The organism is Tsukamurella spumae, from assembly GCF_012396015.1.
GTDB classification, from domain to species: Bacteria; Actinomycetota; Actinomycetes; order Mycobacteriales; family Mycobacteriaceae; genus Tsukamurella; species Tsukamurella spumae.
Genome location: NZ_JAAXOQ010000010.1, coordinates 113,957 through 157,723 on the forward strand (window position 1 = coordinate 113,957; position 43,767 = coordinate 157,723).

General features: G+C 69.8%; 38 protein-coding genes and 1 tRNA gene (1 of these 39 running past the window's edge). 24 read left to right on the top strand and 15 right to left on the bottom strand.

What is annotated here, in order from left to right:
* Positions 1-2,559: the 3' portion of an AAA family ATPase gene (locus HF999_RS09630; protein ID WP_168545656.1), read on the top strand. The gene continues 87 nt to the left of window position 1, outside the view; 2,559 of the gene's 2,646 nt are visible here — the last part of the coding sequence; the start codon falls outside the window, past its left edge; the stop codon is at positions 2,557-2,559.
* Between the two features lie 220 nt (positions 2,560-2,779).
* Here the strand turns inward: HF999_RS09630 and HF999_RS09635 are convergent, their stop codons facing one another.
* Positions 2,780-3,241: an SRPBCC family protein gene (locus HF999_RS09635; protein WP_168545657.1), complete on the bottom strand. Its 462-nt coding sequence runs from the start codon at positions 3,239-3,241 to the stop codon at positions 2,780-2,782.
* 81 nt (positions 3,242-3,322) lie between these two features.
* Here HF999_RS09635 and HF999_RS09640 point away from each other — a divergent pair, with 81 nt between their 5' ends.
* The gene (locus HF999_RS09640; protein WP_210733642.1) at positions 3,323-5,779 is read left to right on the top strand and encodes an HAD-IC family P-type ATPase; all 2,457 of its coding nucleotides are present in this window, start codon (positions 3,323-3,325) and stop codon (positions 5,777-5,779) included.
* Between the two features lie 148 nt (positions 5,780-5,927).
* Here the strand turns inward: HF999_RS09640 and HF999_RS09645 are convergent, their stop codons facing one another.
* The 3 genes from HF999_RS09645 to HF999_RS09655 all read right to left on the bottom strand — a co-directional run bounded on the left by HF999_RS09645 (position 5,928) and on the right by HF999_RS09655 (position 8,438).
* Complete coding sequence (locus HF999_RS09645) at positions 5,928-7,565, bottom strand: FUSC family protein (RefSeq protein WP_168545658.1); 1,638 nt, start codon at positions 7,563-7,565, stop codon at positions 5,928-5,930.
* Between the two features lie 37 nt (positions 7,566-7,602).
* Positions 7,603-8,208, bottom strand: a complete 606-nt coding sequence (locus tag HF999_RS09650; RefSeq protein ID WP_168545659.1) for a hypothetical protein — start codon at positions 8,206-8,208, stop codon at positions 7,603-7,605.
* Between the two features lie 157 nt (positions 8,209-8,365).
* Positions 8,366-8,438 (bottom strand) — tRNA-Arg (locus HF999_RS09655).
* Between the two features lie 76 nt (positions 8,439-8,514).
* On the opposite strand from HF999_RS09655, the gene argS reads away from it, so the two are divergent.
* From argS to rho, 6 genes are all read left to right on the top strand, one after another.
* Positions 8,515-10,167, top strand: a complete 1,653-nt coding sequence (gene argS / locus HF999_RS09660) for an arginine--tRNA ligase (RefSeq protein WP_168545660.1) — start codon at positions 8,515-8,517, stop codon at positions 10,165-10,167.
* Positions 10,130-11,539, top strand: a complete 1,410-nt coding sequence (gene lysA / locus HF999_RS09665; protein WP_168545661.1) for a diaminopimelate decarboxylase — start codon at positions 10,130-10,132, stop codon at positions 11,537-11,539. The genes argS and lysA overlap by 38 nt, the downstream gene beginning before the upstream one ends.
* Positions 11,539-12,876: a homoserine dehydrogenase gene (locus tag HF999_RS09670; RefSeq protein ID WP_168545662.1), complete on the top strand. Its 1,338-nt coding sequence runs from the start codon at positions 11,539-11,541 to the stop codon at positions 12,874-12,876. The genes lysA and HF999_RS09670 overlap by 1 nt, the downstream gene beginning before the upstream one ends.
* A complete protein-coding gene (thrC, locus tag HF999_RS09675) occupies positions 12,869-13,960 on the top strand; it encodes a threonine synthase (protein WP_168545663.1) in 1,092 nt (363 codons plus the stop codon). Before HF999_RS09670 ends, thrC begins: the two co-directional genes overlap by 8 nt.
* Positions 13,961-13,968: 8 nt before the next feature.
* Positions 13,969-14,988: a homoserine kinase gene (gene thrB / locus HF999_RS22475; protein ID WP_168545664.1), complete on the top strand. Its 1,020-nt coding sequence runs from the start codon at positions 13,969-13,971 to the stop codon at positions 14,986-14,988.
* A 333-nt stretch (positions 14,989-15,321) separates the two neighbouring features.
* A complete protein-coding gene (rho, locus tag HF999_RS09685) occupies positions 15,322-17,199 on the top strand; it encodes a transcription termination factor Rho (RefSeq protein WP_312854081.1) in 1,878 nt (625 codons plus the stop codon).
* Positions 17,200-17,301: 102 nt separating this feature from the next.
* On the opposite strand, the gene HF999_RS09690 is transcribed toward rho, so the two are convergent.
* A complete protein-coding gene (locus HF999_RS09690) occupies positions 17,302-18,984 on the bottom strand; it encodes a serine/threonine-protein kinase (protein WP_168545666.1) in 1,683 nt (560 codons plus the stop codon).
* Positions 18,985-19,284: 300 nt separating this feature from the next.
* On the opposite strand from HF999_RS09690, the gene rpmE reads away from it, so the two are divergent.
* The 4 genes from rpmE to HF999_RS09710 all read left to right on the top strand — a co-directional run bounded on the left by rpmE (position 19,285) and on the right by HF999_RS09710 (position 22,185).
* On the top strand, positions 19,285-19,524 hold the full coding sequence (gene rpmE, locus HF999_RS09695; RefSeq protein ID WP_168545667.1) for a 50S ribosomal protein L31: 240 nt from the start codon (positions 19,285-19,287) through the stop codon (positions 19,522-19,524).
* Between the two features lie 86 nt (positions 19,525-19,610).
* A complete protein-coding gene (prfA, locus tag HF999_RS09700) occupies positions 19,611-20,699 on the top strand; it encodes a peptide chain release factor 1 (protein ID WP_168545668.1) in 1,089 nt (362 codons plus the stop codon).
* Complete coding sequence (gene prmC / locus HF999_RS09705; protein WP_168545669.1) at positions 20,696-21,538, top strand: peptide chain release factor N(5)-glutamine methyltransferase; 843 nt, start codon at positions 20,696-20,698, stop codon at positions 21,536-21,538. Before prfA ends, prmC begins: the two co-directional genes overlap by 4 nt.
* Positions 21,535-22,185, top strand: coding sequence for an L-threonylcarbamoyladenylate synthase (locus tag HF999_RS09710; RefSeq protein ID WP_168545670.1), 651 nt, complete (start codon positions 21,535-21,537; stop codon positions 22,183-22,185). The genes prmC and HF999_RS09710 overlap by 4 nt, the downstream gene beginning before the upstream one ends.
* Before the next feature lie 93 nt (positions 22,186-22,278).
* Here HF999_RS09710 and HF999_RS09715 read toward each other — a convergent pair whose 3' ends face one another.
* From HF999_RS09715 to HF999_RS09755, 9 genes are all read right to left on the bottom strand, one after another.
* Positions 22,279-23,187, bottom strand: a complete 909-nt coding sequence (locus HF999_RS09715) for a hypothetical protein (protein ID WP_168545671.1) — start codon at positions 23,185-23,187, stop codon at positions 22,279-22,281.
* A gap of 73 nt (positions 23,188-23,260) precedes the next feature.
* Positions 23,261-24,223, bottom strand: a complete 963-nt coding sequence (locus tag HF999_RS09720; protein WP_168545672.1) for an MlaD family protein — start codon at positions 24,221-24,223, stop codon at positions 23,261-23,263.
* Positions 24,220-25,266: an MlaD family protein gene (locus HF999_RS09725; RefSeq protein ID WP_168545673.1), complete on the bottom strand. Its 1,047-nt coding sequence runs from the start codon at positions 25,264-25,266 to the stop codon at positions 24,220-24,222. The genes HF999_RS09720 and HF999_RS09725 overlap by 4 nt, the downstream gene beginning before the upstream one ends.
* Positions 25,266-26,369 (bottom strand): MlaD family protein, encoded by a 1,104-nt coding sequence (locus HF999_RS09730; protein WP_168545674.1) that lies wholly within the window; start codon positions 26,367-26,369, stop codon positions 25,266-25,268. The genes HF999_RS09725 and HF999_RS09730 overlap by 1 nt, the downstream gene beginning before the upstream one ends.
* Positions 26,369-27,370, bottom strand: a complete 1,002-nt coding sequence (locus HF999_RS09735) for an MlaD family protein (protein WP_246207565.1) — start codon at positions 27,368-27,370, stop codon at positions 26,369-26,371. The genes HF999_RS09730 and HF999_RS09735 overlap by 1 nt, the downstream gene beginning before the upstream one ends.
* A gap of 2 nt (positions 27,371-27,372) precedes the next feature.
* On the bottom strand, positions 27,373-28,398 hold the full coding sequence (locus HF999_RS09740; RefSeq protein WP_168545676.1) for an MCE family protein: 1,026 nt from the start codon (positions 28,396-28,398) through the stop codon (positions 27,373-27,375).
* 15 nt (positions 28,399-28,413) lie between these two features.
* Positions 28,414-29,580 carry an MlaD family protein gene (locus HF999_RS09745; RefSeq protein ID WP_168545677.1) on the bottom strand — a complete coding sequence of 389 codons (1,167 nt, stop codon included), beginning with the start codon at positions 29,578-29,580 and terminating at the stop codon, positions 28,414-28,416.
* 3 nt (positions 29,581-29,583) lie between these two features.
* The gene (locus HF999_RS09750; RefSeq protein WP_168545678.1) at positions 29,584-30,447 is read right to left on the bottom strand and encodes an ABC transporter permease; all 864 of its coding nucleotides are present in this window, start codon (positions 30,445-30,447) and stop codon (positions 29,584-29,586) included.
* 3 nt (positions 30,448-30,450) lie between these two features.
* Positions 30,451-31,308 carry an MlaE family ABC transporter permease gene (locus HF999_RS09755; protein WP_168545679.1) on the bottom strand — a complete coding sequence of 286 codons (858 nt, stop codon included), beginning with the start codon at positions 31,306-31,308 and terminating at the stop codon, positions 30,451-30,453.
* 325 nt (positions 31,309-31,633) lie between these two features.
* On the opposite strand from HF999_RS09755, the gene HF999_RS09760 reads away from it, so the two are divergent.
* The 11 genes from HF999_RS09760 (at position 31,634) to HF999_RS09810 (ending at position 41,355) form a co-directional block, all read left to right on the top strand.
* Positions 31,634-32,791, top strand: a complete 1,158-nt coding sequence (locus tag HF999_RS09760) for a glycosyltransferase family 4 protein (protein WP_168545680.1) — start codon at positions 31,634-31,636, stop codon at positions 32,789-32,791.
* Between the two features lie 207 nt (positions 32,792-32,998).
* Positions 32,999-33,412, top strand: coding sequence for an ATP synthase subunit I (locus HF999_RS09765; RefSeq protein ID WP_168545681.1), 414 nt, complete (start codon positions 32,999-33,001; stop codon positions 33,410-33,412).
* Complete coding sequence (gene atpB / locus HF999_RS09770; RefSeq protein WP_168545682.1) at positions 33,409-34,155, top strand: F0F1 ATP synthase subunit A; 747 nt, start codon at positions 33,409-33,411, stop codon at positions 34,153-34,155. The genes HF999_RS09765 and atpB overlap by 4 nt, the downstream gene beginning before the upstream one ends.
* Positions 34,156-34,234: 79 nt before the next feature.
* Positions 34,235-34,489 carry a F0F1 ATP synthase subunit C gene (locus tag HF999_RS09775; RefSeq protein ID WP_068575212.1) on the top strand — a complete coding sequence of 85 codons (255 nt, stop codon included), beginning with the start codon at positions 34,235-34,237 and terminating at the stop codon, positions 34,487-34,489.
* A 37-nt stretch (positions 34,490-34,526) separates the two neighbouring features.
* Positions 34,527-35,048, top strand: coding sequence for a F0F1 ATP synthase subunit B (locus tag HF999_RS09780; RefSeq protein ID WP_168545683.1), 522 nt, complete (start codon positions 34,527-34,529; stop codon positions 35,046-35,048).
* Positions 35,049-36,395: a F0F1 ATP synthase subunit B/delta gene (locus HF999_RS09785; protein ID WP_168545684.1), complete on the top strand. Its 1,347-nt coding sequence runs from the start codon at positions 35,049-35,051 to the stop codon at positions 36,393-36,395.
* A gap of 46 nt (positions 36,396-36,441) precedes the next feature.
* Positions 36,442-38,076 (top strand): F0F1 ATP synthase subunit alpha, encoded by a 1,635-nt coding sequence (gene atpA / locus HF999_RS09790; RefSeq protein ID WP_168545685.1) that lies wholly within the window; start codon positions 36,442-36,444, stop codon positions 38,074-38,076.
* Positions 38,069-38,986, top strand: coding sequence for a F0F1 ATP synthase subunit gamma (locus HF999_RS09795; RefSeq protein WP_168545686.1), 918 nt, complete (start codon positions 38,069-38,071; stop codon positions 38,984-38,986). Before atpA ends, HF999_RS09795 begins: the two co-directional genes overlap by 8 nt.
* A 19-nt stretch (positions 38,987-39,005) precedes the next feature.
* On the top strand, positions 39,006-40,451 hold the full coding sequence (gene atpD / locus HF999_RS09800) for a F0F1 ATP synthase subunit beta (protein WP_168545687.1): 1,446 nt from the start codon (positions 39,006-39,008) through the stop codon (positions 40,449-40,451).
* 6 nt (positions 40,452-40,457) lie between these two features.
* Entirely contained in the window at positions 40,458-40,841 is a 384-nt protein-coding gene (locus HF999_RS09805; protein ID WP_168545688.1) for a F0F1 ATP synthase subunit epsilon, read from the top strand.
* Between the two features lie 91 nt (positions 40,842-40,932).
* Positions 40,933-41,355 carry a DUF2550 domain-containing protein gene (locus HF999_RS09810; RefSeq protein WP_168545689.1) on the top strand — a complete coding sequence of 141 codons (423 nt, stop codon included), beginning with the start codon at positions 40,933-40,935 and terminating at the stop codon, positions 41,353-41,355.
* Here HF999_RS09810 and HF999_RS09815 read toward each other — a convergent pair.
* Complete coding sequence (locus tag HF999_RS09815; RefSeq protein ID WP_168545690.1) at positions 41,346-41,924, bottom strand: cob(I)yrinic acid a,c-diamide adenosyltransferase; 579 nt, start codon at positions 41,922-41,924, stop codon at positions 41,346-41,348. The two genes, HF999_RS09810 and HF999_RS09815, sit on opposite strands and share 10 nt — an antisense overlap.
* A 48-nt stretch (positions 41,925-41,972) precedes the next feature.
* Between HF999_RS09815 and murA the strand changes: the two genes are divergently transcribed.
* Positions 41,973-43,226: a UDP-N-acetylglucosamine 1-carboxyvinyltransferase gene (gene murA / locus HF999_RS09820; protein WP_168545691.1), complete on the top strand. Its 1,254-nt coding sequence runs from the start codon at positions 41,973-41,975 to the stop codon at positions 43,224-43,226.
* The last annotated feature ends 541 nt before the right edge of the window (positions 43,227-43,767 follow it).

Genomic DNA, 43,767 nt, shown 5'->3' on the forward strand with positions numbered 1-43,767 from the left:
CACGGCCCCAACGAGGCAGGCAAGTCGTCGATGGTGGAGGCGCTGCAGCTGTTGCTGGACGTCAAGGCCACCTCGAAGTCGCAGCGCGTGGAGGCCGTGTGCCCGGCCCATCGCGATGCGGGGCCGTTCGTCGAGGCGGAGCTCACCGTCGGGCCGTACCGGTTCGTCTACGCCAAGCAGTACCACCGGCGCCCCGGCACGGTGCTGACGGTGCTCGAGCCCGCGCCGCAGCAGCTCACGGGCGGCAGCGCGGAATCGTGGGTGGCGGAGCAGATGCGCACCTATGTCGACGGCGATCTGCTCAAGGCGTTGACGGTGCTGCAGGGCCCGGGCGCCGGCCAGCCCTCGCTGCGCGACAGTTCCGCGTTCGCGAAGGCGCTCGACGCGGCGTCCGGCGGCGCGGGGGAGGACGAGCCGGGCGCCGAGCGCCTGGCCGAGGCCGTCGCCGCCGAGCGGGCACGGTACTTCACGCCCACCGGCCGCCCCACGAACGAGCTGTCGGCCGCCCGCGCGCGCGAGGCCGCGGCGCGCGCCGCCCTGGATGCGGCGGAGGCCGCCCTGCGCGAGGTCGACCGGGTCGCGGACCAGCACGCCCTCGCCTCCGCGCGGCTGTCCACCCTGGCGGAAGCGCGATCCGCCGCCGTCGCGGCGCTGGAGGCCGTCGGCGCCGACCAGGAGCGGATGACGCGGCTGCAGTCGCAGGCGGCTCAGGCCCGCGCAGTGCTCGAATCCGCCACCCTGCGGGAGCAGCACGCGGGGGAGGCGGCCTACCGTCGGCGGCGGCTGCTGGAGCAGCAGGCGCTCGCCACCGAGCGCGCCGCGCAGGTGCGGGTGGTGCGCGACCGGGCGCTCGCGGACCGTGAGGTCCTCACCGCGGAGGCGTCGTGGTTGGAGACCACGGTGCACGAGCTGTCCGCGGTCGCCGCCGATCGGCGGGAGCGCAAGGCGCAGGCGCAGTACGCCGTCGACTACGCCCGGGAGTCCGTGGGCTACCAGCGGCTCGGCAAGCGGATCGAGCAGGCGCAGCTGCTCGGTAAGGACGTGGAGGGCGCGCGGAACCGCCTGGCGCAGAACCCGATCGACCGCCGTGTCCTGCAGACCATCGCGGTGGCGGAGCAGCGCCACGAGCGGGCGCAGGCCCGCTTCTCGGCGCTCGCGGCCACCCTGCAGCTGGAACGGTTGGGATTCTCCGACGTCCTCGTGGACGGCCGGAACATCGGCGAGGAGCCGGTGGAGGTCGTCGCCGGCAACGGCATGGTCATCGAGGTGCCCGGCGCGGTCCGGATCGAGGTGGTCCAGCGCGGCGAGAGCGCCGATGCGGCGGCCGAGGTCAAGGCGGCGCACAGCGCCCTCCTGGCCGCGTGCCGCGACGCCGGCGCCGCGAGCGTCGAGGAGGCCCGGGAGCTGCACGAGCAGCGCGAGGCCATCGAGATCGAGCTGCAGGAGGCGCGGATCGCGCTCGCTCACGCCCTCGGCGAGCACACCGCGGAGGAGCTGCGGCGGCTCGCGGAGGAGTCCGCCGAGCGGATCGTGGCGCTGGAGACGGCGGTGGCCCCGGAGCTGCTCGCCGTCGATCCCGAACGCGCCAAGGCCAACCTCATGGAGGCCACGCAGGCCGAGGTGTCCTCGCGTGACGAGGAGAGGCGCACGCGCGAGCAGCTCGGGAGCAAACAGCAGGAGCTGCTGCGCGCGACCACCGACGCGCAGGTCGCGGCGGATCGGTTGCAGCACGTCGACAGCCGGGCGGCCGAGCTGACGGCGGAGCTGGAGCGGGCGCGCGCCGAGGCGGCCGACGATGCTCTGGGCGTCGCCGCCGATGCCGCCGTCGCGGCGCGGGAGGCGGCGGCGACGGACGCCGCCGCGCATGATCGTGCCGCGCAGGAGGCCGATGTGGCGGGCTTCGCAGCCCGGCTCGGCGCGGCCAAGCTGCACGCGGAGCAGGCGCAGGCGGCGGAGGCGTCCGCTCGCGACGAGTTGTCGGCGTTGAACGGTCAGCTGCAGCTGTTCCAGGCCGACGGTCGTCGCGATCGGCTGGACACGGCCGCGGCCGAGCACGTCCACGCCGAGCGCGCCCTCACCTCGGTCGAGGAGCGCGCACGGGCGGCGGCGTTGCTGCACGACACGCTCACCGCGCGCCGCGACGCGCGCCGCGCCCGGGTGCAGGCGCCGTACCAGCGCGCGCTGGAGGACCTGGGCCGCACCGTCTTCGGTGATCCGCTCACCATCACCGTCGGCGACGACCTCACGATCGCCTCGCGCACCGTCGACGGGGTCACCGTGCCCTTCGAGTCCCTGTCCGGCGGCGCGCAGGAGCAGCTCGGGGTCCTCAGCAGGCTGGCCTGCGCCCGTCTGGTCGACGGTGCCGATGGTGCGCCCGTCATCTTCGACGACGCCCTCGGCCACAGCGACCCGGCCCGCCTCGGCGCGATGGCCGACGCTCTCGTCGAGGCCGGCCGCGGCGCCCAGGTGATCGTGTTCAGCTGCGTCCCCGGCCGGTTCGACGCGCTGCGCGGACGCGACGGCGTCACCGAGGTGGCACTCGAAGCGAACCTGATGTGACCGCATGACGGGGAGGGACGGTTTCGGCAGCGTGCGGCCGTTTCCGCTCGGCGCTTGCCGATCGTCAGCAGCGCCCGCGAGTATCAGCAGCGCGCTGCCGATAATTCGGCCTCAGCGGCTGGTGCACACCTGGCGGCGCGGTGCCGGATCTGTTCGCGGATTCGCCGGATTCTCAGCTGCGACGGTGGGGCGGTGCGCCGCCCGCCGACGAGCGCGCCGGCTACCGGTTCTCGGCGCGGGCCTTGAGGGCGGCGAGGCCCTTCTCGAAGTCCTTGCCCACGAACCGGTCCATCGGCAGGACCTTGCCGAGCAGGGAGAACAGCCCGGTGGTCTCCCCGGTCATGGTCCAGGTGACGCGCACGCCGTCGCCCGCCGCGGCGATGTCGAAGCGCACGTGGTTGTTCGCGGCCATCGGTTTGCGGAACTTGAGGTCCACGTCCACGGATCGTCCGGGCTCCGTCGCCGAGATGCTCATGCGGCCCTCGCCGGCCTTGCGGTTCCCGCGCCACGCGTACGCAGCGCCCGGCCCCTCGGACGGGCCGCTGTACTCGCGGTGCAGCTGGGGGTCGAGGCCCTCCCAGGGCGACCAGTGCCGCCACTCGTGGAAGTCGTCGATGAGGCCGAAGACGGTGTCGGCAGGCGCGGCGATCTCGATGGACCGGGCCACGGTGAAGGCGGTCATGGCGCCCAGCGTACGACCTCGCTGCGGCCCGGGGGCGGCGAGCGAGCGCCGGGCGGCGCTGCCGTCATTACACTCACGTGCATGACTGTTGCACCCGACATGACATCCGGCCGTCCCGCGTCGGGCCTCACCGCCGCGCAGGTCGCCGAGCGGGTGCGCGACGGCCGGGTCAACACCCTGCCGAACCGGTCGGGCCGGAGCACGTGGGACATCGTCCGCGCCAACGTGTTCACCCGCATCAACGCGATGCTCGGTGTGCTGTTCCTGCTGGTGCTGTTCACGGGCTCGCTGATCAACGGGCTCTTCGGCCTGCTCATCGTGTTCAACTCCGGTATCGGCATCATCCAGGAGCTCCGCGCGAAGAAGACCCTGGACTCGCTGGCGATCGTCGGGCAGGCCCATCCCGTCGTCCGGCGCGACGGTGTCTCCACCGAGGTCGCGCAGTCCGAGGTCGTGCTCGACGACGTGATCGAGATCGGCGCGGGCGACCAGATCGTCGTCGACGGCGAGACCATCGAGTTCGAGGCGCTCGAGGTCGACGAGTCGCTGCTCACGGGCGAGGCGGATCCCGTCGACAAGCAGCTCGGCGACGAGATCTTCTCCGGCAGTTTCGTGGTCTCCGGGTCGGGCGCCTACCGGGCGACGAAGGTCGGCGCCGATGCCTACGCCGCGCAGCTCGCCGACGAGGCCAGCAAGTTCACCCTGGTCAACTCCGAGCTCCGGTCGGGTATCGACAAGATCCTGCAGGTGATCACGTGGTTGCTGATCCCCGCCGGCATCCTCACCGTGTTCAACCAGCTGGTCATCTCCAAGCAGGAGCTCAACCAGGCGATCCTGGGCATGGTCGCGGCGCTCGTGCCGATGGTCCCCGAGGGCCTCGTGCTCATGACCTCGATCGCGTTCGCGGTGGGCGTCGTGCGCCTCGGGCAGCGCAAGTGCCTGGTGCAGGAGCTGCCCGCGATCGAGGGGCTGGCCCGCGTGAACGTGGTCTGCGCCGACAAGACCGGCACGCTCACGGAGAACGGCATGCGGCTCTCGGAGCTCGACGTGCTCGACGGCGACCGCGCCGAGATCGAGCGCGCCCTCGCCGCGATCGCCCACCTCGACGCGCGTCCGAACGCCAGCGTGCAGGCGATCGCCGAGGCCTATCCCGACGCGCCGTCGTGGCGCGCCGCCGCCGTCGCGCCCTTCAGCTCCGCCAAGAAGTGGTCCGGCATCTCCCTCGCGGACGGGGATGCGCCGCACGGCAACTGGATCCTGGGAGCCGCTGACGTCCTCCTGGATCCGGAGTCCGACGGTGCCCGCCGCGCCACGGAGCTCGGGTCCACGGGGCTCCGGGTGCTGCTGGTCGCGTCGACGGACGTGCCCGTGGACACCGACGGTGAGGGGCTCGCCGCGCCGGGGAACCTGGTGCCCCGCGCGCTGATCGCGCTCGAGCAGCGCGTGCGCGTCGATGCCCGGGACACCCTCGACTTCTTCGAATCGCAGGGCGTGGGCGTCAAGGTGATCTCCGGCGACAACGCGGTATCGGTGGGCGCGGTGGCGCATTCGCTGGGGCTCGGTTCGGCGGACTCCTCGGTGGATGCGCGGAAGCTGCCCGTCGACAACGACGAGCTGGCGCAGGTGGTCACCGATAATGTCACCTTCGGCCGGGTGCGCCCCGATCAGAAGCGGGCCATGGTCACCGCGTTGCAGTCCCGTGGCGACACCGTCGCGATGACCGGTGACGGCGTCAACGACGTGCTCGCGCTCAAGGACGCCGACATCGGCGTCGCGATGGGTTCCGGTAGCTCCGCCGCCCGGTCGGTCGCGCAGATCGTGCTGTTGGACAATAAGTTCGCCACCCTCCCGTACGTCGTGGGGGAGGGTCGCCGAGTGATCGGCAACATCGAGCGCGTCGCGAACCTGTTCCTCACCAAGACCGTGTACGCCGTGCTGCTGGCGTGGCTCGTGGGCCTGGCGGGCCTGGGCGCGAAGATCTTCGGCTTCGCGCCGATCTCGTACCCGTTCCAGCCGATTCACGTGACGATCGCCGCGTGGTTCACCATCGGTGTCCCCGCGTTCGTGATGTCCTTGGCCCCCAACAACGAGCGTGCCCAGACCGGGTTCGTCGCGCGGGTCCTGCGGCTGGCGGCACCGTCGGGAATCGCGGTCGGCCTGGCGACCTTCCTGTGCTACCTCGTGGTGAATCCGGGGGGCTCCGGGGCGTCGATAGGGGCGAAGGCCGCCACACTGAGCCCCGAGCAGATCAAGGCCTCGACGGCGGCGCTGATCACGCTGCTGGTCGGGTCGCTGTGGGTGCTGGGGATCGTCGCGCGACCGTACACGTGGTGGAAGGTGCTGCTCGTCGGTGCGTCCGTGGCCTTCTACGTGGTGCTGTTCTCGATCCCGCTGGCGCAGGAGAAGTTCTTCCTCGACATCAGCGACCCCGAGATGGTGGGCATCGGCTTCGCCTTCGGCGGCCTGGCGATCGTGCTCGTCGAGGTGCTCCGCCGGCTCGCGCCGCGGATCTTCCACAGTTACGCGAAGAAGCGCTGAACCGTTCCCCGGCGGTTCCGGGCCGTAGCGGCGCTACTCCCCGGGACCGCTGAGATGTCGCTCTCTGCGGCGGCGCCCCGGCGTGCCGCGAGGTCGGCGCCGCGGAGAGCGACATCTCAGCGCCCGTGCCCGATACCGAGTACCGCGCCTACTCGAAGCGGCGGCGGAGAGCGTCGCCGTCGGCGAGGGGCAGATCGGACGGGGTGGTCCAGAACGCCGACGCGAGGTCGTAGCCGTCGTGGACCAGGGCCGCTCGGTCGGGCCACCGCTCGGAGGCCCACTCGGGCTCGTTGTGCATGGAGTTGATGCCGGAGCGCACGGCGCCCTCGAGCTCGAAGTGCAGATCCCGCGCGGCGGTGCGGGCCTCCGGCGCGCCGACCGGCTCCGCGGCCGACACGTCGATGAGGTGCAGCGCGGCGTCCCGGACCTGTCGTTCGGTCCAGACGAAGGTCCGACGGTGCGCGTTCGGCACCAGCAGGTACATCACCAGCAGCGCCACGATCACCCCGACGACGGTCTCGAGCAGCCGATCCCGCATCACCGGGGCGGCCGGACCGGAGACGATGCCGGCGCCGCTGGCCATCAGTGCGACGGGCGTGATCACCACGACCGCTGCGGCGTAGTTGCGCACGATGAGTATCTCGATGGTGAACTGCAGGAAGGCGATCACCGCGATCAGCGCGTATCCCTGCAGCGACAGTGCGTGAAGGCCCGCGAACAGCATCAGGCCGACGGCCGTACCGAGGAACCTGTGCAGCGCCCGGGCAGTGCCGCGGACCCGGTCGAACCCGGTCTGCAGCACGACAAGGGCGCTGATCGCCGCCCAGTGCGGGCGATCGAAATCGAGTGCGATGCTGATGGCCCCTGCTGCGAGGCAGGCGATTCCGACGCGGGCGGCGGTGATCGCCGCATGCGAGGACCGGTTCAGCGAGCGGCGCAGCCGGTGGCCGATCGTGGGCCGCAGCCGCGAGGTGGTGATCTGTCGCGTGGGGTCGACCTCGGAATCGGGGGCGTCGGCCGAGTCGGCGGCGAACCGGCGATTGGCCTCGCTCATCGCGACCAGCAGGTCCGCATCGGCGGGGCGGGAGGCGGACCGGGCGTCGTCGAGCGTGGACCACGCCGCGACGAGCGCGGCGCCCGCGGCGTGCCGCCGCTCCGCCGATCGCGGCCCGTCCGCCGCGAGGAGACCGTTCACCGCGCCGATCGCCCGGCCGACGGCCTCGCGTTGCGGGCGGGAGGAATCGATCGTGGCACCCGCCATGGACACGACGACCGACGCGACGGCGCCGCAGGCTGCCGCGAACATGAGCATGCCGGGCGACGCCCCGGATTCGACGGCCATCAGTGCGCCGGCTCCGACGAGGGCGAAGAACAGCGCCCCGGGCGGCCCGAGGCGCAGCGCGTCGACGACGTACACCGCAACCACTGCGACGACCGTGACCAGCAGCACCGCGCCGATCCTCAGGGCCATCCCGCCCGCGGGTAACAGGCCGCCGATCAGCGCGCCGACGGCTACCGAGAGCAGCAATGCGGCAGCAGCCGCCGCGACCACCTGGGCCCGGATGCGGTACGGCCGCCCCTCACCGTAGAGCAGCGCGAACGCCCCGAAGGTCACGAACAGCGCCGCGTGCGCCTGCCCCGCGGCGACCATCGCGACGCCGGGGATGAGCACTGCGGCCGCGGCCCGCAGCCCGGCCTGCCACCGCCAGATCGGTGCACCGTCGGCGAAGACGAGCGAGCGCACACGCGCGACGCGGGGCAGAGGATCAGGAACCGGTGTACTCACCTATCCATTTCATCACTAACGAGCCGTCGGCGGGGTGTCAGAGCAGTGCGACACCGCCGAAGCCCGGTATTGCCGCGAAGGTTCGTATCAGCTCGGCGATCGGGACGGCGAGCGATCCGGTGCCCGCTGAGATCCCGACGAGGCGCCCCTTGGTGCTGAAGACGGATGCGCCTGAGCGGCCGAACGGCGAGGAGAATCCGTCGAGGTGCAGCAGTGCGTCCGAGTCGATCGTCGCGCTGAAGTGCTCGCCGAGCCCCTGGACATCGACCTTGTCGCGCGAGCGGATCACCGCGGCCGGCGCCATCGACATCCAGCCGACCCCGTCGTCGAGTCGAACGGCGACCGCGGACCAGGCGCCGTTCGTGCCCGTCGCCACCGCGGCGACGGTGCCCAGGGTGCTCTTGTCGTCCGCGTTCTCGATCCGGGTTCCGACCGGCGCCGCGCAGTCCTTGCCCACGACGGCGTAGCGGACCTGGTCGGCACCATTCCCTCGCGCGAGGATGGCGCCGAGCTGGCACATCGCAGCGGAGCCGGACGGCCGCACGATGGCGCCGAGGCTGGCCGTGGTCAGTCGCACCATCCCCGGCGGGAGCGACTCGGCCTCGGACGTCGCCGTCGACTGCAGCAGCGTCGGCCCGTACATTCGCGGTCCCTCACCGCCTGCCGCGCATCCGGAAATCGCAGAGGAGATGGCGAGACCGGTGACCAGCCACATCCGCGCAGTGTTCATGATGCGCAACGTAACATCATCGTTGGTGGGGAGGCATCTGCCGGGCGGAGAATCGGCGACGAAAAGAAAGTGCCCCCGGCAGGATTCGAACCTGCGGCCTTTCGCTCCGGAGGCGAACGCTCTATCCCCTGAGCTACGGGGGCGCAGGGCGTAGCAAGGTTAGCGCATAGGGCGGGCCCGGCGGAAACCGGGCGGTCAGGCGCACCCTAGGATGGTCGGGTGACTCCCGCTGACCTTTCGGAACTCCTGCATGCCACCGCGACGACCGTGCTCACCGAGCGCGGCCTCGACGTCTCCGTGCTGCCGGAACGCGTCATCGTCGAGCGGCCTCGCAACCCCGAGCACGGCGACTACGCGACCAACCTCGCGATGCAGGTCGCGAAGAAGGCCGGCGTGAACCCGCGCGACCTCGCCACCTGGCTCGCGGAGGCGCTCGGCACCGCCGCGGGCATCGACGAGGCCACCATCGCCGGCCCCGGCTTCCTCAACATCCGCCTCGCCGCGGACGCGCAGAACCAGCTGATCGCGACCGTCCTCGAGCAGGCCGGTGCGTTCGGGCACGGGAAGGCGCTCGACGGTGCGCTGATCAACCTCGAGTTCGTCTCCGCCAACCCGACGGGGCCCGTCCACCTGGGCGGCGCCCGCTGGGCCGCCGTGGGCGACAGCCTCGGCCGCGTCCTGGAGGCGCAGGGCGCCGAGGTCACCCGCGAGTACTACTTCAACGACCACGGCGCGCAGATCGACCGCTTCGCGCGCTCGCTCGACGCGGCGGCGCGGCAGGAGCCGACCCCCGAGGACGGCTACGCCGGCGACTACATCAACGACATCGCCGCCACCGTCATCCAGGGCCACGAGGGCATCCTCGACCTGCCGGAGGCCGAGCGGGTCGAGGCCTTCCGCGCCGACGGTGTGGAGCTCATGTTCGAGCACATCAAGCGCACGCTGCACGAGTTCGGCACCGACTTCGCCGTGTTCACGCACGAGGACGAGATGTTCACCTCGGGCCTGGTGGAGAGCAGCGTCGAGCAGCTCAAGGCCAATGGCAACCTGTACGAGCAGGACGGCGCCTGGTGGCTGCGGGCCACCGACTACGGCGACGACAAGGACCGCGTCGTCATCAAGTCCGACGGCAACGCCGCCTACATCGCGGGCGACATCGCCTACATCAAGCACAAGTTCGACCGCGGCTTCACCCTCGCGATCTACATGCTGGGCGCCGACCACCACGGCTACATCGGCCGCCTCAAGGCCGCCGCCGCGGCGCTGGGCTACGACCCGGCGCGGATCGAGGTGCTGATCGGCCAGCTGGTGAACCTGGTCAAGGACGGCAAGCCCGTCCGGATGAGCAAGCGGGCGGGCACCGTCATCACCCTCGACGACCTCGTCGAGGCCGTCGGTGTCGACGCCGCGCGCTACTCGCTGGTGCGCAGCTCGGTGGACACCTCCATCGATCTCGATCTCGACCTCCTGGCGCAGGCCAGCAACGAGAACCCCGTGTACTACGTGCAGTACGCGCACGCACGCCTCTCGGCGATCGCGCGGTCGGCGCAGGAACTCGGCATCGAGCCCTCGACGGAGCATCTCGGCCTACTCGACCACGCCCGCGAGGGCGACCTCGTGCGCACGCTCGGGGAGTTCCCCGCCGTGGCCGCGGGCGCCGCGAACCTCCGTGAGCCGCACCGCATCGCGCGCTACCTCGAGGAGCTGGCGGGTGCGTACCACCGCTTCTACGGCGAGTGCCGGGTGCTGCCGCTCGGCGACGAGCAGCCGACCGATCTGCACCGCGCCCGCGTGGCGCTGTGCGCCGCCACTCGTCAGGTGCTCGCCAACGGCCTTGCCCTCGTGGGCGTCTCGGCCCCGGACCGGATGTGAGACAGTCGTGAGCGAACTGGATCGGGCCGTCTGGCCCGCGCACGCCCGCCGGGAGGCCGACGGTGCCGTCTCCGTCGCCGGCGTGTCCGTGACCGAGCTCGCCGCCGATTTCGGAACGCCGCTGCTGGTGATCGACGAGGACGACTTCCGTGCGCGGTGCCGCGCGATGCGGGAGGCCTTCGGCGAGGACGCCGCGGTGCACTACGCGTCGAAGGCGTTCCTGTCCCTGGAGATCGCGCGCTGGGTGCGCGACGAGGGCCTGAACCTGGACGTGTGTAGCGGCGGCGAGCTGGCCGTCGCCCTGCGCGCGGGATTCCCCGCTGAGCGGATCGCGCTGCACGGCAACAACAAGTCCGCCGCCGAACTGGACCTCGCGGTGGAATCGGGCATCGGCCACATCGTCATCGACTCGCTGTCCGAGATCGCGCGTCTCGATTCGATCGCGGGGGAGCGGAGGGTCGTGCAGGAGGTGCTGATCCGGCTCACTCCCGGCGTTGAGGCGCACACCCACGAGTTCATCTCGACCGCGCACGAGGACCAGAAGTTCGGCTTCTCGCTGGCGGCGACGACCGTCCACGACTCACCCGCGATGCAGGCCGTCACGGCGGTGTTCGAGGCGCCGAACCTGCGCCTGGTGGGCCTGCACAGCCACATCGGCTCGCAGATCTTCGACGTCAACGGCTTCGAGATCGCCGCGCGCCGGGTGCTGGAGCTGCTGCGCGACGTGGTCGCCCGCTTCGGCGCGGAGAAGACCGCACAGCTGAGCACCATCGATCTCGGTGGCGGACTGGGGATCTCGTACACCTCGCACGACGACCCGCCGCCGCTGACGGACCTCGCGGCCAAGCTGCGTCACATCGTCGAGACCGAGTCCGCCGCGCTGGGGCTCAGAACCCCGCACATCGCGGTCGAGCCCGGCCGCGCGATCGCCGGGCCTCCCGGCATCACGCTCTACGAGGTCGGCACGATCAAGGACGTCGCGGTCGATGCGGAGGACGTGGCGGCACAGGGCTTCCGCCGCTACGTCTCCGTGGACGGCGGCATGTCCGACAACATCCGCACCGCCCTGTACGGCGCGGAGTACACGGCCGTGGTCGCGAGCCGGGACCCGCAGGGTGAGCCCGTGCAGTCGCGGATCGTCGGCAAGCACTGCGAGACCGGCGACATCGTGGTCCGCGACACGCTCACTCCCGGGGATCTGGCGGAGGGCGACCTCATGGCCGTCGCCGCCACGGGGGCGTACTGCTATTCGATGTCCAGTCGCTACAACATGCAGCCGCGACCGGCTGTCGTGGCGGTGAAAGACGGCGCGGCGCGGCTGATCCTGCGTCGGGAGACCGTGGACGACCTGGTGAACCTGGAGGTGCTCTGATGACTGAAAACACTGATCAGGACAAGGAACTGGGCGTCGCGCTGCTCGGCATGGGCACCGTCGGCACCGAGGTGGCGCGGATCCTCGTGGAGAGCGCCGACGATCTCGCCGCGCGCGTGGGCGCGAAGCTGGTCATCCGCGGGATCGCGGTGCGCGACACCGGCAAGGACCGCGGCCTCAAGGACCTCGGCCTGAAGAAGAGCCTGCTGACCGACGACGCGGAGGCCCTCGTCGGCCGCGACGACGTCGACATCGTGGTCGAGGTGATGGGCGGCATCGAGCCCACCCGCTCGCTGATGCTCAGCGCGTTCAAGGCCGGCAAGTCCGTCGTCACGGCGAACAAGGCACTCCTCGCGGAGTACACCGGCCAGCTCGCCGACGCCGCCAACAAGGCCCGCGCCGACCTGTACTTCGAGGCCGCGGTGGCCGGCGCGATCCCCGTGATCCGCCCGCTGCAGCAGTCCCTGGCCGGCGACTCGGTGGAGCTCGTGGCCGGAATCGTCAACGGCACCACCAATTTCATCCTCTCCAACATGGCGGAGCACGGCGATCCGTACGAGGTGGTCCTCAAGGAGGCCGGCCGCCTGGGCTACGCCGAGGCCGACCCGACGGCCGACGTCGAGGGCTACGACGCCGCCAGCAAGGCCGCGATCCTCGCCTCCATCGCGTTCCACACCCGCGTCAAGGCCGATGACGTGTACCGCGAGGGGATCACGGGCGTCACCGCGGCCGACATCGAAGCGGCGAAGGCCTTCGACTGCACCATCAAGCTGCTCGCGATCTGCGAGAAGTTCACCGATTCGAAGGGCTCCCAGCGGGTCTCGGCCCGCGTGTACCCGGCGTTGGTGCCCTTCAAGCATCCGCTGGCGAGCGTCGACGGGGCCTACAACGCCGTCTTCGTCGAGGCCGAGAACGCGGGCCGCCTGATGTTCTACGGCGCCGGCGCGGGCGGCGCCCCGACCGCCTCCGCCGTGATGGGCGACCTGGTGGCCGCGGCCCGCAACAAGGTCGTCTCCGGGCGCGGGCCCCGCGACTCGGCCTACGCCAAGCTGCCCATCGCGCCGATCGGCGAGGTGCTCACCCGCTACTACGTGGCGATGGAGGTCGCGGACCGGCCGGGCGTGCTCAGCGCGGTCGCGAACGAGTTCTCGGCGCGGGACGTGTCGATCAGCACCGTCCGCCAGCAGGCCGACACCCCCGAGCGGGGCGCGCGGCTGGTGATCCTCACCCACCGGGCACCCGACGCGGCCCTGTCGGCCACCGTCGAGGCCCTGAAGAACCTGGACGTGGTGACCGCCGTGTCCTCCGTGCTCCGTCTGGAGGGAACCAATGACTAGCACCCCCGTGCACCAGCCCTGGCCCGGCCTGATCCAGGCGTACCGGCACCGTCTGCCCGTGTGCGACACGTGGGAGCCGGGCTGGGAGCCCGTCACCCTGCGTGAGGGCGCGACCCCACTGCTGCCCGCGCGGGCGCTCTCCGAGCTCACCGGCTGCGACGTGCACCTGAAGGTGGAGGGCCTCAACCCCACGGGCTCGTTCAAGGACCGCGGCATGACGATGGCCGTGACCGAGGCCAAGGCGACCGGCAAGAAGGGCGTGCTGTGCGCGTCCACCGGCAACACCTCCGCCTCGGCCGCCGCCTACGCCGCGATCGCGGGCCTCGAGTGCGCCGTCCTGGTGCCCGCGGGCAAGATCGCGATGGGCAAGCTGGCGCAGGCAGTCATGTACGGCGCGCGGATCATCGAGGTCGACGGCAACTTCGACGACTGCCTCGAGCTGGCCCGCAAGACCACCGCCACCTTCGACACCATCTCCCTGGTGAACTCCGTGAACCCGGTGCGCATCGAGGGACAGAAGACCGCGGCCTTCGAGATCGTCGACGCGCTGGGCAAGGCGCCCGATGTGCACGCGCTGCCTGTGGGCAACGCCGGCAACATCACCGCGTACTGGCGCGGCTACAGCGAGTACCACGCGGACGGCATCATCGGGTCGCGCCCGCGCATGCTCGGCGTGCAGGCCGCGGGCGCCGCGCCGCTGGTCAACGGGGCTCCCGTGAAGAACCCCGAGACCATCGCGACCGCCATCCGCATCGGCAGCCCGGCGTCCTGGAACCAGGCCGTCGCCGCCAAGGACGAGTCGAACGGCCAGTTCCGCGCCGCCACCGACGAGAAGCTGCTCGAGGCGTACCGTCTGGTCGCCAAGACCGAGGGCGTGTTCGTCGAGCCGGCGTCCGCCGCGTCCGTGGCGGGCCTGCTCGCCGCCACCGCGGACGGCTGGATCGAGAAGGGCTCGACCGTGGTCTGCACCGTGACGGGCAACGGCCTCAAGGACCCCGACACCGCGCTGAGCAGCCTGCCCGAGATCGCCCGCGTGGGCATCGACCCCGTCGCCGTGGCCGCCGCCATGGGCCTGACGGAGTAAGCGCGGCCGTGTCACCCGCTTCGAACGCCCCGCTCGTGCTCCCGGTCGGCCTCAAGGTCACCGTGACGGTCCCCGCGTCCAGCGCGAACCTCGGCCCCGGGTTCGACACCCTCGGCCTGGCGCTGGGGCTCTACGACGATGTCACCGTCGAGACCGTCGACCCCGCGGACCCCGACTCCGGCGGGGACCTGACCGTCATCGTCACGGGGGAGGGCGCCGGCGAGGTGCCCACCGACGACCGGCATCTCGTGGTGGTCGCGCTCCGCCGCACCCTGGACTACCTCGGCGTCTCCGCCACCGGGCTCCGCCTGACCTGCGTGAACCGGATCCCGCATTCGCGCGGACTGGGCTCCTCGGCCGCCGCCGCCGTCGCCGGGATCGCCGCCGCCGCGGCACTGGCGACCGACGCGGACGCGCCCCGCGCCCTGAGCACCGATGAGATGGTGCAGCTCGCATCCGAGTTCGAGGGACATCCCGACAACGCCTCCGCCTGCGTGCTCGGCGGCGGCGTCGTCTCCTGGACCGTTCCGGCGGTCCCGGTGCCCGATGTGGCCGGCTACCGCGATCACGCGGCGGCGAGCGCGGCACCGTCGGCCCCCGTGCACTACGGGGCCCGGCGGATGGACGTGCACCCCGACATCCGGGCGTACGTGTTCGTGCCGGACGTGCAGTCCTCGACCTCGGTCACCCGCGGGCTGCTGCCGCGGCTGGTGCCGCACGCCGACGCCGCGTTCAACGCCTCCCGGGCCGCGCTGATGGTGCTCGCGCTCACGGAGCACCCCGACCTGCTGCTCGAGGCCTCCGACGACCGCCTGCACCAGCGCTATCGCGCGGCGTCGATGAAGGAGTCGGCGGGACTCGTCGAGCGGCTGCGCGCCGCCGGTGTCGCCGCTGCCGTCTCCGGAGCGGGCCCGACGGTGCTCGCGCTGACCCCGCAGGTCCTGCCCGCGAGGCTGTCGGACGCGGCCACGGAGGCGGGCTTCACCGTCCGCGAACTCGCGATCGCCGACGGGGTGTCCAGGTCCTGACCGGGACGCGCCGGGGACCGGTGATTGCCGGGCGTTGACAGGGCGGCTATCATGGCAGACGTGTCCGACTAATGTGCGGACGCTGTTTCGGCACCTTGCCACCTCAGTCTGACGACCAGTCCCGGACGTGTTGGCGCGCCGGTACCCGCTCCAGGCCGAGAGACACCATCCCCCGCCCCACACCGCGGTTCCGGCAGCCGAGGCGCAGACAAGCACCTTCAGATGACGTGCGTCGCCCCGCGGAAAACACCTGTGTACCAACGCAGGCGGGCCCGGCGAAACACGGTAGGCCCCTCCGACGCACAGCGCGGCTGGGGAAGTGAAAGGAACTCCGTGACTGATACGGACGTGACCACCAGCCCGGACGCGGGCACCGCCACGGCGAGCTCCGCGCGCGCCGACGAGCGGCGCCGCTCCGGCCTCAACGGCATGGTGCTGGCCGAGCTCCGCGGCATCGCGAGCGAGCTGGGGATCAAGGGCATCTCCGGCCTGCGCAAGGGCGATCTGATCGCCGCCATCACGGCCCAGCAGGGCGGCGGTTCCGCCCCGGCCAAGGCCGCGCCGAAGGCCGCCAAGGCCGCGCCGAAGGCGGAGGCTCCCAAGACGGACGCCCCGAAGGCGGAGGCTCCCAAGACGGAGACCCCGAAGGCGGAGACCCCGAAGGCGGAGGCCTCGAAGGCGGACGCCCCGAAGGCGGAGGCCCCGAAGGCGGAGGCACCGTCGGACGCCCCGAAGAACGACGGCGAGCAGGGCCAGCAGCGCGAGGGCGGCCAGCGTCGCGAGCGCAACCAGCGCCGCAACCAGAACCAGGACGGCGAGAACCGCCAGCAGGGCGAGAACCGGCAGCGGAACCAGGGCAACAACCAGGGCGGCCAGGGCAACAACCAGGGCAACCGGAACCAGAACAACGGCCCGGACGACGACGGCGATGGGACCGGGCGCCGCGGGCGCCGCTTCCGCGAGCGTCGCCGCGGCCGCGATCGGGGCCAGAACGACGGTGAGCCCCAGGTCAGCGAGGACGACGTCCTGCAGCCCGTGGCCGGCATCCTGGACGTGCTCGACAACTACGCCTTCGTCCGCACCTCCGGCTACATCGCCGGGCCGAACGACGTGTACGTGTCGATGAACATGATCCGCCGCAACGGCCTGCGCCGCGGCGACGCGATCACGGGCGCCGTGAAGATGCCCCGCGACGGCGAGAACAACGACGGCGGCAACCAGGGCGGTGGCGGCGGTGGCCGCGGCAACCAGAACAACCGGCAGAAGTTCAACCCGCTGGTGCGCCTGGACTCGGTGAACGGCCAGGACGTCGATTCGGCGAAGAACCGGCCCGAGTTCAACAAGCTCACGCCGCTCTACCCGAACCAGCGACTGCGCCTCGAGACCGCGCAGAACATCCTCACCACCCGCGTGATCGACCTGATCATGCCCATCGGCAAGGGCCAGCGCGCGCTGATCTCCGCCCCGCCGAAGGCGGGTAAGACCACGGTGCTGCAGGACATCGCCAACGCGATCGCCACCAACAACCCCGAGTGCTACCTCATGGTCGTGCTGGTGGACGAGCGGCCCGAAGAGGTCACCGACATGCAGCGCAGCGTGCGCGGCGAGGTGATCAGCTCGACCTTCGACCGGCCCCCGTCAGACCACACCTCGGTCGCCGAGCTCGCCATCGAGCGCGCCAAGCGCCTCGTCGAGGGCGGCAAGGACGTGGTGGTGCTGCTCGACTCGATCACCCGCCTGGGGCGCGCCTACAACAACTCGAGCCCCGCGTCGGGCCGCATCCTCTCGGGCGGTATCGATTCGACGGCCCTGTACCCGCCGAAGCGGTTCCTGGGCGCGGCGCGCAACATCGAGAACGGCGGCTCGCTGACGATCATCGCCACCGCGCTGGTCGAGACCGGGTCCACCGGCGACACCGTGATCTTCGAGGAGTTCAAGGGCACCGGCAACGCCGAGCTCAAGCTGGACCGCAAGATCTCGGAGCGGCGCGTCTTCCCGGCCGTCGACGTCGCGGCGTCGAACACCCGTAAGGACGAGCTCATCATGGCCCCCGACGAGGCGGCCGTGGTCAACAAGCTGCGCCGGCTGCTCGCCGCGCTGGACGGCCAGCAGGCCATCGACCTGCTGATCAGCCAGCTCAAGAAGACGCAGAACAACATCGAGTTCCTCATGACGGTGCAGAAGAACAGCGGCTTCGCCGACAACGACTGACCCATCACGACGGCGGCGCCCCACTCCATCGGAGTGGGGCGCCGTTGCGCCTTCAGGGGAGCGGCGGACACCGTCGGGCATGCCGACGGTGCCCGGACACCCCTACTGCGGGAGGAACGGCGTGATCGCGGTGGCGATCTGCGTGCCGCGGCTGCAGTCCCGGTTGCCGACCTTCTGCAGGCCCACGTACAGCACGCCGTTGGTCAGGGACTTGTAGGCGGTGACGCAGTAGTCGGGCGTGCTGGTGTTGATGCTCGGCACGGTGAACGTGCGCCACTTGGTGGTGCCGGGCACCGTGACCGGCGTGCCGGACTCCCACGCGTTGGAGTCGACGAAGGTCGCGAACCGCACGTCCGCGTTGCTCGCCTTCGAGTCCGAGCCCTTGCACGCGAACTTCACGCCGGTGGCCGAGCGCTGCCCCGGATCGTCGACGAGCGCGCTGATGCCCAGCGTCGAGATCGTGGCCGCGGGCAGCAGGCACGGATCGATGTAGCCCTCGCGGAGCGTGGAGGTGTTGTTGACCGGCACCGGAGGCGTGGTCGACGTCGCGGACGCGCTCGAGGTGCTCGTCGGCGCGGCCACCGCGGTGTCATCGGACCCAGAGAGACTGAACGCCAGCACCGAGATCCCCGCCACCGCCACGACCGCGACCGCCGCCACCGCGCCGATGAGGACGCCGCGCTTGGAACCGGCCTGCTGCTGCCCCTGCGCGGCCAGCCCGACGGGCGCGCCCTGCCAGGTGCCCTGCGGCCCCTGGACCGGCGGGCCCGGGATCGGGCCGGACGGGCGCTGGACGGGCTGCGACGGTGCGCCCTGGAACAGCTGGGCGGTCTGCGGGGGCGTCGGGGGCCGGAGCGCGGGGCCCGGCGGGGGCGTCGGCACCCGGTGCGGGTTCGACGGTGCCTGCCCCTGCGCGTAGGTGCCGGACGCGGCGGCGCGCAGCGCATGCGCGAACTCGCGGCAGGTGGCGAAGCGCTGCTGCGGCTGCTTCGCCATCGCGCGGGCGATCACGGCGTCGATGGCGGGCGGCAGGTCCGGGCGCAGCCGCGAGGGCACGGGCGGCGGCGCCATGAGGTGGTCGCGGATCACGGCGGTGCCGCTGCTGGCACCGTAGGGCTTGGCGCCCGTGAGCAGCTGCACCGTCGTCCCCGCCAGGCTGTACTCGTCGCTGCGGCCGTCCACCGGATCCCCGGCGAGCTGCTCGGGGGAGGCGTAGTCGAGGGTGCCGACGACCATCCCCACCTGTGTCAGGTCGCTGTGCTCCTGCTGTTGCCGCGCGATGCCGAAGTCGCCCAGCATGATCCGCGGCGTCGCACCGGTCGTGTCGATCATGATGTTGCCCGGCTTGACATCCCGGTGCAGCAGCCCGGCGTCGTGCGCGTAGTCGAGCGCCGCCGCGACCCCGTCGACGATGGTCAGGACCTGGTCGACGGGAAGGCCGCGCGGATTGCTCGCGAGCAGGCCCGAGGCGTCCTGCCCGGGGACCAGCTTCATCGACATCCACAGCCGGCCCTCGTCGTTGCCGCGGTCGTAGACGGGCACGATGTTCGGATGGTCGAGGCCGGCGGCCATGTCGGCCTCGCGCTCGAAGCGCGCGCGGTAGACCGGATCGTCGGAGAACGCGGCGGGCAGCACCTTGAGCGCGTCCACGCGGGGCAGGCGCGGATGCCGGGCCGCGTACACCGCGCCCATGCCGCCCGCACCGAGGAGACGCTCCACGACGTATCCGCCGATCACGGTCCCGGGGGGCTCGGTGCCCGTCGGTCCATTGCCTGACTCGCTCACGTCTTGTACTCCCGCTCCGTGACTACTCGGCCCGCTCGCTACGCTCCCGGCGCCGGCGTGGGTGACTGCTGGAAGCTAACACCGGTCGACTTGGGGCGCGCCAGTCAACCACCAAAGAGGGGACGGCCGGGCGGCGTCGCGCCGTGGCCGGCCGCGCACCGACCCCTCCGGATCCGTCCGGGAATTTCTCGACGGCCAGGGCGTTCTGGCATACTGGAACGTCGGTATGGGTTCCGGTTCACGGTCCTGGCGCAGCCAGGGGCGACCCGGCGACCACTGAACTGAGAAGGAACGGCAAACATGAAGCAGGGTATTCACCCCGAGTACGTGGCCACCACCGTCGTGTGCGGTTGCGGCAACACGTTCGAGACGCACAGCACCAAGGCCGACGGCCGGATCAACGTCGAGGTCTGCTCGCAGTGCCACCCGTTCTACACGGGCAAGCAGAAGATCCTCGACACCGGCGGCCGCGTCGCCCGGTTCGAGAAGCGCTACGGCAAGCGCGCGGGCAAGGCCACCGAGGCTGCCGCCGCCGAGTAGTCGCCCCACCGACGCCCGTCCTGCCCCGGCAGGCCGGGCGTCGGCGCGTTTCACGGCCCGTTCACCCACTCACGGAAAGTCCCCTCATGAGCGCCTCGTCCCCCTCCGCCATCGACGACATCCTCGCCGAGTACTCCGGTCTCGAGCAGCAGATGTCCGACCCGGCGCTGCACAACGACGCCGGGGCGGCGCGCCGGGTGGGCAAGCGGTTCGCGGAGCTCGCGCCGATCATGGCCACCCATCGCAAGCTGGAGGCGGCCCGGGAGGACCGCGCCGCCGCGCAGGAGCTGGCCGCCGACGACGCGTCCTTCGCCGACGAGGTCACCGCGCTGACCGAGCAGATCGACGTCCTCGAGCAGCAGCTCACCGACCTGCTCGCCCCGCGCGACCCGCACGACTCCGACGACGTGGTGCTCGAGGTCAAGTCCGGTGAGGGCGGCGAGGAATCGGCCCTGTTCGCCGGCGACCTGGCCCGTATGTACCTGCGCTACGCCGAGCGTCGCGGGTGGAAGGTCGAGACCCTCGGCGCCACCTACTCCGACCTCGGCGGATTCAAGGACGCCACCTTCGCGATCAAGTCCCGTGGGCCCGCCGCCGACGGTTCGATCGACGGCGTCTGGGCCCGGATGAAGTTCGAGGGCGGCGTGCACCGCGTGCAGCGCGTCCCCGCCACCGAGAGCCAGGGCCGCATCCACACCTCGGCCGCCGGCGTGCTCGTCTACCCGGAACCCGACGAGGTCGAGGAGGTGCAGATCGACGAGGGCGATCTGCGCATCGACGTCTACCGGTCCTCCGGCAAGGGCGGCCAGGGCGTCAACACCACCGACTCGGCCGTGCGCATCACCCACCTGCCCACGAACATCGTCGTGACCTGTCAGAACGAGCGCTCGCAGCTGCAGAACAAGGCCCGCGCCATGCAGGTGCTCGCCGCGCGCCTGCAGGCCCTCAAGGAGGAGGAGGCCGAGGCCGCCGCGTCGGACTCCCGGGCGGCACAGATCCGCACCGTCGACCGGTCCGAGCGGATCCGGACCTACAACTTCCCGGAGAACCGGATCGCGGACCACCGGATCGGCTACAAGTCGCACAACCTCGACCAGGTGCTCGACGGGGAGCTCGACGGGCTGCTGGACGCGCTCCAGGTGGCGGACCGTCAGGCCCGCCTCGAGGCCGAGTGACCTCCCGGCCCACCCGGCTCGCCGCGGCCGCGACGGCCCGCCTCGCGGAGGCCGGCGTACCGTCGGCCCGGGTCGACGCGGAGATCCTGCTCGCCGAGGCCCTCGGCATCGATCGGGGCTGCATCCCGATCGCCGACGACGCCACCGCCGACCAGGAGGCCGCGTACGCGGCCCTCATCGCCCGCAGGGCCGCCCGGGAGCCGCTCCAGCACATCCTGGGCCGCGCGTACTTCGGGCCGCTCACGCTGGCCGTGGGGCCCGGTGTCTTCGTCCCGCGCCCCGAGACCGAGCTGCTGGCGGTCCGGGCCGCGCGGAAGGCGGGACGCGGCGCCGGTATCGTCGACCTCTGCGCCGGCTCCGGCGCCCTGGGCCTGTACCTCGCGGCGACGGTGCCCGACTCCCGCGTCGTGCTCGTCGAACGCGACCCCGAGGCCCTGGCCTACCTCCGGCGCAACGCCGCGGGAACGGGTGCGACGGTGCTCGCGGCGGACGTCCGCGACCCGGGCCTGCCGGCCCTGATCGAGCGGACCGTCGGCCGCCCGGACCTCGTGGTGAGCAACCCGCCCTACGTTCCCGACGGTGCGCAGCTCGACGTGGAGGCCGCCGCCGACCCCGCCCTGGCGCTGTACTCCGGTGCCGACGGCCTGGACCTCATCCGCGACCTGGCGCCGCTCGCCGCCCGTCTGCTGGCCGGCGGTGGGGAGGTCGGGATCGAGCACGACGACTCCAACGGCGCGGGCACCGCGGAGCTGCTGCGCCGGGCGGGTTTCTGCGCGGTCACCGAGCACCGGGACCTCGCGGGGAGGCCGCGCTACGTCACTGGCAGGATGGACGTGTGAGCATCGCGTACGACTGCACCGATCCCGACTCCCGCGCCGCGGGCATCAGCGCGGCCCGCGCCGCGCTGAAGGGGGGCCGCCTCGTCGTCATGCCGACGGACACCCTCTACGGCATTGGGTGCGATGCCTTCGACAGCCGCGCCGTCGCCGACGTGCTCGCCGCGAAGCACCGCGGGCCCGACATGCCCATCGGCGTGCTCGTCGGCTCCTGGAACACCATCGACGGGCTCGTCACCCGCGTCAGCGACCAGGCGCGCGAGCTGACCCGCGCGTTCTGGCCCGGCGCCGTCTCCCTCGTCGTCGAGCAGGCACCCAGCCTGGCCTGGGACCTCGGCGACACCCGCGGCACCGTCATGCTGCGGATGCCGCTGCACCCCGTCGCGATCGAGCTCCTCCGCGAGGTCGGGCCGATGGCCGTGTCGAGCGCGAACGTCTCCGGCAAGCCGCCGGCGGCCACCATGAACGAGGCCCGCGATCAGCTGGGCGACTCGGTCGAGGTCTACCTCGACGGCGGCCCGTCCGAGCACGCCGTCGCGTCCAGCATCGTCGACCTGTCCGGCCCGCAGCCCCGGGTCCTGCGGGAGGGCGCCGTCACGAAGGCGCGGATCGCCGAGGTCCTCGGCGTCACCGTCGAATCCCTGGGCTGAGCCATGTGACGGTGTGGACGGTGATCACCCGGGAACGACGAAGCGCCGAGGCCCGGGAGGGGCCTCGGCGCTTCGCCGTGGAACGGGGTTCCGTCAGTTGCCGGGGGCCGGCGTCGCCGCGGGCGCCGCGCCGGGCGTGGTCGGGGTTCCCGGAGTCGGATCCGCCGGCTGGTTCGCGGCGCTGGAGGGGATGTTCTCGCCGACGCCGCCGACGTCGGTGATCTGCCAGTCCTTGCTCTTGTCCATCGTCACGTTGTAGACGGTGACGACCTCGCGGCCGCTGCTCGCCTGGACGTTCGTGGCCTCGACCCGGACGTAGGCGTTGACCTTGAAGACCGGCCCGGACTGCGAGTTGACCACCGCGTCCAGGACGGTGCCCTTGGACACCCACTGCAGCGGCTGCAGCAGCTGGTTCATGGCGCCGCCCACGGCGTCCATCTTGGCCTTGAGCTCCGGAGAGACGCCCTTGACGAGCGCGGTGCGCCACGGGCCCAGGTCGTGGTAGTCGAAGGTCGACGCGCCCACCGCGTACTCCGCGGCCACCTTCTCGGCCTGCGCCTTGTCCGCGGCGGCGTTCTTGAGGTCGTTGACCTCGCCGCGCTTGCTGTTCCAGAGCAGCCCGAACGCGATCGTGCCGGCCAGCAGCGCGATCACCACGACGGTGGCCAGCACGGTCATGACGGTGGCACCCGCCGCGAGGCCGGAGCCCTGCCGTGCCTCGGCGGCTCGGGGAGCAGGCCGGGGAGCGGGCCGGCTGCGGCGCACGGGAGCGGTCTCCGCCTCGTCGTCCTCGTCCGCGTCGTCCTCGTCCGCCGGGGGAGCGGGGCGCTTCTTGGCGGTCGAGACCTTCTCAGTGGCGGCCTCCGTGGCGGTCTCCGCCTCGGCCGCGGCCTCGGCCTCGGCCTCGGTTGCGGTGGCCGCGTCCGCGGCCTCGTGCACGGTGTCCTCGGTCGTCGCGGCCTCGTCGGTGAGGTTCTTGTCGTCCGGGGTGGAATCAGTCACTTTGTCGCGCAGCCAATCGTGTCGTGGTTCGTCGCGGCCGCGAGGCGGCCAGGGTGGCGGTTCGGGGCGGACGCTACTTCCTCGGCGGGATCACCACCGTGAGGTTCGCGGCACCGTCCGAGCCGACGGTGTTCAACGCCTGCGAGAGTAGCGCGGCCATGTCGATCTGGGGCAGCACGTCCGTCAGGGCCTGCACGATCGGCACCATCGGGGCGGAGATCGGACCGAGGTTCGCCAGCAGCTTGCTGGTGTTCGGGGCGATCTTGAACAGGTTCGGATTCACCGTGTTGACCAGCACGTTCGGGCCGTCGATGCCCTTCATCAGAGTGTCGAGCGCCTTGAGCATCTCGACGTCCTTGGTGACGAAGGTCCGGGTGGCCGGGCCGAACTCGGAGATCGCGCCGGGCAGCCAGTTCATGTCGGACTGGTAGTTCTGCGTGTTCTCCATCATCCGGCGGATGTTGGGCATCCGGGAGGAGATGGTGCGGGCCAGGAGGTCACCGGCCTGCGAGAGGTTCGGCAGCGAGCCCTGGGTGTTGTTCGTGGCGTCCGCGAGGGTCTCGGTGATGCCACCGAGATCCGTCGAGTTGATGCTGCTGGTCAGACCGGAGATCAGCTTGAAGGTCTCGGGCAGCGACAGCGGCTCCTTGATCTTCGCGGTGTCGATCGTCGCGCCGTCCGCCAGGTACGGGCCCTGCAGACTGTCGGGGCGGAAGTCCACGTAGGGCTCACCGACGGCCGACAACTGCTCGATGCGCAGGCCGGTGTTCGCGGGGATCTTGTAGTCGCCGTCGTAGCGGAGCTTCACCACGACCTTGCCGTCCCGGCGCTCGATGGACTCCACGTTGCCGACCTTGACGCCGCGCAGCAGCACCGACGAGTCGGGGAGCAGCTGGTTGGCGTTGTCGAGCTTCATGGTGACCGACCGGTAGTTCGTCAGGGGACGCCAGTTCAGCACCGAGAAGGCGATGTAGGCCGTACCCAGCACCAGGACCAGCGCGAAGGTCAGGAGACTGAAGAAGGTGCTCTTTTTCACGGAACTGCTCCGACCATCCGAAGGTTGTTGACCGCCTGGCGCGCGGCCTCGGCGGTGGGGACTCCACCGTTGGTGCCCAGCTCCTTGACGTTGACCTTGGCGCCACTGCTCAGGAAGGGCAGGATCTTGTTCTTGAGCAGGTCCTCCAGGTTCGCCAGGTTGGCCTGGCGACCGTTCATGTTCGGCCAGCCCGGGAACATCAGCGGCTTGAGCACGCCCGCGACCGCGGCCGTCGAGGTGTCGAGCAGCGGGGCGCTGAAGATCAGCGGGGACAGGGCGTCCGACAGCCGGCTGAGCACCTTGATCGCTCCGGTCGTCAGGCTGAGCGAGTCGCCCAGCCAGTCGTCCTGGGGCTTGAGCAGCGCCACGAGGATGTCGTCGTTGTCGTTGATCGTGGTGACCAGGCTCCCGACCGAGGTGATCGCCTGGCTCACGTTGTCGTTCTGCTTACCCAGGTCGACCACCGTCTGCGACACCGTCTTCACCAGACCCGAGAGCTTCTGCGGGTCGGCCGGCAGGTTGTCGTTGATCCGGCTGAAGGTGTCCTGCAGCTGCATCAGGCTGCCGCTGCCGAGGAAGTTCGCCAGGTCGCTGAGGATGTCCTCGATCTGCGTGGGCGGCTTCGTCTGCGAGGTGGGCAGCGTATCGCCCGCCTTGAGGGGGACACCCGGCTTGTTCGGCGTGGACTTCAGTGCCACGTAGGTGTCACCGAGGATCGTGTCCTGCTGCAGCGTCGCGGTGACCGTGTTCGGGACCTTGACCCCGTCCTGGATCTTGACGTCGACCACGGCCTTGTCGTCCGCGAGAGTCACCTTCTGCAGGCGGCCGGCGACGACACCGTCGAAGACGACCCGCGCGCGGTCGGGCAGGTTCAGCACGTTCGTGAAGTCGAGGTGCACGACATAGCCCGAGCCGCCGCCGGGCTGGCCGGGGGCGGGGATCGTCGACGGGTTGAAGCCCAGGTTGCAACCGGCCAGCATCGTGCCCGCCGCGATCGACGCGATCCCCACCTGCAGGGTCCGCTTGTTCACTGGATTGCGCATCAGTACGCCGCTCCCGTCGCGCGCAGGACCGTGGAGATGAGCTCCACGTTGACATGACCGGCGTCGGCGACCTTGCACTGGCCCGGTGCGAACCGGTTCAGGTTGTTGCAGGTCTGGGCCGGGTTGTTGGACGGCACCAGCGCTGACGGCGGCCGGTAGGTGATCTTCGTGGCGAGGGTCTTCTTGTCGACGCTGACCTGGAAGGCGCGGATCAGCGGCGGCAGGATGTTCAGCACGTCACCGAACTGCTTGGTGCCGGCGGCGAGCAGCGTCGTCGGGGGCACCGTGATCTCCAGCAGGGGAGCGATGAAGGCGCCGTACTTGTCGAAGACCGTGGCCAGCGTCTTGATCAGCGGGGTCAGCCCGGGGAACGCGTTGATACCGACGTCCATCAGCGGCTCGGCGACGTTCTTGATGCGGAAGGCGTACTTGGTGAGGAAGTCGCGCAACTCGCCCCAGTTCTGCACCAGGCCGTCCGAGGCCGGTGCGAACGCGTCGAGGATCGCGGCGACATCGCCCATGCCGGGGCCGGGGTTGCGCATGAGCTCGCCGAGCCGGTTGGTCAGCTGCGAGATCTCCGGGCCGGTGCCCTGGGTGGCCTTGTTCAGCGCGGGGATGGAGGCCATCGCCTTACGGAACTCGGCGTCGCCGCCGGCGGTGGTCAGGTCGTCGACGACCTTGGACACGGCCTGCAGGGACTCCGTGATCGACAGCGGGGTCTTGGTGTTGGTGATGCACTTGCCCGGCTGCCAGGTCGGGCCGCCCTTGTAGGTCTCGAGCAGCTCGAGGCGACGCTGGGCGACCAGGGAGTCGGCGATCGCGACGACGCCGACATTGGTCGGCAGCTTGCGGTCCGCCGGCAGGTCGAAGTCGACGCGGGTGGTGGCGCCGTTCGGGGTGATCTTGGTGATCTCGCCGATCGGGTAACCGAACTGGGCGACCTTGCTGCCGGTGAACAGGCCGACGCCGTTGTCGAGCTCGGCGCAGTAGGACGTGGTCTTGGACGTCAGGCCCTTGAAGGCGACACCGCCCAGGACCAGGGCCGCGGCCACGAGGACCACGAACGCGGACATGGCGCCGCGCGAACCGAGGAACTTACGCATCAGCAGGTCACCCCCGGGGACGGAATGCAGACATTGGTGGCCAGGAAGGTCTTCTCGGACTGGTTCAGCTGGATCGTGCCGTCCGGCGCGATCGTCTTCTGCAGTCCGGCCAGCAGCTCCTTGGCGTTGGCGATCGCGGGCTCGGCCTGCTTGACGACGTCCTTGGCCTTCGCCACCAGCGCGTCGAAGCGGCTGGCGAGCGGGTCGATGTTGTTGAGGTACACGTTCAGCAGGGGATTGAGACGCTGCGTGAACTCGGTCAGGCCGGTCAGGTAGGACTGGAAACCGGAGAGGTTCACCTCCGCCGCGGAGAAGAACATGCTCATGTTCCGCATCAGCGACAGGAGCAGGTCACCGTTCTGGTTGACCGTGGTCGAGTACTCGCCCATCACCTTCACGAAGTCGCCCGCCTGATCCTGCTGGCGCAGGATGTTCTCGAACATCCGGTTGAAGGTGGAGACGGTGTTGCGGATCGACTCGGGCTGGTCCTCGAGCGCCTGGTTCAGCTGCGACATGGACTCCCGGATCGGGGTCGCCTTGATCTTCTCGACCTTGGGCGTGGCCTGCTGGAAGGTCTCGAGGAGGCTGTACGGCATGGACACGCGATCCGGCGGGATCGGCTTGTCACCGAGGGGCTTGGTGCCCGACGGGGACAGGGCCATGTAGTAGCCGCCGACGGTCGTGAGCATCTTCATGGACGCGCTGGTGGTGTCGCCGACGAAGACGTCCTTGTCGACCCGGAACTTCACCCGGACGCGATCGTCGAGCAGCTCGACGTTCGAGACGGAGCCGACGCTGATCCCGGCGACGCGCACGTCGACGCCGCTGCGCACGGCCTGCGCCTCCTTGAAGTCGGCCGAGTACTCCTTGGTGCCCGGCTGGAAGACGAAGAGATACCCGCAGATCAGCAGGATGAGCACCGCGATCAGGGCGCCCACGATGCCCCAGTTGAGCTGGTAGCGACGCTCCTGCACCGCCGTCGGCAGCGGACGGTTGAACATACTCACTTTGGATTGCATACCGTCACCTTCTGGCCTGCGACGAAGAGGTTCATCATGCCGGGCAGCTTGGCCTGACCGTTGGTGCACGTCAGGTTGACGGCACTCCCGGCCTGCGGCTTCGTGCCCTCGTTGAGCAGCTGGACGATGCCGGGGAGGGTGGCCAGTGCGTTGACCGCCTGCTCGGCGAGCGGCATCGCGTTCGCGACGATCGCGTCCAGCGGCGGGTTGTCACCGCGGGTGAGTCCGAGCGCCGCGAGGAGCGCGTTGGTGCGGGTGATCACGCCCGACGTGTTGTCGGACCAGTCGCGCATCGAGTCGACATTGCTCGCCAGGGTGCGGGCGAACAGGTCGAGCTGCTGCAGCACCTTGGTCAGGCCGGGGGAGGCCCCGCCGATGGACTGCGACACCGAGCCCAGGTTGGTGATCAGCTGCGTGAGCACCTTCTGCCGGTCGTTGGACACCGTCATCAGCTTGTCCAGCGAGTCGAGCAGCGGGCCGAGGCCCTGACCGTTGCCCTGGATGACACTGAGCACCGACTGGGTCAGGTGGTTGATGTCGTCGGCGTTCAGCGTGGAGAGCACCGGCTTGAGTCCGACGAACACCGTGGTGATGTCGAACGAGGACTGCGTGTACTTCTCCTCGATCGTGGCGCCCGGCTTGACCTGCGCGGCCGTGCTCTTCGGGTTCGGCTGGAGCTCGAGGAACCGCGAACCGGTGAGGTTCTGGTACCGGATCGCCAGGGTGTCGTCGGCGCGGAACTTGCGATCGTTCTGCAGCGAGAAGGTGACGGCCGCGTTGGAGATCCGGTGGTCGCTGGACTGCTCGACCGCGATGTCCTTGACCTTGCCGACCTGCACGCCGAGCATGCGGACGTCGTCGCCGACCTTCAGCCCGGACACGTCCTTGAACTTGGCGTGGTAGGTGCTCAGGTCACCGCCCGGCGGCCGGGTGAGCGCCTGCATCACCAACAGCAACAGGACGATCATCACTGCGGCGAAGGCCACGATCTTGATCGAGGTCGCCTTCATTGACTTCATGGTGGCTCAGCTCCCAGGCTTCGGGGTCGGGGTGCTCGTCGAACTGCTCGGCTTCGCGGACGACGGTGCGCCCTGGCTCGGCGTGGCAGGCTTCGTCTCGGTCGGCTTGTCGCCCGGCTTCGGCGGGATGTACTGGAAGGTCGGTGCCGGCGGCAGCATCGCGCCGATGGCGGGGAAGTCGACCGACAGACGCAGGTTCAGCACCGGGCCGTTGGGGGTGTTCGGCATGGCCTTGCGCACGTTGTCCATGAGCTGGCCCAGCTGGATGCCGACGCCCGTGGCGCTTCCGTTCGGGAAGGCGGCCAGCAGCGGCTGCATCAGGCTCACCAGCATCGGGGAGCCGGTCTTGAGGCCCTCGATCGCCTTCGGATCCAGGATCTTCTGCAGCGCGGCCGTGAGGCTGTTCTTCTCGTCCGTGATCGCGCTCATCGTCGCCTGGCCGCGGTTGACCCAGCCCTTGTCGTGCAACGGCGCGTAGTCGTAGAGCGTCTTGATGCCGGGGATCAGCGCCGCGGTGGCGGCGTCGGCGTTCTGGATCGACTGCGTGATCAGCGGGAGGGTCTGCGCGGTGGACAGCTTCTGCGTGTCCTGGACCGCCTGCGCGACGCTGCCGAGTGCGGTGAACAGCGGCAGCATGGCCTTCGACGAGGCGTCGAAGTTGAGCAGGATCTGGCTCATGTGCGGACGCAACGCGTCGCTGTTGACGTCGCCGATCGTCATGATCATGTTCGACACGGTGTTGTCGGTGATCGGCTTCGTCGGCGAGATCTGGGCGCCGTCCTTGAGCGCCCCGCCGCCGTCGTGCGGGGTCAGGATGACCTCGGAGACGCCGAACAGGTTGCCCGCGGAGTACGCGGCCTCGAGGTTGTTGGTCAGCGACTCGCCGTCGGCCGACTTCATCGTGACCTTGACGCCCTGCTGGCCGTTGCCCAGCGCGGAGATGCCGGTCACCTCACCCACCTTGATGCCCTGGATCCGCACGGGGGCACCGTTTTTGATGCCCGCCGCCACGGCGGGGGAGCGGAGGGTGAAGGAGAACTCGTCCTTCGGCCACAGGGCCTTGACGAGCCAGCCGACGAGCAGGATCGCGAGGATCAGTGCCACGGCGATCACGCCCCGGCGCCGCAGCACCGAGCGTTCGATCGACATTCCTGGTACGGATACGACTCCCATTGGTTACCCCTTGAAGTAGACCGGGGAGGTGAAGCCCCACAGCACGACGGTCATGACGAGGTTGAGGACGACGACGGCGACGAGACTCGCGCGGATCGCCCGACCCGACGCCGTCCCCACGCCCTCCGGGCCGCCGGAGGCGAAGAAGCCCTGATAGCAGTGGATGATGATGACCGCGGTGAGGAAGACCGCCACCTTGATCACGGAGTAGATGACATCGGACGCGCTCACGAACTGACTGAAGTAGTGGTCGTAGGTGCCCGATGGCATGCCGTACACGGACTTGACCACCCAGGCGCAGGACGCCCAGGACAGGATCAGCGTGATCAGGTACACCGGGACCACGGCGATGAGGCCGGCGATCACGCGGGTCGTCACGACGAAGGAGACGGACCGCAGGCCGAGGGACTCGAGCGCGTCGATCTCCTCGTTGATCCGCATCGCGCCGATCTCGGCCGTCATGCGGCAGCCGGCCTGCGCGGCGAAGCCGACGCCGGCGAGCATCGGGGCGAACTCGCGGGTGTTCGCGAAGCTGGCGACGACGGCGGTGAGCGGGCCCATGCCGAGCATGTTGAGGATGGCGAAGCCCTGCACGGCCACGATGCCGCCGACGGTGATGCCGAGCACGGCGAGGACTGGAGCGGTACCGCCGCCGACCACGAGAGCGCCACGGCCCCAGGTGATGTCGGTGAGGATCACCATGATCTGCGAGCGGTAGTGCTTGAGCGCGTGCGGGATGGTCCGGATGACCTCGGCGACGAACGAGACGACGTGCCCGATCGTGTCGAAGACGCCCCACGCGGAACCGGAGGTGCCGAAGAGGTTGAAGAACCAGCGTGTGCCCCGTGGGCGGTAAACGGTTGCCATGTGTCAGCCCACCTGCATCGGGAAGAACATCGTGGTGACCTGCGTGATGAGCAGGTTCAGCGCGAAGATGACGACGAACGAGAGGACCACGGTGGCGTTCACCGCGTCGGCGACGCCGCGCGAGCCGCCACGGGCCTCGAGGCCGCGCTGGCAGCCGATGATCGCGATCACCGTGCCGAAGATGAGCGACTTGAACAGCGAGATCCACACGTCGATCGGGTGCGCGAACGAACCGAAGGAGAGCCAGTAGGCGCCGGGCGTGACGCCCTGGCCGCCGACGGCCACGAGGTAACCGGCCACGGTGCCGACGGCGATGACGAGGATGTTCAGCAGCGGCGCGACGATCCAGGCTGCGAGCAGACGGGGCACGACGAGACGGTTGAGCGGGTTGATGCCCATGACGCGCATGGCGTCCGTCTCCTCGCGGATGGTGCGGGCGCCGAGGTCGGCCGCGATGGCCGAGGCGCCGGCGCCGGCCAGCAGCAGGCCCGTGGCGATGGGGGCGCCCTGGGAGATGACGGCGAGACCGCCCGCGGCGCCGGACAGCGAGTCCGCGCCGAGCTGGGCGATGATGTTGCCGATCTGGATCGAGATGACCACACCGAACGGGATGGCGATCAGGATGCCGGGGAACGTGGTGACGCCGACCATGTACCAGATCTGGTTCAGCGCTTCCTTCCACTGGAGCCGGCCGCGCACCGTGTCGGTGACGAGGGCGACCAGCGACATGATGAGCATCCGCACGCTCCGGCCGATGGTGCGGAAGGAATCCACCACGGTCCCGGAGAAGTTCTTGCTGATGATCGACCAATACGAAGGCCGCTTGGCGCGTCCAGCGCCCTGCACAACGGATTCCGTCACCGCGAACGTCTCCTCTCGACTGTGGCCACACTGTGACCCACATACTGCGTTCTCAGGTGTATGACCGAGGACACTATAACGGTCCGACGAGGGATGTGCGTCATTGGCCTGCTTCGCGACCGCAGGGTGAGCGACTCGTCAGTAACATTTCGACGGAACGAGGGTGATCGTCCATCGGCTCAGGTCAGAACATATTCCGCTGAGACGGATTCGCAACGCCGAGCCGGGGGGACCGGCGCGCGACGGGGGTGCGAGTAGATTCGCACGGGTGCACATCGAGGCGTCGGGCGGGGCGGTCATCGGGGCCGGGTCTGCCGGAGTCCCGATGCGAGAATTGCTGGTAGTGGGGCTGACAGCTGCAGTTGTCACATTCTTCGCCACATCCCTGGTCAGGGTGGTGGCCACCCGGTTCGGTGCCGTGGCGGTGCCCCGCGCCCGCGATGTCCACGTCGTCCCCACCCCCCGCCTCGGCGGGCTCGGCATCTACACGGGGATGCTGGCCGGGATCTTCCTGGCGGCCCAGCTGCCGGCCCTGACCCGGGGCTTCGCCTACTCCAAGGATGCGGTCGCGGTCCTGGTCGCCGGAGCGGTGATCGTGGTGGTCGGCATCATCGACGACCGGTGGGGCGTCGACGCGCTGACCAAGCTCGTGGGCCAGATCTTCGCCGCGGCGCTCCTGGTCGTGCTGGGGGTGGCCTGGAACGTCGTCTACGTTCCGGGGATCAATACGACGGTGGTCCTGGACCAGCTGCAGGCCGGCCTCCTGACCGTGGTGGTCGCGGTGGCGACGGTCAACGCCATGAACTTCATCGACGGGCTCGACGGTCTGCTGGCCGGCGTGGCGGCGCTGGCGGCGCTCGCCATCCTCATCTTCTCCGTGGGGCTGATGTTCGACTCGGGCGGCGATGCGCCGTCGTACCCGCCGGCCCTCATCTCCGCGGCGCTGTTCGGTGCCTGCGTCGGCTTCCTGCCGCACAACTTCCAGCCGGCCCGCATCTTCATGGGGGATTCGGGGTCGATGCTGCTCGGCCTGACGCTGGCGGCGGCGTCGACCTCCGCGTCGGGCCGGATCTCGCAGAACGCGTACGGCAGCACGGACATCTTCGCGCTCCTGCTCCCGCTGCTGCTCGCCGTCGCGGTGATGTTCGTGCCGATGCTGGACCTGTTGCTCGCGGTGGTCCGGCGTACTCGCGCCGGGGTCCATCCCTTCACCGCCGACAAGATGCATCTGCATCACCGCCTGCTGGGTCTGGGCCACAGCCAGCGGCGCGTGGTCGTGGTCATCTACCTGTGGGTCGGTGTGCTGGGCCTGAGTGCCGCGGCCTCGACGATGCTGCGGCCGGCGTTGATCGCTCCGCTGTTCGGAGCGGGCCTGCTGTGCGCGCTCGTGTTCACCGTGGTGCCGCGGATCCTGCCGCGGCTGCGGGAGCGCTACTCCGAAAGAACGAGGTCACATGCGTCGTCGAACAATCGAACCCGATAACGCATAACGCCCGTCCTGTTGTACTATCGTGTGTAGTTGATAGGCGGGATACAGGCGCAGCCCCGATGTGGGGGGCGTCCCTACTTCTTGGTAGAGTCTCAGCTAATCACAAAGAGTCCGTGATGTGACCCACAGTACGGATTCGGCAGACGCCGCCCGGTCGCCGCGAATCCATCGCAGGTGCGACCCCGACCCTGAGGAGGGGCCTTGACGACGCCAGCCCCTGAGGTCGATGGTGCCGCCGCTCGAGGCGTTGTGACCTTCACCAACCCGTTCGTGATCCTTGCGGGCATCGCCGTCGTCGTCGCCGGAATCGCCGCGTCCTTCGGCCAGGTCTGGTTCGCCGCGTGGTTCTTCCTGGGCGGTCTGCTGGCCCTGCTCAACGCCAAGCTGATCGTCATCAAGGTCGCGAACGCGACCGCTGAGGACGAGCCGCGCAAGGCTCCCGTCGCCGTGAACTCGGTGGTCAGGCTCGCCGTGGTCTCGGTGATCGCGCTCGCGATCGCCTACTTCTTCCGGCCCTCCGGGCTGGGCGTGATCTTCGGACTCGCGGTCGGACAGATCGTGCTCGTCCTCAACACCGTGATCCCTGTTCTGAAAGGACTACGTCAGCAGTCATGAGCACGAATCTCCTCGCCGAGGGCGCCATCTCGCCCGGACATCACCGCCAGGCCGAGTGGCTCGGGATGACCTTCAACACGGACACCATTCTGTCCACGGTCATCGCCGCGCTCGTCGTGATCGCTCTCGCGTTCGTGCTCAAGGCCAAGGTCACCTCGACCGGTGTGCCGTCGGGCGTGCAGCTGTTCTGGGAGACGATCACGATCCAGATGCGCCAGCAGATCGAGTCGTCGATCGGCATGCGCGTCGCGCCCTTCGTGCTGCCGCTCGCGGTCACGCTGTTCGTCTACATCCTCGTCGCCAACTGGCTCGCGGTGCTGCCGGTGCAGTACGGCAAGGGGGAGGGCTCGGGTGAGCTCTTCGCCCCCGCCGCCTCGGACATCAACTTCGTGCTCGCGCTCGTGGCCGTGGTGTTCGTCTGGATCCACGCCGCCGGCGTCAAGAAGCGCGGCATCATCGGCCATCCGGTGGCGCTGGTCAAGGGTCACGCCATCGGCCTCGCCCCGATCAACATCATCGAGGAGATCGCGAAGCCGGTCTCGCTCACCCTCCGTCTTTTCGGCAACCTGTTCGCGGGCACCGTCATGGTGGCGCTCATCGCGCTCTTCCCGGCGTACATCATGTGGCTGCCGAACGCGATCTGGAAGTCCTTCGACCTGTTCGTCGGTCTGATCCAGGCCTTCATCTTCTCGCTCCTGACCATCCTGTACTTCTCGCAGGCCATGGAGACGGAAGAGCACTAGAAACCTCGCCCGGCCGCCCCGGCCGACGCGACCACAGACCCTGGTAGGCGTACTACCAGAAACGAAAGGGAAAGTAACAATGGCAGCAGATCCGCAGATCGTTCAGGGTGCGCTCATCGGCGGCGGCCTGATCATGGGTGGCGGCGCCATCGGCGCCGGTGTCGGCGACGGCCTGGCCGGTGCTCAGCTGATCGCGGGCATCGCCCGCCAGCCCGAGGCGCAGGGTCGCCTCTTCACCCCGTTCTTCATCACCGTCGGCCTGGTCGAGGCCGCGTACTTCATCAACCTCGCGTTCATGGCTCTGTTCGTGTTCGCGACCCCGGGCGCGTCCTAAACCCTGACCGCCCTCGCTAGAAACGGGAACTGACGTCATGCAGCTCGCTGAGGCTGAAAAGCAGAGTAACTTCCTCGTCCCCAACGGCACCTTTTTCGTCGAGCTCATCATCTTCTTGGTGGTGCTCGGGATCATCTGGTTCTTCGTCGTTCCGTCCATCACCAAGGTGCTGGACGAGCGCGAGGCCATGATCGATCAGACGGTCAAGGACCAGCGGGGCGCCGCCAAGGGGTTCTCCGACGCCGAGTCGGAGTACAACGACGGTGTCCGCACCGCGCGTGCCGAGGCCGGTTCCATTCGCGACGACGCCCGGGCAGCCGGTCGCGCCGCGATGGAGGAGCAGAAGCAGCGAGCGACCGCCGACGCGGAGGCTCTCACTCGGCAGGAGACCGAGCAGCTGCGCGGCGCAGGCGAAGCCTCGGCCGCAGCGGCGCGAGGCGATCTCGCGCCGCTGTCGGCCACACTCGCCAGCCGGGTGCTGGGCTTCGACGTGACGCAGGACCCGAAGCTCAAGGCTGAACTCGACCAGATCAACCGCGACTCGGTGGTGAAGAACTAAATGGACATCTTTATCGGACAGTTCGTCGGCTTCCTCCTGGTCCTGTTCATCCTGTGGAAGTGGGTCGTCCCCGTCGTCCGCAAGGCGATGCAGCAGCGCCAGGAGACGGTGCGCCTCGAGCTCGAGGCCTCCGCGGCCGCGCGCACGAAGCTCGCCGAGGCCGGCGCGGCGGGGGAGCGGGCGCGTGAGGACGCGGCCCGCGAAGGCAGCCGCATCCGCGACGAGGCCCGTGGCGACGCGGATGCCATCCGCGACGAGCTGCGCTCGCAGACCGAGCGCGAGGTCGCGCGCATCGGCGAGCACGGCGCAGGGCAGACGGCGCTCAACCGCAGCAACCTGATCCGCGGACTCCGGACCGGGCTCGGCACCGAGGCGGTCGACGCCGCGGCGAAGCTGGTGCGCGGCCACCTGGCCGACCCGGCCAACCAGAGCGCGTCCGTCGACCGCTCGCTCGATGAGCTCGAGCAGATGTCGCAGGGCGCGGACGCGGCGCGGATCACCGAGGTCGACCGGATCGGATCGCGCTCGATGCGCGCCTCGAGCCGCGACTCGATCCGGGCCCTGTCCGCCGGTTTCGACCAGCGCACCGCGTCGGTCGACGACGCGGTGCTGGCCCGCACGGCCGAGGACCTCGCGAACGTCGTCGAGGTCATCAACGAGCAGCCCACCCTGCGCAAGCACCTGGCCGAGTCCTCGGACGCGCCGGAGAGCAAGCGTGCCCTGGTCGGGAACCTGTTCGGCGGCAAGATCTCCGACGAGGCCGTGGCCTTCGTCCAGGATGCGGCCGCGAGCAAGTGGTCGGCCCCGGCGGACTTCGCGACCGCGGTCGAGCGGCAGGCCCGCGTCGCGATCCTGCTCGGCGCTGAGCGCGCCGGCAAGCTCGACGAGACCGAGGACGAGCTGTTCCGCGCCGGTCGGATCCTCGAGGCCGAGCCGAAGCTCACCGCGATGCTCTCCGACACGCGCGTCCCGGCCGCCGGCCGAGTCGCGCTGCTGGACAAGGTCTTCGGGGGCAAGGTGAACGACTTCACCGCCGCTCTGCTCCGCCAGACGGTGCGCCTCATCCGCAGCGGCCGCGTGGACGCGGGCGTCGCCTCGATCGCCGATCTGGCCGCCGCCCGGCGCGGCGAGTCGGTGGCGATCGTCGAGTCGGCCGTCGCCCTGACGGACGCGCAGCAGACCCGCACCGCGGACCTGCTGGCCCGTATCTACCAGCGCAAGATCGCGGTGCAGACCGAGGTCGCGCCCGAGCTCCTGGGCGGACTGCGCATCACCGTCGGCAACGAGGTCATCGACGGTGACATCGCCTCCCGCCTCGACCGGGCCGCAGACCAGCTGCCCCGCTAATCACACCCAAACTTCCACCGAACCACACAGAGGGAAACGAGAACTCATGGCTGAGTTGACGATCTCAACCGACGACGTCAAGGGCGCGATCGAACAGTACGTCTCGACGTTCGAGGCCGACGCCTCCCGCGAGGAGATCGGCACCGTCTCCGATACCGCCGACGGCATCGCCCACGTCACGGGCCTGCCCGGCGCGATGGCGAACGAGCTCCTCGAGTTCCCCGGTGGGGTGCTCGGCGTGGCCCTGAACCTCGACGAGGACGAGATCGGCGCCGTCATCCTCGGTAACTACGAGGAGCTCCAGGAGGGCCAGCAGGTCCGCCGCACCGGCGACGTGCTGTCCGTGCCCGTCGGCGACAAGTTCCTCGGCCGCGTCGTGAACCCGCTCGGCCACCCGATCGACGGCCTGGGCGACATCGAGGCCGAGGAGCAGCGCGTCCTCGAGCTGCAGGCCGCGACGGTGCTCGAGCGCCAGCCCGTCGAGGAGTCGCTCGCCACCGGCATCAAGGCCATCGACGCCATGACCGCCATCGGCCGCGGCCAGCGTCAGCTGGTCATCGGTGACCGCAAGACCGGTAAGACCGCGGTCTGCGTCGACACCATCCTCAACCAGAAGGCGAACTGGGAGTCGGGCGATCCGACCAAGCAGGTCCGCTGCATCTACGTCGCCATCGGCCAGAAGGGCTCGACGATCGCCGGCGTGAAGTCCGCGCTCGACGAGGCCGGTGCCATGGAGTACACCACCATCGTCGCGGCTCCCGCGTCCGACTCGGCCGGCTTCAAGTGGCTCGCCCCCTACACCGGCTCGGCCATCGGCCAGCACTGGATGTACCAGGGCAAGCACGTTCTCATCGTGTTCGACGACCTGTCGAAGCAGGCCGAGGCCTACCGCGCCATCTCGCTGCTGCTGCGTCGCCCGCCGGGCCGCGAGGCGTACCCCGGCGACGTCTTCTACCTGCACTCCCGCCTGCTGGAGCGCTCGGCCAAGCTGTCCGACGCGCTCGGCGGCGGCTCGATGACCGCGCTGCCGATCATCGAGACCAAGGCCAACGACGTCTCGGCCTTCATCCCGACCAACGTCATCTCGATCACCGACGGCCAGGTCTTCCTCGAGTCCGACCTGTTCAACAAGGGCGTCCGCCCCGCGATCAACGTCGGCACCTCGGTGTCCCGCGTCGGTGGTGCGGCGCAGACCAAGGGCCTCAAGAAGGTCTCGGGCTCGCTGCGTCTGGAGCTCGCGCAGTTCCGTGAGCTGGAGGCCTTCTCGGCCTTCGCCTCGGACCTCGACGACGCCTCGAAGGCACAGCTGGCGCGCGGCGCCCGCTGGGTCGAGCTGCTCAAGCAGGACCAGTACAGCCCGTCGTCGGTCGAGGACGAGATCGTCTCGATCTACCTCTGCGGCGAGGGTCACTACGACTCGGTGCCCGTTGAGGACGTACGCCGCTTCGACGGTGAGCTGCTCAGCCACCTGCACCACGCGGCGGCCGGTGTCTACGAGTCGATCGCCGGCGGCAAGGTCCTCGAGAAGGACCAGGCCGCTGCCCTCGTCGCGGAGACCAACCGCTTCAAGGAGAGCTTCCTGGCCTCCGACGGCTCGCGGGTCGTCAACGAGGCCGAGGCCGGCGCGCTGCCCGCCGAGGACGTGGAGCAGGAGACGATCAAGGTCAAGCGCAATGGCTAGTATCCGAGAGCTGCGCTCGCGGATCCGGTCTGTCAACTCGACCAAGAAGATCACGAAGGCGCAGGAACTGATCGCGACCTCGCGGATCTCCAAGGCGCAGGCCCGGGTCGCGGCCGCCAAGCCGTACGCGGAGGAGATGACCTCCGTGCTCTCCGAGCTCGCGGGCAAGTCGGGTTCACTGGACCATCCGCTGCTCACCGAGCGCGAGAATCCGAAGCGCGCGGCGATCCTCGTCGTGTCCTCGGACCGCGGCATGTGCGGTGGCTACAACTCCAACGTGCTGCGCGAGACCCGTGAGCTGATCCAGCTGCTCAAGAGCGAGGGCAAGGAGCCCGTCCTCTACGTCATGGGCCAGAAGGGCGTGGACTACTTCCGCTTCCGCGGCCAGGACGTCGCGGGCTCGTGGACCGGGTTCTCCCAGCAGCCGCACCACTCGGACGCCGCCGCGGCGACCGAGACTCTGGTCAAGCTGTTCGAGGCCGGCTCGCAGGAGTACGTGACCGTCGACGGTGCCGAGACGCACGGCGTGGACGAGCTGCACATCGTCTACACCCGGTTCGTCTCGATGCTCTCCCAGAACCCCGAGGTGCGCCGCATGGCGCCGCTCGTGGTCGAGGAGACGGACGAGGCACCGTCGGACACGCCGGACCGCAACTTCACCTTCGAGCCGGGCGCGGACACCCTGCTGTCGGCCCTGCTCCCGCGGTACGTCGCCACCCGCGTCTTCGCGGCTCTGCTCGACTCGGCCGCGTCGGAGAACGCGGCGCGTCGTACGGCCATGAAGGCGGCCACCGATAACGCCAACGAGCTGGCCGTCTCGCTCTCCCGCGAGGCGAACCAGCTGCGCCAGGCACAGATCACCCAGGAAATCAGCGAAATCGTCGGTGGCGCCGGCGCCCTCGCGAACTAGAAACGGGAAAGTAGAAGTAATGACTACAGCAACCCAGCCCGCGTCGGCGGGCACCGCTGCGGCCACCGGTCGCGTGACGCGGGTCATCGGCCCCGTCGTCGACATCGAGTTCCCGCGCGGCGCCGTTCCCGACCTGTTCAACGCCCTGCACGCGGAGATCACCCTCCCGTCCGTGGCCAAGACGCTGACCCTCGAGGTCGCGCAGCACCTCGGTGACAACCTGGTGCGCGCCATCTCGATGCAGCCCACCGACGGCCTCGTCCGCGGCACCGGCGTGACCGACTCGGGCTTCCCGATCCGCGTCCCCGTCGGCGATGTCGTCAAGGGCCACGTGTTCAACGCTCTCGGCGACTGCCTGGACACCCCCGGACTCGGCCGCGACGGCGAGCAGTGGGGCATCCACCGCAAGCCCCCGGCCTTCGATCAGCTCGAGGGCAAGACCGAGATCCTGGAGACGGGCATCAAGGTCATCGACCTGCTGACCCCGTACGTCAAGGGCGGCAAGATCGGCCTGTTCGGTGGTGCCGGCGTCGGCAAGACCGTGCTCATCCAGGAGATGATCACCCGTATCGCTCGCGAGTTCTCGGGCACCTCGGTGTTCGCGGGCGTCGGCGAGCGCACCCGTGAGGGCACGGACCTCCACCTCGAGATGGAGGAGATGGGCGTGCTGCAGGACACCGCCTTGGTGTTCGGCCAGATGGACGAGCCGCCGGGCACGCGTATGCGCGTCGCCCTCTCGGCCCTGACCATGGCCGAGTACTTCCGCGATGTCCAGCACCAGGACGTGCTGCTGTTCATCGACAACATCTTCCGCTTCACGCAGGCGGGCTCCGAGGTCTCGACCCTGCTGGGTCGTATGCCCTCCGCCGTGGGCTACCAGCCCACCCTGGCCGACGAGATGGGCGAGCTCCAGGAGCGCATCACCTCGACCAAGGGCCGGTCGATCACCTCGCTGCAGGCCATCTACGTGCCCGCCGACGACTACACCGACCCGGCGCCGGCCACCACCTTCGCGCACCTCGATGCGACCACCGAGCTCTCGCGTCCGATCTCGCAGCTGGGTATCTACCCCGCCGTGGACCCGCTGACCTCGACCTCGCGCATCCTCGAGGCCTCGATCGTGGGCGACGAGCACTTCCGCGTCGCCAACGAGGTCAAGCGCATCCTGCAGAAGTACAAGGAGCTGCAGGACATCATCGCCATCCTCGGTATGGACGAGCTCTCCGAGGAGGACAAGGTCACGGTGCAGCGCGCTCGCCGTCTCCAGAAGTTCCTCGGCCAGAACTTCATCGTCGCCGAGAAGTTCACGGGCGAGAAGGGCTCCGTCGTGCCGCTGGCCGACACCATCGAGGCCTTCGACCGCGTGTGCAAGGGCGAGTTCGATCACCTGCCCGAGCAGGCGTTCAACTCCTGCGGTGGTCTCGACGACGTCGAGGCGGCCGCGAAGAAGATCGCCGGGAAGTAGTCTCGAGTGGCTGACACGGCGTTTCAGGTAGAGGTCGTCTCCGTCGAGGAGCGGCTGTGGTCGGGCGATGCGACCTTCGTCATCGCCCAGACCACGGAGGGTGAGCTGGGTGTCCTGGCGCACCACGAGCCGCTGTTCGGCCAGCTCATCTCCGGTGGCGCCGTCGCCATCGACACGGTGAGCGGCGAGCGACTCTCCGCGGCCATCCGCGGTGGGTTCCTCTCGGTGACCGGCGAGAAGGTGACGGTACTGGCGGACGGGGCCGAGTGGGCCTCGTCGCTGGTCGAGTCCGATGTCCGGCGCGCACTCGAGAGTGCCGCCGAGGGTTCGGACGAGCAGGCGGTCGCGCAGGGGCAACTGCGTGCGATCGAGTTCCTCGCGAACAAGTAGGCTGGAAGCAGCAGCGTGAAAGCCGGTGGCCCGGTGAAACGGGCCACCGGCTTTCTGCTATTCGCACACGAGACGGGTGAGGGCGGGCGCGATGGCCGGCCTGGTGTTCGGCGTGACCGTGGCGGTCCTCGTCCTGCTCCTGGTCGGTGCCCTCGTGGTGCTGCGCCTGTACAGCCTGCGCGTCGCCGGCGTCCCGATCATCCTGCGGTACTTGCCCGCTGAGGACGAGCACGGCTGGCGGCACGGGACGCTGCGGTACGACGATCACGAGCTGCGGTACTACCGCCTGTCGAGCGTGCGGCTCGGCCCCAGCTGGACGCTGCCGCGCAGCGGCACCGAGATCGTCGGGCGCCGCGCGCCGCGCGGCACCGAGCTGGACGTGATCGATCCCGACATGGTGATCGTGCATGCGGTCACGCCCGACGGGGAGACCGAGCTCGCCTTCGCGCGGGACGGGCTGACCGCGTTCCAGTCCTGGCTCGAGTCCAGGCCCAGCCCGCGTCGTCAGTCCTGACGTTCGCCGCCCGGCACCCACAGCACGTCGCCGCCCGGGTTCGCGACCCGGGAGAGGATGAACAGCAGATCCGAGAGCCGGTTGAGGTACTTGGCCGGCAGCGCCGACACGGACTCGCCGTGCTCGGTGACCGCGTCCCACGCCGCGCGCTCGGCCCGCCGGACGACGGTCCGCGCGACGTGCAGGTACGCGGCCAGGGGAGTGCCGCCCGGCAGGATGAACGAGTCGAGCTTGGGCAGGTCGGCGTTGTACTCGTCGCACCACGCCTCGAGCCGCTCGATGTAGTCGCCGGTCACGCGCAGGGGCGGGTACTCCGGATCGGCGACGATGGGGTTCGACAGGTCGGCGCCCACATCGAAGAGTTCGTTCTGGATCCGGACCAGCACGGCGCGCAGGCGCGGTCCGGGATTCCCGACGGTGACCGCCAGCCCCAGCGCCGCGTTGGCCTCGTCGCAGTCGGCGTAGGCGCGCAGGCGCGAATCGGACTTGGGGACGCGGGAGAAGTCACCGAGTCCGGTGGTCCCGTCGTCGCCGGTGCGGGTGTAGATGCGGGTGAGGTGGACGGCCATGGTCACAGGCTGTCACAGGGGGCGGCGCTGTGCCATAGGGTGACCCGTGTGGGTGAGAAGTTTCTGGTGCACGGTGGGGCCCGGCTGACGGGCGAGGTCACCGTGGGGGGCGCGAAGAACAGCGTCCTGAAGTTGATGGCGGCCACGTTGCTCGCCGAGGGCACCTCGGTGCTCACGAACTGCCCCGAGATCCTGGACGTGCCGCTGATGGCGGACGTGCTCCGGGGTCTCGGTGCCGAGGTGGAGCTCCAGGGGGACACGGCGCGCATCACGACTCCCGCGGTGCTGAACCACCGTGCGGACTTCGACGCGGTCAAGCAGTTCCGCGCGTCGGTGTGCGTGCTCGGCCCGTTGATGGCGCGCGAGCGCCGAGCGGTGGTGGCTCTCCCCGGTGGAGACGCGATCGGCTCGCGCCCGCTGGACATGCATCAGTCCGGGCTGCGCGCGCTCGGTGCGACCAGCTCGATCGAGCACGGCTGTGTGGTCGCGCAGGCGGATGCGTTGACCGGGGCGGAGATCACGCTCGAGTTCCCGTCGGTGGGCGCCACCGAGAACATCCTCATGGCCGCGGTCCTGGCGACGGGGCTGACCGTGATCAGCAACGTGGCGCGGGAGCCGGAGATCGTCGACCTGTGCTCGATGCTCGTCCAGATGGGCGCGGACATCGAGGGGATCGGCACCGACACGCTGATGGTGCGTGGGGTGGACAAGCTCCATCCCACGGAGCACCGCGTGATCGGCGACCGGATCGTCGCGGCCACGTGGGGCTTCGCCGCCGTGATGACGCGTGGGGACATCACCGTCAACGGCATCGCGCCCGACACGCTCGGGGTCGTCCTGCAGAAGCTGCAGGACGCCGGGGCGACGGTGACCGAACGCGCGGACGGGTTCCGGATCGCGTCGCCGGAGCGGCCGCGCGCCGTGAACGTGGCGACGCTGCCCTTCCCGGGGTTCCCGACGGACCTGCAGCCGATGGCCATCGGCATGGCGTGCGTCGCGGACGGCACGTCGATGATCACGGAGAACGTCTTCGAGGCGCGGTTCCGGTTCGTCGAGGAGATGGTGCGCCTGGGCGCCGACGCCCGGACCGACGGGCATCACGCGGTGATCCGGGGAGTCGAGCAGCTCTCGAGTGCGCCCGTGTGGTCCACCGACATCCGCGCCGGCGTGGGCCTGGTCCTGGCCGGCCTCTGTGCCGACGGGGTGACCGAGGTGCACGACGTGTTCCACATCGACCGCGGCTACCCGAACTTCGTCGGCAACGTGACGGCGCTCGGAGGCCGGATCGAACGCGTCTCGTGAGCACGGATCGGTGGGACCACCTGCCGATTTGTGTTCGGAGTTCGACGTGTGTAACTTATATCGAGTCAGCAGCGCCCAGGCGCCGCCCGGCAAGGCCCACAGCAGTCCAATGAATCTGGATCTCGACGTGTCGCCGGAAGTTCGGAAACCGGGAAGATTCGCAAGGATCATCGCGCTGACCACCACGGAAGAGAAGCCTTCTCCTCGACTCCGCTCTGCGGGATCGTGTGGTTTCTCCATGTGGTGAGCGGTTCGGAACGCCGAATCGTGGCCCGCGAGAGCGAGTTGCGAACGAAATTCCGGCCTGCTAGGCTAGAACGGTTGCTCCGAGCAGCCAGCCCCACGAAAGCAAGACACTTTCGGGCGCCCAGCGCGGTCGAGAGGGTTCAGCTGTGGGACTGACCGGTTCGAAGTGCTTCCGAGGGTGGCCCGCGAGAGCGAGTTGCACACGGATTTCCGATCTGCTAAGCTTGAACGGTTGCTCCGAGCGGGCCGGCCAGGGTTTTTGACTGGTTGGTTTGGAGAGAGTAGCATGGACTGC

Bases quoted from the DNA above. Each gene is read 5' to 3' on its own strand.
- prfA (WP_168545668.1), top strand. From the start codon at position 19,611: ATGAGCGCCTCGTCCCCCTCCGCCATCGACGACATCCTCGCCGAGTAC.
- atpD (WP_168545687.1), top strand. From the start codon at position 39,006: ATGACTACAGCAACCCAGCCCGCGTCGGCGGGCACCGCTGCGGCCACC.
- HF999_RS09795 (WP_168545686.1), top strand. From the start codon at position 38,069: ATGGCTAGTATCCGAGAGCTGCGCTCGCGGATCCGGTCTGTCAACTCG.
- HF999_RS09775 (WP_068575212.1), top strand. From the start codon at position 34,235: ATGGCAGCAGATCCGCAGATCGTTCAGGGTGCGCTCATCGGCGGCGGC.
- rpmE (WP_168545667.1), top strand. From the start codon at position 19,285: ATGAAGCAGGGTATTCACCCCGAGTACGTGGCCACCACCGTCGTGTGC.
- HF999_RS09735 (WP_246207565.1), bottom strand. From the start codon at position 27,370: ATGTTCAACCGTCCGCTGCCGACGGCGGTGCAGGAGCGTCGCTACCAG.
- thrC (WP_168545663.1), top strand. From the start codon at position 12,869: ATGACTAGCACCCCCGTGCACCAGCCCTGGCCCGGCCTGATCCAGGCG.
- HF999_RS09730 (WP_168545674.1), bottom strand. From the start codon at position 26,369: ATGCGTAAGTTCCTCGGTTCGCGCGGCGCCATGTCCGCGTTCGTGGTC.
- HF999_RS09745 (WP_168545677.1), bottom strand. From the start codon at position 29,580: ATGGGAGTCGTATCCGTACCAGGAATGTCGATCGAACGCTCGGTGCTG.
- atpB (WP_168545682.1), top strand. From the start codon at position 33,409: ATGAGCACGAATCTCCTCGCCGAGGGCGCCATCTCGCCCGGACATCAC.
- HF999_RS09780 (WP_168545683.1), top strand. From the start codon at position 34,527: ATGCAGCTCGCTGAGGCTGAAAAGCAGAGTAACTTCCTCGTCCCCAAC.
- HF999_RS09635 (WP_168545657.1), bottom strand. From the start codon at position 3,241: ATGACCGCCTTCACCGTGGCCCGGTCCATCGAGATCGCCGCGCCTGCC.
- HF999_RS09785 (WP_168545684.1), top strand. From the start codon at position 35,049: ATGGACATCTTTATCGGACAGTTCGTCGGCTTCCTCCTGGTCCTGTTC.
- atpA (WP_168545685.1), top strand. From the start codon at position 36,442: ATGGCTGAGTTGACGATCTCAACCGACGACGTCAAGGGCGCGATCGAA.
- HF999_RS09725 (WP_168545673.1), bottom strand. From the start codon at position 25,266: ATGCGCAATCCAGTGAACAAGCGGACCCTGCAGGTGGGGATCGCGTCG.
- HF999_RS09640 (WP_210733642.1), top strand. From the start codon at position 3,323: ATGACTGTTGCACCCGACATGACATCCGGCCGTCCCGCGTCGGGCCTC.
- HF999_RS09810 (WP_168545689.1), top strand. From the start codon at position 40,933: ATGGCCGGCCTGGTGTTCGGCGTGACCGTGGCGGTCCTCGTCCTGCTC.
- HF999_RS09650 (WP_168545659.1), bottom strand. From the start codon at position 8,208: ATGTACGGGCCGACGCTGCTGCAGTCGACGGCGACGTCCGAGGCCGAG.
- HF999_RS09760 (WP_168545680.1), top strand. From the start codon at position 31,634: ATGCGAGAATTGCTGGTAGTGGGGCTGACAGCTGCAGTTGTCACATTC.
- HF999_RS09740 (WP_168545676.1), bottom strand. From the start codon at position 28,398: ATGAAGGCGACCTCGATCAAGATCGTGGCCTTCGCCGCAGTGATGATC.
- HF999_RS09815 (WP_168545690.1), bottom strand. From the start codon at position 41,924: ATGGCCGTCCACCTCACCCGCATCTACACCCGCACCGGCGACGACGGG.
- HF999_RS09670 (WP_168545662.1), top strand. From the start codon at position 11,539: ATGACTGAAAACACTGATCAGGACAAGGAACTGGGCGTCGCGCTGCTC.
- HF999_RS09750 (WP_168545678.1), bottom strand. From the start codon at position 30,447: ATGGCAACCGTTTACCGCCCACGGGGCACACGCTGGTTCTTCAACCTC.